48 protein-coding genes (1 of these 48 running past the window's edge) are annotated in these 57,671 nt (G+C 42.9%); 28 read left to right on the top strand and 20 right to left on the bottom strand.

From position 1 onward, the window contains the following. From pfaC to L884_RS0113750, 4 genes are all read left to right on the top strand, one after another. On the top strand, positions 1–1,973 hold the end of the coding sequence (pfaC, locus tag L884_RS0113770) for an eicosapentaenoate synthase subunit PfaC (RefSeq protein ID WP_028768041.1). 3,886 nt of this gene lie to the left of the window's left edge; only the last 1,973 of its 5,859 coding nucleotides appear in the window; the start codon falls outside the window, past its left edge; the stop codon is at positions 1,971–1,973. A gap of 244 nt (positions 1,974–2,217) precedes the next feature. Next, positions 2,218–3,846, top strand: a complete 1,629-nt coding sequence (gene pfaD / locus L884_RS0113765) for an eicosapentaenoate synthase subunit PfaD (RefSeq protein WP_028768040.1) — start codon at positions 2,218–2,220, stop codon at positions 3,844–3,846. 624 nt (positions 3,847–4,470) lie between these two features. Further along, positions 4,471–6,078 carry a sensor domain-containing diguanylate cyclase gene (locus L884_RS0113755; protein WP_028768039.1) on the top strand — a complete coding sequence of 536 codons (1,608 nt, stop codon included), beginning with the start codon at positions 4,471–4,473 and terminating at the stop codon, positions 6,076–6,078. Positions 6,079–6,372: 294 nt separating this feature from the next. Then, positions 6,373–6,927 carry a prepilin-type N-terminal cleavage/methylation domain-containing protein gene (locus tag L884_RS0113750; RefSeq protein WP_028768038.1) on the top strand — a complete coding sequence of 185 codons (555 nt, stop codon included), beginning with the start codon at positions 6,373–6,375 and terminating at the stop codon, positions 6,925–6,927. Positions 6,928–6,993: 66 nt separating this feature from the next. Here L884_RS0113750 and L884_RS0113745 read toward each other — a convergent pair whose 3' ends face one another. Both L884_RS0113745 and L884_RS0113740 read right to left on the bottom strand, forming a co-directional pair. Continuing rightward, positions 6,994–7,941, bottom strand: coding sequence for an ornithine cyclodeaminase family protein (locus L884_RS0113745; protein ID WP_245603129.1), 948 nt, complete (start codon positions 7,939–7,941; stop codon positions 6,994–6,996). After that, positions 7,910–9,076, bottom strand: a complete 1,167-nt coding sequence (locus L884_RS0113740; RefSeq protein WP_028768036.1) for a DSD1 family PLP-dependent enzyme — start codon at positions 9,074–9,076, stop codon at positions 7,910–7,912. The genes L884_RS0113745 and L884_RS0113740 overlap by 32 nt, the downstream gene beginning before the upstream one ends. A 235-nt stretch (positions 9,077–9,311) precedes the next feature. Between L884_RS0113740 and L884_RS0113735 the strand changes: the two genes are divergently transcribed. Further along, entirely contained in the window at positions 9,312–10,232 is a 921-nt protein-coding gene (locus L884_RS0113735) for a LysR substrate-binding domain-containing protein (protein WP_028768035.1), read from the top strand. 45 nt (positions 10,233–10,277) lie between these two features. On the opposite strand, the gene L884_RS0113730 is transcribed toward L884_RS0113735, so the two are convergent. Continuing rightward, positions 10,278–12,590 carry a penicillin acylase family protein gene (locus L884_RS0113730; protein ID WP_028768034.1) on the bottom strand — a complete coding sequence of 771 codons (2,313 nt, stop codon included), beginning with the start codon at positions 12,588–12,590 and terminating at the stop codon, positions 10,278–10,280. 265 nt (positions 12,591–12,855) lie between these two features. Here L884_RS0113730 and L884_RS0113725 point away from each other — a divergent pair, with 265 nt between their 5' ends. From L884_RS0113725 to L884_RS0113705, 5 genes are all read left to right on the top strand, one after another. Further along, positions 12,856–13,107 carry a hypothetical protein gene (locus L884_RS0113725; RefSeq protein ID WP_028768033.1) on the top strand — a complete coding sequence of 84 codons (252 nt, stop codon included), beginning with the start codon at positions 12,856–12,858 and terminating at the stop codon, positions 13,105–13,107. 680 nt (positions 13,108–13,787) lie between these two features. Continuing rightward, positions 13,788–14,051 carry a hypothetical protein gene (locus L884_RS0113720; protein ID WP_028768032.1) on the top strand — a complete coding sequence of 88 codons (264 nt, stop codon included), beginning with the start codon at positions 13,788–13,790 and terminating at the stop codon, positions 14,049–14,051. Between the two features lie 147 nt (positions 14,052–14,198). Continuing rightward, entirely contained in the window at positions 14,199–16,244 is a 2,046-nt protein-coding gene (locus L884_RS0113715; RefSeq protein ID WP_028768031.1) for a pentapeptide repeat-containing protein, read from the top strand. Positions 16,245–16,478: 234 nt separating this feature from the next. Then, positions 16,479–17,867, top strand: coding sequence for a DEAD/DEAH box helicase (locus tag L884_RS0113710; RefSeq protein WP_028768030.1), 1,389 nt, complete (start codon positions 16,479–16,481; stop codon positions 17,865–17,867). Positions 17,868–18,055: 188 nt separating this feature from the next. After that, positions 18,056–19,219: a tetratricopeptide repeat protein gene (locus L884_RS0113705; RefSeq protein WP_028768029.1), complete on the top strand. Its 1,164-nt coding sequence runs from the start codon at positions 18,056–18,058 to the stop codon at positions 19,217–19,219. A 41-nt stretch (positions 19,220–19,260) separates the two neighbouring features. Here the strand turns inward: L884_RS0113705 and L884_RS0113700 are convergent, their stop codons facing one another. Next, entirely contained in the window at positions 19,261–20,583 is a 1,323-nt protein-coding gene (locus L884_RS0113700) for a M20 metallopeptidase family protein (protein ID WP_028768028.1), read from the bottom strand. A gap of 354 nt (positions 20,584–20,937) precedes the next feature. Here L884_RS0113700 and L884_RS0113695 point away from each other — a divergent pair, with 354 nt between their 5' ends. After that, positions 20,938–23,226, top strand: a complete 2,289-nt coding sequence (locus L884_RS0113695; RefSeq protein WP_028768027.1) for a TonB-dependent hemoglobin/transferrin/lactoferrin family receptor — start codon at positions 20,938–20,940, stop codon at positions 23,224–23,226. A 102-nt stretch (positions 23,227–23,328) separates the two neighbouring features. On the opposite strand, the gene L884_RS0113690 is transcribed toward L884_RS0113695, so the two are convergent. The 3 genes from L884_RS0113690 to L884_RS22100 form a co-directional block, all read right to left on the bottom strand. Continuing rightward, complete coding sequence (locus tag L884_RS0113690; RefSeq protein ID WP_028768026.1) at positions 23,329–25,761, bottom strand: TonB-dependent receptor; 2,433 nt, start codon at positions 25,759–25,761, stop codon at positions 23,329–23,331. 213 nt (positions 25,762–25,974) lie between these two features. Further along, the gene (locus L884_RS0113685; protein WP_028768025.1) at positions 25,975–26,442 is read right to left on the bottom strand and encodes a hypothetical protein; all 468 of its coding nucleotides are present in this window, start codon (positions 26,440–26,442) and stop codon (positions 25,975–25,977) included. Between the two features lie 51 nt (positions 26,443–26,493). Beyond that, a complete protein-coding gene (locus tag L884_RS22100) occupies positions 26,494–27,294 on the bottom strand; it encodes a choice-of-anchor H family protein (RefSeq protein ID WP_425423494.1) in 801 nt (266 codons plus the stop codon). Positions 27,295–27,738: 444 nt separating this feature from the next. Here L884_RS22100 and L884_RS0113675 point away from each other — a divergent pair, with 444 nt between their 5' ends. From L884_RS0113675 to L884_RS0113655, 5 genes are all read left to right on the top strand, one after another. Next, on the top strand, positions 27,739–28,131 hold the full coding sequence (locus L884_RS0113675) for a VOC family protein (RefSeq protein ID WP_028768024.1): 393 nt from the start codon (positions 27,739–27,741) through the stop codon (positions 28,129–28,131). Between the two features lie 297 nt (positions 28,132–28,428). Next, a complete protein-coding gene (locus tag L884_RS0113670; protein ID WP_028768023.1) occupies positions 28,429–28,746 on the top strand; it encodes a PepSY domain-containing protein in 318 nt (105 codons plus the stop codon). A 57-nt stretch (positions 28,747–28,803) separates the two neighbouring features. Continuing rightward, on the top strand, positions 28,804–29,490 hold the full coding sequence (locus tag L884_RS0113665; protein ID WP_028768022.1) for a response regulator transcription factor: 687 nt from the start codon (positions 28,804–28,806) through the stop codon (positions 29,488–29,490). A 3-nt stretch (positions 29,491–29,493) separates the two neighbouring features. Further along, positions 29,494–31,038: an ATP-binding protein gene (locus L884_RS0113660; RefSeq protein ID WP_028768021.1), complete on the top strand. Its 1,545-nt coding sequence runs from the start codon at positions 29,494–29,496 to the stop codon at positions 31,036–31,038. A gap of 150 nt (positions 31,039–31,188) precedes the next feature. Continuing rightward, positions 31,189–32,400, top strand: a complete 1,212-nt coding sequence (locus L884_RS0113655; RefSeq protein WP_028768020.1) for a DUF3300 domain-containing protein — start codon at positions 31,189–31,191, stop codon at positions 32,398–32,400. A 68-nt stretch (positions 32,401–32,468) separates the two neighbouring features. Here L884_RS0113655 and L884_RS0113650 read toward each other — a convergent pair whose 3' ends face one another. Beyond that, complete coding sequence (locus L884_RS0113650; RefSeq protein WP_028768019.1) at positions 32,469–33,860, bottom strand: leucine-rich repeat-containing protein kinase family protein; 1,392 nt, start codon at positions 33,858–33,860, stop codon at positions 32,469–32,471. A 225-nt stretch (positions 33,861–34,085) separates the two neighbouring features. On the opposite strand from L884_RS0113650, the gene L884_RS22095 reads away from it, so the two are divergent. After that, on the top strand, positions 34,086–35,438 hold the full coding sequence (locus L884_RS22095) for an ABC1 kinase family protein (RefSeq protein ID WP_051435633.1): 1,353 nt from the start codon (positions 34,086–34,088) through the stop codon (positions 35,436–35,438). Positions 35,439–35,475: 37 nt separating this feature from the next. On the opposite strand, the gene L884_RS0113640 is transcribed toward L884_RS22095, so the two are convergent. Further along, a complete protein-coding gene (locus L884_RS0113640) occupies positions 35,476–36,207 on the bottom strand; it encodes a DUF599 domain-containing protein (RefSeq protein WP_028768018.1) in 732 nt (243 codons plus the stop codon). Positions 36,208–36,310: 103 nt separating this feature from the next. Next, entirely contained in the window at positions 36,311–36,475 is a 165-nt protein-coding gene (gene rsmS, locus L884_RS22090; protein WP_037410964.1) for a pleiotropic regulatory protein RsmS, read from the bottom strand. A 234-nt stretch (positions 36,476–36,709) separates the two neighbouring features. Here rsmS and L884_RS0113630 point away from each other — a divergent pair, with 234 nt between their 5' ends. After that, positions 36,710–36,937, top strand: coding sequence for a hypothetical protein (locus tag L884_RS0113630; RefSeq protein WP_028768017.1), 228 nt, complete (start codon positions 36,710–36,712; stop codon positions 36,935–36,937). Between the two features lie 80 nt (positions 36,938–37,017). Here the strand turns inward: L884_RS0113630 and L884_RS0113625 are convergent, their stop codons facing one another. Further along, the gene (locus L884_RS0113625) at positions 37,018–37,794 is read right to left on the bottom strand and encodes an ABC transporter permease (RefSeq protein ID WP_028768016.1); all 777 of its coding nucleotides are present in this window, start codon (positions 37,792–37,794) and stop codon (positions 37,018–37,020) included. A gap of 202 nt (positions 37,795–37,996) precedes the next feature. Between L884_RS0113625 and pepT the strand changes: the two genes are divergently transcribed. The 4 genes from pepT to L884_RS0113605 all read left to right on the top strand — a co-directional run bounded on the left by pepT (position 37,997) and on the right by L884_RS0113605 (position 41,440). Beyond that, positions 37,997–39,220: a peptidase T gene (pepT, locus tag L884_RS0113620; RefSeq protein ID WP_028768015.1), complete on the top strand. Its 1,224-nt coding sequence runs from the start codon at positions 37,997–37,999 to the stop codon at positions 39,218–39,220. Positions 39,221–39,371: 151 nt separating this feature from the next. Continuing rightward, positions 39,372–40,064 (top strand): Rossmann-fold NAD(P)-binding domain-containing protein, encoded by a 693-nt coding sequence (locus L884_RS0113615; RefSeq protein ID WP_028768014.1) that lies wholly within the window; start codon positions 39,372–39,374, stop codon positions 40,062–40,064. Between the two features lie 88 nt (positions 40,065–40,152). After that, positions 40,153–40,866 (top strand): tRNA (adenine(22)-N(1))-methyltransferase, encoded by a 714-nt coding sequence (locus L884_RS0113610; RefSeq protein WP_028768013.1) that lies wholly within the window; start codon positions 40,153–40,155, stop codon positions 40,864–40,866. Positions 40,867–40,909: 43 nt separating this feature from the next. Beyond that, entirely contained in the window at positions 40,910–41,440 is a 531-nt protein-coding gene (locus tag L884_RS0113605) for an NUDIX hydrolase (RefSeq protein ID WP_028768012.1), read from the top strand. Between the two features lie 230 nt (positions 41,441–41,670). Here the strand turns inward: L884_RS0113605 and L884_RS0113600 are convergent, their stop codons facing one another. Together L884_RS0113600 and gltS are read right to left on the bottom strand one after the other, a co-directional pair. Beyond that, a complete protein-coding gene (locus tag L884_RS0113600) occupies positions 41,671–42,234 on the bottom strand; it encodes a hypothetical protein (RefSeq protein WP_156925690.1) in 564 nt (187 codons plus the stop codon). A 293-nt stretch (positions 42,235–42,527) separates the two neighbouring features. Further along, positions 42,528–43,757 (bottom strand): sodium/glutamate symporter, encoded by a 1,230-nt coding sequence (gene gltS, locus L884_RS0113595; protein WP_028768010.1) that lies wholly within the window; start codon positions 43,755–43,757, stop codon positions 42,528–42,530. Between the two features lie 574 nt (positions 43,758–44,331). On the opposite strand from gltS, the gene L884_RS0113590 reads away from it, so the two are divergent. After that, positions 44,332–46,026: a beta strand repeat-containing protein gene (locus L884_RS0113590; RefSeq protein ID WP_028768009.1), complete on the top strand. Its 1,695-nt coding sequence runs from the start codon at positions 44,332–44,334 to the stop codon at positions 46,024–46,026. A 71-nt stretch (positions 46,027–46,097) separates the two neighbouring features. Here the strand turns inward: L884_RS0113590 and L884_RS0113585 are convergent, their stop codons facing one another. Both L884_RS0113585 and L884_RS0113580 read right to left on the bottom strand, forming a co-directional pair. Then, positions 46,098–47,012 (bottom strand): pseudouridine-5'-phosphate glycosidase, encoded by a 915-nt coding sequence (locus tag L884_RS0113585; protein ID WP_028768008.1) that lies wholly within the window; start codon positions 47,010–47,012, stop codon positions 46,098–46,100. Continuing rightward, positions 47,006–48,097, bottom strand: a complete 1,092-nt coding sequence (locus L884_RS0113580; RefSeq protein WP_028768007.1) for a PfkB family carbohydrate kinase — start codon at positions 48,095–48,097, stop codon at positions 47,006–47,008. The genes L884_RS0113585 and L884_RS0113580 overlap by 7 nt, the downstream gene beginning before the upstream one ends. Before the next feature lie 432 nt (positions 48,098–48,529). Here L884_RS0113580 and L884_RS0113575 point away from each other — a divergent pair, with 432 nt between their 5' ends. Beyond that, positions 48,530–48,820 carry a putative quinol monooxygenase gene (locus tag L884_RS0113575; RefSeq protein WP_028768006.1) on the top strand — a complete coding sequence of 97 codons (291 nt, stop codon included), beginning with the start codon at positions 48,530–48,532 and terminating at the stop codon, positions 48,818–48,820. A 56-nt stretch (positions 48,821–48,876) separates the two neighbouring features. On the opposite strand, the gene L884_RS0113570 is transcribed toward L884_RS0113575, so the two are convergent. From L884_RS0113570 to L884_RS0113560, 3 genes are all read right to left on the bottom strand, one after another. Next, complete coding sequence (locus tag L884_RS0113570) at positions 48,877–49,083, bottom strand: AbrB/MazE/SpoVT family DNA-binding domain-containing protein (protein WP_028768005.1); 207 nt, start codon at positions 49,081–49,083, stop codon at positions 48,877–48,879. A gap of 74 nt (positions 49,084–49,157) precedes the next feature. Further along, a complete protein-coding gene (locus tag L884_RS0113565) occupies positions 49,158–50,009 on the bottom strand; it encodes an AbaSI family restriction endonuclease (RefSeq protein WP_037410961.1) in 852 nt (283 codons plus the stop codon). A gap of 222 nt (positions 50,010–50,231) precedes the next feature. Then, positions 50,232–50,684, bottom strand: a complete 453-nt coding sequence (locus L884_RS0113560) for a YaiI/YqxD family protein (RefSeq protein WP_028768003.1) — start codon at positions 50,682–50,684, stop codon at positions 50,232–50,234. Between the two features lie 198 nt (positions 50,685–50,882). On the opposite strand from L884_RS0113560, the gene L884_RS0113555 reads away from it, so the two are divergent. The 3 genes from L884_RS0113555 (at position 50,883) to L884_RS23070 (ending at position 53,426) form a co-directional block, all read left to right on the top strand. Beyond that, positions 50,883–51,560: a DUF2461 domain-containing protein gene (locus L884_RS0113555; protein ID WP_051435632.1), complete on the top strand. Its 678-nt coding sequence runs from the start codon at positions 50,883–50,885 to the stop codon at positions 51,558–51,560. A 129-nt stretch (positions 51,561–51,689) separates the two neighbouring features. Continuing rightward, the gene (locus tag L884_RS0113550) at positions 51,690–53,036 is read left to right on the top strand and encodes an RsmB/NOP family class I SAM-dependent RNA methyltransferase (RefSeq protein ID WP_028768001.1); all 1,347 of its coding nucleotides are present in this window, start codon (positions 51,690–51,692) and stop codon (positions 53,034–53,036) included. A gap of 213 nt (positions 53,037–53,249) precedes the next feature. Further along, the gene (locus L884_RS23070; protein ID WP_156925689.1) at positions 53,250–53,426 is read left to right on the top strand and encodes a hypothetical protein; all 177 of its coding nucleotides are present in this window, start codon (positions 53,250–53,252) and stop codon (positions 53,424–53,426) included. A 64-nt stretch (positions 53,427–53,490) separates the two neighbouring features. On the opposite strand, the gene L884_RS0113540 is transcribed toward L884_RS23070, so the two are convergent. Next, positions 53,491–55,179 carry a sensor domain-containing diguanylate cyclase gene (locus tag L884_RS0113540; protein ID WP_028768000.1) on the bottom strand — a complete coding sequence of 563 codons (1,689 nt, stop codon included), beginning with the start codon at positions 55,177–55,179 and terminating at the stop codon, positions 53,491–53,493. A gap of 311 nt (positions 55,180–55,490) precedes the next feature. After that, the gene (locus L884_RS0113535) at positions 55,491–56,030 is read right to left on the bottom strand and encodes a YfaZ family outer membrane protein (protein ID WP_037410959.1); all 540 of its coding nucleotides are present in this window, start codon (positions 56,028–56,030) and stop codon (positions 55,491–55,493) included. 361 nt (positions 56,031–56,391) lie between these two features. Between L884_RS0113535 and L884_RS0113530 the strand changes: the two genes are divergently transcribed. Beyond that, a complete protein-coding gene (locus tag L884_RS0113530) occupies positions 56,392–56,874 on the top strand; it encodes a glutathione peroxidase (RefSeq protein ID WP_028767998.1) in 483 nt (160 codons plus the stop codon). Positions 56,875–57,671 lie beyond the last annotated feature (797 nt).

Genomic DNA, 57,671 nt, shown 5'->3' with positions numbered 1-57,671 from the left:
ACGGTAAAGGCGTAATTCGTACCGAAGAAGAGATTAAAGCCCGCAGCCTAGTGCAAAAGCAGCGCTTTAACCCGCTACTTGATTGCCCAAAAACTCAGTTTAACTATGGCGATATTCATAAGCTATTAACTGCTGATATTGAAGGCTGTTTTGGTGCTAGCCATGCAGGAGCCCACCAGCCGTCACTTTGTTTTGCATCTGAAAAGTTCTTGATGATTGAACAGGTCAGCAAAGTTGATCGCACGGGAGGTACTTGGGGACTTGGCTTAGTAGAAGGTCACAAACAACTTGAAGCAGATCACTGGTACTTCCCTTGTCACTTTAAGGGCGACCAAGTGATGGCAGGCTCATTAATGGCCGAGGGCTGTGGTCAGCTATTGCAGTTCTATATGCTGCACCTTGGTATGCATACCCAAACTAACAACGGTCGTTTCCAACCACTTGAAAACGCCTCACAGCAAGTACGCTGTCGCGGTCAAGTTGTACCGCAATCAGGCGTGTTAACTTACCGTATGGAAGTCACTGAAATTGGTTTCAGCCCACGCCCATATGCTAAAGCTAACATAGATATCTTGCTTAACGGCAAAGCGGTGGTGGATTTCCAAAACCTAGGGGTGATGATTAAAGAGGAAGATGAGTGTACTCGTTATCCGCTTTTGACTGAATCAACACAAGCGCCTGCGGCTTCTGGCAAAAAAGAGTACCAGCCAGCATCTGTCAATGCGCCATTGATGGCACAAATCCCTGATCTGACGAAACAGCCAAACAAGGGGGTTATTCCAATTTCCCATGTTGAAGCACCAATAACGCCAGACTACCCTAACCGAGTGCCGGATACCGTCCCCTTTACCCCGTATCACATGTTTGAGTTTGCTACCGGTGATATCGAAAAATGTTTCGGCCCTGAGTTCGCTATCTATCGCGGCATGATCCCACCGCGTACACCATGTGGTGACTTACAAGTGACCACGCGTGTGATTGAAGTTAACGGTAAGCGTGGCGACTTTAAGAATCCGTCATCATGTATTGCAGAATATGAGGTACCTGCAGATGCGTGGTATTTCGATAAAAACAGCCATGGCGCTGTGATGCCGTACTCGATTTTAATGGAGATCTCACTGCAGCCTAACGGCTTTATCTCAGGTTACATGGGTACCACCTTAGGCTTCCCGGGGCTTGAGCTATTCTTCCGTAACTTAGACGGTAGTGGAGAACTACTACGTGAAGTTGACCTACGTGGTAAAACCATACGTAACGACTCTCGCTTATTATCAACCGTGATGGCTGGCACTAACATCATTCAAAGCTTTAGCTTCGAACTGAGCACTGACGGTGAACCTTTCTATCGCGGCACAGCCGTTTTTGGTTACTTCAAAGGCGAAGCGCTTAAAGATCAGTTAGGTCTAGACAACGGCAAAGTCACGCAGCCTTGGCATGTGGCTAACGGTGTCCCTGCAAACACTAAAGTGAACCTACTAGATAACAACTGCCGCCACTTTAATGCCCCAGCAGGCAAGCCACATTACCGCCTAGCAGGTGGACAGCTTAACTTTATTGACAGTGTTGAAATTGTTGATAATGGCGGCACAGAAGGTCTAGGTTACTTGTACGCTGAGCGCACTATTGACCCGAGTGATTGGTTCTTCCAGTTCCACTTCCACCAAGATCCGGTTATGCCAGGTTCACTTGGTGTTGAAGCGATTATTGAAACCATGCAAGCTTACGCTATTAGTAAAGACTTGGGCGCGGGTTTCAAAAATCCTAAGTTTGGTCAGATTTTATCGAACATCAAGTGGAAGTACCGTGGCCAAATCAATCCGCTGAACAAGCAGATGTCGATGGATGTCAGCATTACTTCTATCAAAGATGAAAATGGTAAGAAAGTCATCACAGGTAATGCCAGCTTGAGTAAAGATGGTCTGCGCATATACGAAGTATTCGATATAGCCATCTGCATCGAAGAATCTCTTTAAACCGAAGCGAGTGACTGGCTATTTTACTCAATTTCTGTGTCAAAAGTGCTCACCTATATTCATAGGCTGCGCGCTTTTTTCTGGAAATTGAGCAAAAGTATCTGCGTCCTAACTCGATTTATAAAATGATTTAATAACAACTAGCTGCGTTCTAAACCATTAAAACGCGAATGAATTAGATCAAGAATACAGTTAAAAGAATAGATAAGAGCTGATAGCTCAATAATTAAGGGTCTTACAAATAATGAATCCTACTGCAACTAACGAAATGCTTTCTCCGTGGCCATGGGCTGTGTCAGAGTCAAACATCAGCTTTGATGTGCAAGTAATGGAGCAGCAACTCAAAGATTTTAGCCGAGCATGCTACGTGGTAAACCACGCTGAGCACGGTTTTGGTATTGCACAAACCGCAAATATCGTCACCGAGCAAGCGGCTAACAGCACTGATTTACCTGTCAGTGCTTTTACTCCTGCATTAGGTACAGAAAGCCTAGGCGACAGTAACTTCCGCCGTGTTCATGGCGTTAAATATGCCTACTACGCAGGGGCGATGGCGAATGGTATTTCATCTGAAGAGCTTGTCATTGCTTTAGGTAAAGCCGGCATTTTGTGTTCATTTGGTGCAGCCGGTCTTATCCCAAGCCGCGTTGAAGCCGCGATTAACCGCATTCAGGCAGCACTGCCAAATGGTCCGTACATGTTCAACCTTATCCATAGCCCAAGCGAGCCAGCGCTAGAGCGTGGTAGCGTTGAGTTATTTCTAAAACACAAAGTACGCACCGTTGAAGCCTCAGCTTTCTTAGGCCTAACGCCACAAATCGTCTATTACCGCGCTGCCGGTTTAAGCCGCGATGCACAAGGTAACATCGTTGTGGCGAACAAAGTTATCGCCAAAGTAAGCCGCACCGAAGTGGCTGAAAAATTCATGATGCCTGCGCCGGCAAAAATGTTGCAAAAGCTAGTCGATGACGGTTCTATCACGCCAGAGCAGATGGAATTGGCTCAGCTGGTGCCTATGGCTGACGACATCACAGCAGAAGCCGACTCAGGTGGTCACACTGACAACCGACCACTCGTTACACTACTGCCTACGATTTTAGCGCTTAAAGAAGAGATCCAAGCCAAATACCAGTATGAAACGCCAATCCGTGTCGGTTGTGGCGGTGGTGTTGGTACACCTGATGCAGCGCTGGCAACCTTCAACATGGGTGCAGCCTATATTGTTACCGGTTCAGTAAACCAAGCATGTGTTGAAGCAGGTGCCAGTGAGCACACTCGTAAGTTACTTGCTACAACTGAGATGGCTGATGTGACCATGGCGCCAGCAGCAGATATGTTTGAAATGGGCGTAAAACTGCAAGTGGTTAAACGCGGTACCCTATTCCCTATGCGTGCTAACAAGCTCTACGAGATCTACACCCGCTATGACTCTATTGAAGCGATCCCTGCAGATGAACGTGAAAAACTTGAGAAACAAGTATTCCGCTCAAGCCTAGATGAAATTTGGGCGGGCACAGTGGCACATTTTAACGAGCGCGATCCAAAGCAAATTGAGCGTGCCGAAGGTAACCCTAAGCGTAAAATGGCATTAATTTTCCGTTGGTACTTAGGCCTTTCAAGCCGCTGGTCAAACTCTGGCGAAGTAGGTCGTGAAATGGATTATCAAATTTGGGCAGGCCCAGCACTTGGTGCCTTTAATCAGTGGGCTAAAGGCAGTTATCTAGATGATCACCAACAACGCAATGCCGTCGACGTTGCTAAACACCTAATGTATGGCGCCGCTTACCTGAGCCGCATTAACTCACTGACAGCCCAAGGCGTAAAAGTGCCCGCACAGTTACTGCGCTGGAAACCGACACAAAGAATGGCTTAAGAACAGCCTTGAGAGAATAAAAGTCAGCCTTGAGCGGCTCATAGAATAGTATCTTGAGCAGCTCGTAGAATAATATCTTGAGCGGCTTTTATAAAAAACAGTCTAACTAAAAGCCACTAATTTGCATTAGTGGCTTTTTATTTTGCCTATCGAGTAAAAATGACCGCTGTTCAGTAAAAATTGGCTAGGAGACTATAATACCAATCAGTATAAACATTTAGTCACTCAGCGAGAGTTTAGCGGTTTTGAGGCAAGGTCATTAAGTGCTCCTGCTTTAATGACATTCGCTGCATCCATGCAGCTCGCAACGAGTGAAGAGCATAGTTGTTCTACGTTCGAGCTCGTTAACACGGCATCAGAATCGCTAAAACTCGCCATTCTGGAGCGTTTTTGGCTGCCTATTTCTGCGTTGATTAGCTTTATAAGGGAATAACCATTATTGCAGCTATTCGCCTTGAATTAGTTTGCCAAAAACCGCTCTGAGTTGATCAAATTATTGTACTGATTGGTATTATTAAGCTTTAATTAACTAATAGTCTGTTTTACAAGGTTTCTACTATTATCAAACTTAAATCCCAAACCTTTAATCAGCTCCAATTACGGGTATCGGCAGCGATTTTCATTTTGTTTGCCAGTGCAGTGTTTGCGTTTAGGATTTGGGTACAACTTCCCATCATTGAAAAATCCCTTGTAAAAGTATCAGCACAAGAACTCACCGCTCTCAACTTTGCTTTTAAGCAGATGAGTAAGCCACTGCATACAATCAATTACGACTATGCGGTATGGGACAGAACCTACAGCTACATGAAAAGCTCAAATATGAGTGCTAAACGGTTTTACGAGCAACACGAATACCCTGATGACACTTTTAAAAGCTTGAAAGTTGACGGCGTATTCGTTTTTAACAATGAAAATAAGCTGGTATTTAGCAAAGGCTTTAACCACGATAACGACCAACGCTTAATATTCACGTTCACCGACTTTAAACAATATCCGCAAAATAAAGCGCTCTCGCCCCAAAAGAAGGTGGCATTACCTCCCATAGAGCCACAGATAGAGTCACCATCGGATGTGCCGTCTAAAACAGGAGTTATTGCCACTCAGTACGGGCCCGCCCTATTTAGTTCAACCACTATTTTGCAGTCCAATCGCACAGGCCCCATTATGGGTTACCTTGTATTTATCCGATTAATTGACAAAAACTTTATCGACGAGTTATCACAGTACACCGTTGCAGGCGTTACCATGAGTCCCCTAACTCAAGATGAGCAGAATGGCAATGGCATCAATTTGGACTCTAATGTTGCACCGACAAAACTAACAGCGAGTTCAACGAGAATCGTACATAATATTGATGGTAAACCGCTATTTAAGTTGGTTTTAAATCACACTAACACTAGCCTTCCGCCACTCATTGATTCAAGCGTGATCATATTACTCGCTGAACTGTCTACCTTACTATTACTGGGATACTTACTATATTCTTATTTCTTGGTTAACCCCGTTAGGAAGTTAGCCGTTGATATTGAAGAGATGGATAAAAGTCGAGAAATAAAAAAACTGCAATACAGCTATCGGATCAGCGAACTCGTCAAAGTTGCCACCCATTTCAATGCGCTTATGGGTACTATCCAAGAACAAACTAAACAACTAAACGAGCAAGCCTATATTGATAAGCTGACCAATATTCCAAATCGCCGCAGCTTTGAGCAACGCTTAGAAACTTATTGCCAGTTACTGGCTAGGCAGCAAATTGGCTTTACTTTGATTATTGCCGATGTTGATCATTTCAAAGAGTATAACGATAACTTGGGCCACCTTGCTGGTGATGAAGCGCTGATGAAAGTCGCGCAAGTGTTAACTCAACAATTCTATCGCGCAGAAGACATTTGTGCTCGCTTTGGTGGTGAAGAGTTCATCATGCTTTTCAGAGATATACCTGAGCAACCACTGTGTCATAAGTTAGAGGCTATGAGAAACGGCTTTAAAGAGCTGAACTTGCCTCACCCCACATCAAAGACAGCTAAATATGTGACCGTCAGTTTTGGGGTATGTACGATTACCGCTAATGACTATGCATTTAAAAGCGAATCTAGTGTTATTGCTCGTCAAGCGATTTTGGCGGCTGATAAAGCGCTGTATCATGCAAAAGCAAGTGGTCGAAACCGTTTTTCAAAAACCATAATGACTTTAGAACAAATCGAGCAAAATAATACAGACCCAATCACATAGCTTATCCCTAAAAACCACTGAATGCCGTTGTTAAGTCTCTTGTCACGGCAACAGCAACTAGTCCAATTAGCAATAGAAAAACTTATCCGAACACAGCTAAATTAAATAAAATAATAAACAAATTTATTCTTACCTTTTAAATCAATCGAAAGTGTAAAGAGAATTCGATAAAGTGTTACATTCGCATTAATAAAAATAAGCCTTTTTTATCGACGAGATCAATTTACGTAAGAGGTATAAAATGTACAATAGCTGACCTGTTAAATGCGGTACATTTTGAAGTAGAGAGCGGTGATGAAACAAAATACGAAAGGCTTTACATTAATAGAATTAGTCATCGTGATTATAATTTTGGGCGTGCTCGCCGTCGTTGCACTGCCAAAGTTTATCAATGTACAAGATGATGCCCGTAGATCCGCAATGAGTGGGCAATTTGCCGCCTTTGAAAGTGCCGTAAAACTTTACCACAGTGGTTGGTTAGCAAAAGGCTATAACAGCGCGGTTGAGCAACTTCCGGGGTTTGGTGAAGGCAATGTCGCATCAAGCCCTGAGGGTTTTCCATACTCAACATCAGGAACTGCCTCTAACACAGATGCATTTAAAGCATGCGGTGAACTCTGGCATGGGATCACAACAACAGACTTTACGATTGGATATGTAGAAGATGAAGACTTAATGACTGCTAATGTAGACATCGCTTACACTTACCGTACAGATCAGTGCATTTATCGCGACTTATATTTTATTCAGCGCGGCGAATCGACTCAAGTAATGAACTATTACTTTAATACAGGCAAAATCGAAATTATTGATGCCCACTATAATTCTGATGGTACATTGTTACCATAAAATGCTATTTGAAATAAAGGGCTGTTATTACAGCCCTTTTATCACTTCATATTGCCCTGTCTCCCCTTAGCTTTGGCTCAAGGCTAAAATATGCGATGCAACAAATAAGTCTTGAATTGCAATACCAGAGCTATCAAAAATGGTAATTTCATCATCGCTTTGCCGCCCTAAAACAGACTCATCTATCACTCGGCCGATCTCTGTTATCGCAATATTCCTACTGTGCTGAAACTCCCCAATCACAATGGACTGAGCGGCAAAATCGCAAAACAAACGCGCGTGCTGATACAGTGCAACTGGCAGTTCTTGTTTACCCACCTTATCTGCACCCATTGCTGAAATATGACAGCCCGGTTTTACCCATTCAGCTTCAAATAAAGCTGCTTGAGCTGTTGTTGCCGTCACTATGATATCAGCTTGTTCACAGGCTGATTTTGCATCACACACTTGTGCATTAATGCCTTTTTCAACAAGGCGCTTAGCCATATTCTCAGCTTTACAAATGCTACGGCCAACCACATAGACTTTAGTGATTGTGCGCACTTGGCATACTGCTAACACCTCATATTCAGCCTGATGCCCTGTGCCAAATACCGTCAACACCGCAGCATCAAGTCTAGCCAAATAATTAACAGCTACCGCATCAGCTGCAGCTGTTCGGTATGCATTTACCGTTGTAGCAGCAATGACTGCTTGCAACATGCCCGTTAACGGGTCGAGTAAAAACACATTAGTGCCGTGGCACGGCAAACCATGTTTGTGGTTATCTGGCCAATAGCTTCCTGTTTTCCAGCCTACTAGCTCCGGCGTTGCCGCAGACTTTAAAGAGAACATCTCATCAGGGTTAGCACCTTGGGCATTCACCACTGGAAACAAAGACGCTTTGTCAGCAATCGCTGCAACAAAGGCTTGTTTAACTGCGTCATAAGCCAGCTGATGCGAAATCAGCTTAGATGTTTGTGCTTCAGATAAGTAGATCATGTTACCAACCTTGTACTCGATTCCAGATCTCATAATCATCATTGCCAGTATCAAAAACATGGTACTGAGCATGCATAGAGGCGGTGGCACAAGCGTGGTTAGGCAGAATGTGTAAACGGCTCCCCACAGGAAACTCTTCAAGACAGATAGGACTACCATCAACTGCTTGGATAATGCCGTGCTCTTGGTTTACCGTTATAACCTGTAAGCCAGACAAAACTCGGCCATTTTCATCACACACCAAGCCATATCCACAATCTTTAGGTTGATCTGCTGTGCCTCTATCACCTGATAGCGCCATCCAACCAGCATCAACAAAAATCCAGTTTTTGTCTGCGTTATGCCCAATCACACTGGTTACGACACTCGCTGCAATATCACTTAACTGACATACATTAAGCCCTGCCATCACTAGATCAAAAAACGTATATACGCCAGCACGAACCTCAGTGATCCCCTCAAGGTTTTGATAACTTTGTGCCGTTGGCGTTGAACCAATGCTCACTATGTCACACACCATGTTCGCTGCACGAATACGCTCGGCTGCTTTTACAGCGGCAGCTACTTCATTTTGAGCCGCATCAATTAATTGTTGCTTTTCAAAACACTGGTAGGACTCACCCGCATGGGTCAGTACTCCGTTAAAACTTGCTGCACCGTCAGTTAGCAGCTGGGCAATTTCAAGTAATTTATCATCTTCTGGTGCAATGCCACCACGGTGACCATCGCAATCAAGCTCGATAAGCGCCGAAATACTGCAACCATGGGTTTCACAGAAATGGTTTAATTGATGTGCCTGTTCAATACTGTCGAGCAATACTCTGACATTAATCCCCTGTGTAAGCATACTGGCAATACGAGGTAACTTGGTATCGGCAATACCCACAGCGTAAACAATGTCCTTGTACCCCGCAGAAGCAAGCGCTTCAGCTTCTTTTACTGTCGATACCGTCACAGGCGAGTCTTTACTCGGCAATAGCAGCTCGGCAGCTTCAAGTGATCTTAGGGTTTTAAAATGCGGTCTGAGATTTGCCCCTAAACCTTCAATCTTATTTCTTAGCTGATTAAGGTTATTGATAAATACTGGCTTGTTTACATATAAAAAAGGCGTATCAATTGCCTGATATTGCTCTTGCTGAGTGCTGGAATGTACTTGAGTCGATGACATGGTTAGATCCTAGTTTACCAATCAATCCGGTAAGTTTGATTTATTGCAAAAGCACTTAAATTTAGACGCTTACATAAGGGGCTCTGATGCCTGAATAATGGCTCAAACGCACATGTAAGCATAAAAAGTTCAAAGCTTTGAAACACATCAAACTTGTTGGTCAATAGCTAGTATCCATCAACCAGTATTTATTTTATATTAACTATTATCAACATATAGATTAGGTTGAAACCTAATGATTATTACTGAGGATCTACGCTTTATCAGCGTTATTGCTAGTCATCGCACCTTAGCCGATGCCGCTAGAACACTCAATATCACACCGCCGTCAGTGACTTTACGCCTGCAGCATATTGAAAAAAAACTCTCCATGAGCCTGATCCAGCGGCCTTCCCGCGTGGTTAGCCTGACCGAAGAGGGACAGCTTTTACTCAATAAAGGCCTGAGTATTTTACAAAGCTTAGATGAACTGCAAGAGCTAATCGATCAACGAAAGTCAGTGGTCTCTGGCAAATTAAAAGTATTAGCACCACTTGGATTTGGTAACGATTACATTGCGCCATTACTCGGCCAATACAAGCTCACTCATCCACAGCTTGATATTGAGCTCGAGCTATCAGACAACCCCAATTGGTCGAATCATCATAAATGGGACATCATCATTTATATTGGTGCGCTCAATGACTCATCCCTAAAAATGATCACCTTAGCTAGCAACCAACGTTTTATTTGCGCCTCACCTAGTTATCTTGAACGTATGGGCCACCCGCAAACACCACAGCAGTTAACTCAGCACCAGTGCATTGCCCTTAGAGAAAACAACGAAGATGTGACCCTATGGCAATTTAGCCACAGTGACACTAACTCACATCACGAGATCAGGATAGATCCCAGCCTTGCCAGTAACGAAGGCCGAGTTATTAAAGATTGGGCACTCGCAGGCCTTGGCATAATTATGCGCTCAGAATGGGACGTTCAGCCACAAATAGACAGTGGTGAACTAGTACGCTTGCTACCTGAGTACACGCTGCCTAACGCCAACATTGTAGCCCTGCTAAGTAGCCCAACCAAAGCGCGCTCAGCTCGTATTTCAGGTTTTATCGACTTACTAAAACAGCGACTCGGCAAAACACCGTGGCTTAAACAGCACAACTAAAGTATTAGCTAGGAAACCTATTCCTAGCTAACAGCTTAATCATGACTATTCTGCCGAGGAGTTAACGCTCGGCAATATTTGTAATTGATAAATAACCTCACCCGGCAGTAAGGGGGTTGATTGCTGAGTTGCGTACTCATCAAACCCTGCACGATAAAACTCAGATAATGGATGACCAGACTGGCCACCCGGAACCGTCATAATCGCATTTTGTTCATCACCGGCTTGCACAATAAAGCGCTGCGATGCGCCAAATGAGCGACCCTGCACTGCTGGCATATAGCTATCACCAAAACCCGTTACAGTCGGCATGTCTAATAAGCCACTTAACATAGGAATTTGCTTTGAAAATGGATGCTGAATGCTAAGCTGATTAACCTTGCCCCATGTCAAATCTGTTAACTCGCCTCGCTCACTGTAGTTAGCCAATAACTTATCACGGCTTTCACGATAACTGGTTAGCATAAAATCTGCCCATGTGTTGTGGGTACTTGCTAGCCAAGAGGCAGGTTGTTGCTCTATCAATTGCCACATAGCAGGTTCAAGACTGCGTTTTATTGGCCCTAAACTGATTGCGGTTTTACTCAGCTCAGTTTCAAGCGGCGCAAACGTGTTATCAATTAGCTGGCTGCGAAAGTGACGAACTAAGGTGTAACCAACTGAGTCCGCACAAGCGCAAGCTTGCCAGTTTTTGATCAACTCAATATCCTTAGCATACAACAGCGGTTGTCGCTCAAGTTGGCTTAATAATAAAGTTTGCCAAGCTTGCAAGAAGCGCGCTTGGTTATCTAACTGCAACTGATAGAAATCATCTACCGCAAAGCTTTCAGCCTCGAATAACCTATCTCTAATTTGCACACTTCTTGCCCCAAGCGCATAGCCACCATCACCTAACCGTTGATGATCTTTCGTCGATACAACACGAGAATTACCAGACCATAACCGCCCTTGCTCAGGGTTGACCACAGAGGGCAGTTGCTGATTAGCTTGCAGCCAATTTACAGGCTGAAAATCAATCGGTGCAAGTGCGACATCGCTTGGGTTAGTGCGTGACGGAAATGCTCCCGCAGGTTTCCAAGCTGCATTACCGGAATCATCCACCAGCAGCATATTCTGCACAGGGATCCCCATGGTCGATGCAAGTTCAATCCCTTCCTCAACGGTGCTGATAGCATCTAGTTCCAGCAAACTCATATCAACGGCGTAAGGCTGATGTGCTACCCAAGCAAGCGCATATTTTTGTTCACCAAGCTGCTTGACCGGCCCATAAGGTGAGATTTCAATTTCATAGTTAACCTCAGAATCAGCTAACGCTATGGTTTCATTTTCAATATAAATTGGCGTTTGTGCATCGATTGCTATCCAGTCAGCAGTGTCGATGTACGCATTAGTAAAGCCCCAAGCAACCCGGCCATTGCTACCAACAACAATTGCCGGCGCTCCCGGAAGCGACACTCCTGTTAATTGCACAGACTGTTGTTGCTGTTGGTAATTCAACTGAGCGCGATACCAAATTATCGGTACGGCAAAGGAAAGATGCATATCATCAGACAACATAGCCTTACCGTTAGTCGTTAATGCCGGTGTTACAGCCCAATTATTGCTGCCAACCTCTACCGGCTCAGTAATATCCCTAGCAACTGCTCGGCTTAGTAATATTGGGTCGAGCGCAGGAATATCAGCGTCACTCAATGGGATTAAACTGGAATCTAGCGCAGCTTGATAATGGCTTGCTTGGGTAAGGAATTGACGCATATCCGCACCGAACAAGTTTTCAACTTGGGTTAAGGCTAAATCGCGCTTGATGGTATTGCCTTGTAAATCTAGATACATGCTAAAAATAACCAGCAAACTGTCTGCTACAACCCAAGGCTTTGGCGTCGCACCTGTTACAAGATATTCAAACGAAGCCACCTTTTGCGCGGCAACAGCATCGTTTACGCCTTGAGCATAACTATTGAGCAGCGCTAAATGCTGTGGTGGCAGCGTTGCAGCAATGGTGTTGGCACGCTTACGCAATTGATGAAAGCGCCGACGTTTATCGAGTTCAAGGGCTTTATCACCAAAAATTTCCGCCAATTCGCCAGCGGCATTACGCCTAAGGAGATCCATTTGAAAAAAACGATCTTGTCCATGGGCATAACCTAGGCCATAAGCTGCATCTTGACGATTATCAGCACTGATAATAGCAGTACCTAAACGGTCTCGTTCGAGGGTAACTTTAGCGCTAACTTGAGGGCTACTCACGCTATCACTCAGTTTTGGTAAGCTGGATGAAAATGCCCAATAGGTGCCGATTGCAGCAAACGCAGCCAAAGAGCTTGTCGCTAAAAGTGCTATTTTTATTTTTCTATGCATGACTTAATAGGCCCTAGCAATTAACAACCCATTTAAGGATCTGTTTAACAATCAATGACAACCATCATAAACCGGGTTACACAAATGTTAAACAGTCATTTGAATTTTATCGACCAGCAAGATTATCACTAACTCGGTAATAGGTTCGCTTCTGCGCGAATAACCGCTACTGAACTTGAATATATGCCAGTTTATTCACTTCAATAGCCTGTGTTTTATGGCACAATGACCCAATTGATAACAGTCAGAGATATCACCACTGCCGATGGCAAAACCCAATAAAAAAGGCCCTACACAAACCGTTGAGATCTATTGCGCTAAATGCAAAACCCAGCTGTTTAAATATCGTAAAGGCGGCAAAGGCGCATTGGTAAAGTGCTTTAAAGAACGCATTGTTGATGACTACACAACAACCCCATGTCAATGCCCGAGCTGTGAGCAGATCTTTGCTCGCGACACGCTTATTCGCGGCGCTCCGGCATTTAAAATGGTTGGTGGTAAGGTCACAATGAAGTAGTCGCCTTAGCATGAAGGTGATTACATTTATTTTGGGATTGGTGTTATCAAGTAGAGTGTCTGAACTTGTAGCTTGGTAGTTATCAATCGCCTGCCGCGGGTGCTGGACAGGATGTCCGAATGTCGTGATAACATGGTCAATGATGTTCCCTACATCATAATGACATTCCCCATATTCTTATGGGTCAGATATGAAGGAACGACCTTATGTTCAGATACTGGCGTGACACGCTACACTTTTTATAGTGGAAAGTATCCTTTTAAGCTCGGCCATGACAAGTAGCACCCTGTAAACAAGCCAACTTGCCCCAGCCTATCACAATAAACGACAACACAGTTGTCTCTTATCATTCCACGTTTGCTGCGACTAACTCTGTAGTTGATGCTCGCGAAACTTTTGCAACTAATAACTCGTAAATAAAGTAACCAAGGTAAGCCGTTGTGCACTCGATAAGGCGGCAACATTTTGATAACATGCTAACTTTATAATACTCGAAAAGATTTGTAGCAAGTTTCCATCAAAGCACCTGGCTTTACGGGATAAGCATAAAAGAAACAAATAATAGCTTACATGCTATATCAAGCGGGTAAATGTTATGGGTAGCTTAGTCATTAGCTGAATTTTAACTGGACGATTTTGGCACTGCTTTGTAATAAGCCGTTACTACACAGGGATATGTAATGAAATACAGCCTTACCGCTATTCTCGCGCTTTCTATAATAGCTGCCCTTAGTGGCTGTTCTTCAACTTCAACTTCAACTTCAACTTCAACTTCAAAGTTTGCAGAAGTAGAAAGTGAAACATCAAATTTTTGTTCGAAATTCAATGGCATCAACAAGATGGGGAAAGAAATCAAGGTAACGAAATATACCATAAAAGTAGAAGAAACCGATGAGTATGGTAATAAGTCGGAAGCGAATAAAACTGTAATTTGCGCCGCATAGTACCGCTAACAACATAGACAAAAACAAAATAATCGTTGTTTTGGTCCTTAATTCGGCTCTAGCAATACAGAAAGGATAGATAGCTAATAGTTACAATAACTTAAAACCTCCATTTCAAGAAATCTGTTCAATAATAAGGAAGATAACGTGCAGACTATTAACGGTTACCACAAAAAATTTAACGGATTGTTAGCGTTAACTTTTTCTCTTACCTTCGTCACCGCTTGTGATAGCGACGATAATCATACTCAAATACAATCACGGCTTTTAACTGAAAAGGATTTTGCCAATAACACCCGCTTACGTGCTAATCCAGAGCAAGGCACTGTTGCTTTGTTTCTTGAGCCACCTTCTGCCACTTTAACAGCAGACTCTAACGGCGAGGCTGGCACCGACTTTATCCCTTATCAATATTCACGCTCCCTTAAACATACGTTTTGCTATGAAGATACTAATAGTAATTCAACTCATACAATGGTGCTTAACAATAGTCGTGGTGAAAAAATGCTGGGCATGACTGCTAATGATGAGTGCGTGTCTGTCATCATCCCAGCTGGAGAGTATCAACTCGTATTGACCCACGGTCAGCATGTCGATAGCACAGATACGACTTTCTTAGTCACAACTCCAGATAATGGCTCGCAGTCAGACGGCAATAGCGTCAACTATTCCATGGTTTCCAAGCTACTGTCGACCATTGGCAATGCACTCATTAGCCCAGCTTATGCGGAGAACACTGATGATAATGTGACTACGCTGATTTCCACTAATTCATGTCAAAATTGTGATTTATCAGGCGCTGACTTAAATAATGCCACACTCACATTTGCAGATCTGTCGGGCGCTGATTTAAGTGATGCCATATTAACCAATGTCGATCTTTTCGAATCAACACTCACCGGAACCAACTTTAGTGGTGCCGATATGAGCAATGGTGATTTTCGTGGCTCAGAAATGACCTATGCCGATCTTAGCAATGCCAATTTAACTGGCGCTTATTTTTCAAGTGCGCAACTATCCCCTGCCGATCTTGACAACGCGACTGTCACTGATACTGATTTTGATAATGCTAATCTTGTTGGTGCGACATGGATAGATGGCGGCATTTGCGATATCACCTCTGTAGGCTTTTGTAATTCAACAGCAGTTGCAGAGACAGATCCGTGCGACTCAGTTAAACAGGACGTTACCGATGATGGTAATACTGTCTATAAATGTTTATTGCCCGCTATAGACAAGGAAGTGTGTACCACAGAATACGGTGGTGTTGATGGCGCTACACCAATAGAAAGCTGCGAAGCAAAAGATACTTCAGAGCTCATTACTTCTGTAAATCTTGTCGATATTTTCAGTCAAGTTAGTTCATCGTTTGATACCAGCTTAGACAACGACACTCCTCTGGCTATTTTGGCTTGGGGTGGAGAAGGGGGGATTGGCTCAAATGGTGGACTTTGGACCTCTGGTGGTGACGGCGGTAAAAGCGGTTTTGCTTCAACGGTCACAACCCTTTCTCATTTCCTCGATGACTATGGACAAACATCATTTAACTTTTTCCTTGGTGAAAATGGCACATTGAGTAATATCGATGGTGACGGCGGCTCATCGACATTAGTGATGATCGCAGAAAGCAGCCCGAGTTCACTAGAAGACGATGTCATATTGATCGCCGGCGGTGGTGGCGGTGGCGAATCATCAGGCTGGCTTAACGATGGTACAGATGGCGGTGCCGGTGGTGTTGCAGCCTCATCAATCATGGGTCAAGGAACGATTGGCATAGGCCAAGCCATTATTGATGTTGCCGACGGTGGCAGCACGGATGAGTGGGGTAATGGTGGCAATGGCGCAGATGATGGTAAAGACGGTATTGGTGGCCAAGGCGGACAAGGATATTTAGGCCGCAATAGTGCATGGGTCAATGGTGATCCTGGGGTCGGTTCCGATGGTAGAGGTGGCAATGCTGATGATAGCTTTACCGCTTCTGGCGGCGGTGGCGGCGGTGGTGGTTATGGCGGCGGTGGTGCTGGCGACGATGGAGCCGGAGCCGGTGGCGGAAGCTGGTCAGTGATCCCAGCCACTACCTGTAACAGCGCGCCGACTCAAGACACAGCACCTTCAACTGCAGGTTCATCAGGTGATGACTTTGGCAGTAAGAATGGCGCTGTCGAAGTTTGGATATTTCCAAAAGGCTGTTAGCCACAGATATAACAAGCAAAGAGCTGGCTCCTTGTCAGCTCTTTGTTAACTAGCTTGGGCAAAATCATCGTTTAAGAGTACGTACAGAACTTGGCAATACAACATCACTAAAGCGCGATTGGCAACATGCTGTTATAATGGCAAACAGCAACACAGTTATCAGCGTTTATCTGCCTCAACCCGCGCAAAACCGATAACTGCAATAGATAATTCTGATACCTAATCGAGACTCGCATGCCGTTTTCTAAGCTTGGATTAAGCACTCCAATTGTTAAAGCCGTAACAGAGCAAGGCTACACTAGCCCAACACCTATTCAGGCAAAAACAATCCCTGTTATTTTAAGTCAACGTAACCTGATTGCTGCCGCGCAAACCGGTACAGGTAAGACTGCAAGCTTTGTACTGCCAATCCTAGAGATGCTCAGTAACAGCGAGACTCAACGCAAAAAGCGCATTCGTGCACTGATTTTAACGCCGACTCGTGAACTTGCGGTGCAAGTTGAAGATAACATTAGCCAATATGGTAAGTATCTTAACCTGACTTCAATGGCCATGTATGGTGGTGTGGATTCAAAGCCACAGCGTGAGCGTTTAATTGAAGGTGTTGATATTCTCGTTGCCACGCCAGGTCGTTTGCTGGATATGTATACCCAGCGCGCAATTCATTTCGATGAACTAGAAATTTTAGTACTTGATGAAGCAGACAGAATGCTAGACATGGGCTTTATTGAAGACATCAATAAGATCATCGATAAGCTACCTGTTGATAGACAAAGTTTACTGTTTTCAGCCACCCTTTCACGCCAAGTTAAAGAGTTAGCGCGAGCAACTATCACTCGCCCAATTGAAATTTCAGTGACCCATAACACTGACAATAAACCTAAAATTGAGCAGTGGTTAGTGACCGTTGATAAAGATAAAAAATCAGCACTACTTAGTCATTTGATCCAAGAAAATAATTGGCAACAGGCGCTTATTTTTATTGAGACTAAACAAGGCGCCGCCAAACTGGTTAGCCAGCTTGAAAAACGCGGTATTACGGCTGAATGTATTCACGGCGGCCGTAGCCAAGAAGTACGTGAGCAAATTCTTGCCAACTTTAAGTCAGGCAAAATAGGCCTGCTTATCGCCACAGGTATTGCCGCGCGCGGCTTAGATATTGATGAATTACCGTTAGTGATTAACTACGACTTGCCATACCCTGCCGATGAATATATTCATCGCATTGGTCGAACAGGTCGTGCGGGCGCTAACGGTGAAGCGGTTACCCTGTTATCAAAAGATGACTTTAAAAACCTATGTATGATTGAAAGCCGCTTAGGTCATTTAATTGAGCGTCGCGAAGTTGAAGGCTTTGCGCCACGTAAAGCTGTGCCAATTTCAATCTTAAACTATAAGCCTAAAAACAAACCGGCTGCGAGCAGTGATAAAAAGCCTAGTCCTGAACGAGCAAAACCGGCACGCGATAATAAACCTAAGCAGCGCAGTAACGAGGGGCGAGATGACCGCCGAAATGCCAAAGGCACTAGCTCAGACAATCAGTCAGCACCTAGAGCTAAAACCCCAAATAAACCATTACCGCAAGATCCATGGGCTTTTTCAAAGTCTAAGCTAAACAAGTAAGTTAACTCTGTCACTTGTCTATTCGTTCTGGCATTACATGCCAGAACGAAAACCACTTGCTCGCAATCTTTTACTCCTCTAACTAATTCCCTAAGCTAACTCTCTCACCTAGCCCCCTAAGCTTCCAATTAAGCACTACCTTATTTATTTGAGTTGTTTATACTTAACTCAAACAAAAAAGGAACTTTATGTTTATATCTATCAAAAACTTAATAAATAAATCGCCAAAAACCTTTCTGCTGGCATTAGTGGCAAGCCTATTACTTATCACTGTTGTTATAGCAGTTTCATTTTATAAAAAACCAACGCTTGCTGACGGCAGCATCATTATCTTGCCGGTTGTGCAAACCAAGCCAAGCAATGAATTAGATTGGCAGTCTTATACACGCATGGAGCAAGTGATCAATCAGCTAGGGACATCTGCAAACTCACCTGTGCTACTTGCAGAAGATGTCATCGCTTTACTGGCTCAAACGTCCAACTTTATTGGTGATCAACAACCGCTAAATCTAACTCGCTTATTTGCTGTTTCCAACGCGGCCTTAATAGTTGAGACTTCCCTTACAACGGTGCCCAACTTACATCTCAATTATCGCCTTATCAGTCAAAACCAAATTGACCTAGGAGTGTTGCAAGCTGATTCGATTGAGCAGCTCCAAGCCAAGCTAATTACACTAATAAAGCAATCAACCAGTAACCAATTTAACCAAACTACCGACCGAAACTGGTTTACAAAAGCTCTGGTTCAATCACTGAAAGCGATCCAATATAATCACACTGATGTTGCTGAAACAAAGTTAAAAACGCTATTAAACACAGCTCCCAATAACATTGTCGCCAGCCGGTTATTGGCACAAATAGAGCTGAAGGATCAGCGGCTAGAGCAAGCATCAAAGCGCCTGGAGCAAGCAGCTGAGCAAGCAGAACCAAATCATCTTCGTCAGCTTGCGAGAGTTAAGTTTATTGAGGCGCAAGTTAAACTCGAAGACAACCAGTTAGAGCTCGCGTTAAGTTTGTTGTCTCAAGCAAGGAGCTTTGCAGCCAAAAGTCAGGACTGGTTATATTTGGGCTATATCGCAAATTGGTCAGGACATATTAACCAGCGTTTAAATCGATATGCTCAAGCGCGAACTCAATATCAATTTGCGATAGATTATTTAAAAAAGTCAGGCTCAGCTGCGGATCAAGTTAGCGCATTAAACAAGCTTGCAGAGCTTGAATTTATTGATCATAACTACCGACAAGCCTACGCAGCAGTAAGCCAGTCAGTTGTTATTGTTAACCAAAAAAAGCTCACTCACCTTGATCAACAGACCTTTGCGTTATTATCTAAAATTGAAAACAAACGCTAATGGCTCAACAACCGCAAATGCCATCGCGCTTGAGTAAGTTCCTATTGGTTAAACAAGTCTATAGCCGATCGACTCATGGCTCTGACACCTGTTTGAATTGTAGCGGGGTAATCTGGCGCAAATTGGCTGGAGTGTAGCGACGGTAATGACGCTCCGGTTTCAATGCTATGTTGGTACTCGCTCGGTGGCACAGCGCCTAACCAAAACAGACTGATGGGCCGTTTTTCAGCAGTCAAACCATATAGACCAAAGTCTTCTCCAGCCATAACCGCATCAGCTTGCACTACATTGTCAGTGCCTATCTCTGCGCGGATACTTGCTTGCACTTTGTTAGTTAATTCTGGGTCGTTATAGGTTGACGGGATACGTTCATCTTCATGTACATACACTTCAGGATAACGCGCTTCATCCAGCCCAGCGCTAATGGCTATGCCCTTGGTTAAACGTTTGATGGCGGCAATTTGGGCAAGACGCACATCAGGGTTGTAGGAACGTAACGTTAGCTGTAATTTCACCTCGTTAGAAATAATATTATGCTTTGAACCACCATGGATCGAACCAACAGTAATCACACTTGGCTCTAACGGTGATAATTCGCGGCTAGTAATTGTTTGCAGCGCTAACACTATACGCGACGCCAACACGATCGGATCTTTAGTTAAATGTGGGTAAGCACCGTGGCCGCCCTCACCTTTTACAGTAATATCAACCGAATCCACATTAGCTAACGCATAACCCGGCGTTATTCCAACTTTTCCTGCAGGGATTGAAGCACTGACATGTAGGCCAAGCACATAATCTGGTGTGGCAAAGTCAGAAAACAATCCCTGTTTTAACATGGCTTTCGCGCCGCCGCCCACTTCTTCAGCAGGTTGCGCCACCATCATTAATGTACCTTGCCAGTTATCTTTTTGTGCCACGAGTTGCTGCGCCGTACCAATCAGACTCGTCATATGGATGTCGTGACCACAACCATGCATTACGCCCACCTCTTGGTTATTAGCATTTAACACTTTAACCTTTGAGGCATAAGGTTTACCTGTTTGCTCTGTAATTGGTAGTGCATCCATATCTGCGCGGATCATCACTACTGGGCCAGCGCCATTTTTAAGTAGCCCTACCACGCCATAACCACCGACTTTTTCTGTCACATCAAAACCTAACTTGCTGAGCTCTTTAGCCATACGTGCACTGGTTGCTTGCTCTTGATAAGACAGTTCTGGGTGCTGATGTAAATGGGTATATAGGGCTTCAAGTTGTGGCATGTTTTCGGCTGTCGACTCAGCTAAATCTGTCGCAAAACATGACACGCTTAACGAGCAGCTAATTAACAATGCCAGGGAGGTGATTATCGGTGTTTTCATCTTAAATGCCTCTAAAAATCTATAGCGAACAGTATTTTGCTATCTAAGCTAACACAGCACATCGCGTTGTAAATGACTTGTTGTTTTTTAAGGGAGCGAAATTCTCTACCGCTATTAGCCATAAGATACATCTGGATACATAAGTGGGATATTTGTGTATTTGTGAGCAAATAAAATTCGTTCGTAGCCGACGCTAAATACAGAAGTGTGATCTGCTTTCAAAATTTGTTTTTTAGTCTGCCAAACCCTAAAAATAGCCGCGTTCAAGGCGAGATCCTACCTCAATAAGGGTATAAGATAGCGCGCGTTTAAAAAGAGAATAATTCTCATTTGGTTAATAAGTTAAGGTGCTTAATGAACAAGCTCAAAGTTAGTGTACTGGCGATTGCCGTAAGTACAGCGCTCAATGCTCAGGCTCAAGAGGCCAAGGTAGATGCTCAATCAAACCAGCAAGCCGATGCCAAAGTGCAGGAGGTGATTGTTATTTCAGGTTCGCGTATGGAACAAGAAATTGAACAAGTTGCTGGCTCAATCATGGTGATTGATGAAGACGCCATTGAAAAAAGCATGAGTAATGACTTTGGTAGCTTATTCAGAAATGAATCTGCAGTTGCCGTAAAAGGCGGTGCAGGTAAACCGACTTCTGTGACCATTCGCGGGATTGGCGGCAACCGAGTCATGATGGTTAAAGACGGCGTGCGCGTTAACAACCAATACGCTTCACCACTTGGCCCAGGTGCTGAAGGTACCGGCCGTGGTTTAACTGAAGTACAAAGCTTAAAGCAAGTTGAAGTAGTAAAAGCAGCGGCTTCAACTATGTACGGTTCAGATGCATTAGGTGGCGTAGTAGTAATGCGCACTAAAGATGCCAGCGACTACCTAATGGGCGATGACTATTACGTATCACTAAACGCGGGTTATAGCGGGATCAACAACGAATACAGCGCAGGCTTTACCAGCGCGGCAGCCTATAATGGTTTTGAAAACCTATTAACCTACCAACATCGCACAGGTGAAGAACTACCTAACTACTACGACACTCAGCCTGACAGTGATCTAGTACAAGACAGTGTGTTATTTAAAAGTAAATATCACTTCAATGACTACACCTCAGTGCAGCTAACATTGGATTACCTAGAGCAAACGCTTAAGCGCTGGGAATACGAGTTTGATGATAAGACTGGTGCACTAGATGAAAACATCGATACCGATCGTGACACCCAAGTTATCAATGGTGCATTACAACTGGTTTCAAGCAAGCCGACGCAAATGCATGACTCACTCACAGTGACCGCTTACTTTGGTAAAACTGAGCAATTAGAGCACAGAGATTACTTTGGCACCATTAAAGCTAAGCCAGAAGATCTGTATGGTCTAAATGAAATTCGCGACTATAGCTTCGAAGATGAGCGCATTGGTATCAACAGTACCTTCAGTAAATATATTGGTGGTGACAGCTATGGTCATCAGATCACCTATGGTTTGGACTATGAGTTTTCAACCATGTCTCGCCACCGTGAAGTGAATGACCCAATTACAGGTGAAACCACCACACCATTTACCTTTGCGAGCACAGACAGTCAGCGTCTAGGTATTTTTGTGCAAGACGATGTGACCCTGCTTGATGGTGATTTAAACTTGATCGCCGGTCTACGTTATGACTATTTCGATAACACGCCAGATCAGCAGCAAGCGATTGATGCAGGCAAAGATCCAGCAGATTTCCAATCTATGAGTGACAGTTTCTGGTCACCAAAATTGGGCTTAGTCTACCAATTATCTGATTCAGTGAGTGTGTATGGTCAATACGCCTACGGCTACAAGATGCCAACTCCTGACCAAAAGTGGGGTGAGCTAGAAGTTGACGCAGGCTCAATGACCGATGTACTAATCCAAGCTAACTACGATTTAGAATCGGAACAATCGCATACTTGGGAAATTGGCGTTCGCGGTAACCACAGCGACACCAACTACGAGCTAACTGCTTTCTATACTCAAGCTAAAGACTATATTGACTGGCAGTACGTGAGCTTTAAGCCACCAAGCATCTCTCCAGGCTGGCCTCCAGTAATGGTGCCAATGGAGTTCAAGTATCAGTACTACAACCGCGATGAAGTAATTTTATACGGTGCTGAAGCGCAAATTAACCATTGGCTAACTGATAGCATTGAGCTTTGGGGTAATATCTCTTACACCTATGGTGAAGATGAAAACGGCGATTACCTCAACAGTGTGAGCCCATTAAAAGGTAACGCTGGTGCTAATTGGTATACCGATATTGCCGATATGGAAGCTGACTTTGGCGCTGTTGTGCGCTGGGCCGACCATATGAGCCGCACTAACGATATTGAACTTGCTCAAGAAGATATCTGTGCCATGGGCATTTGTATTCCAAAAGAACAGTTCAACGAAGTATACGGCACCAGCGGTTATGCGGTAGTGGACTTAACCTTTGGCCTGCGCATTGACGATAACTGGAAGCTAAGAGCGGGTGTTTATAACCTGTTCGATAAAGAGTATATCGACTATGCCGACGTTGCAGGTCAGTCTGTGTTCTTACTTGGTGCAAGTATGAACCTAGACAAAGAAGACTTCACTCAACCGGGTCGCTACTTCAATGTAAGCGTGAACTACCAGTTCTAAGCTTATTGAATCGCAGTTAAAACATAAAAAATGCAGCCAAATGGCTGCATTTTTTATTCAGTTATATTGCTGTCAGCATCCTTGCTAACAGTCAACAACCATCTATAAACGATAAGTTAAGGTCAGTTTCGCATTACGCTCTTCACCCGGCATACCACCTAAGAACATAGCTTTGCTGTAATATTCTTCGTTAAATAAGTTATTAACGTTTAACTGTAGTTTCCAATCATCAACATCATAGCTAATAGCCGTATCTAACACTGTGTAGCTTGGTACATAACCATCTGGAATACCAAATGAGGTTGAGTTAGTACTGCGCTCATCAACATAATTGGCACCAAGACTGATATTAATTGGGCTTGCAAGCGAGAACCAATCTGCACCATAAGTCACCCATGCACTTGCTGTTACATAAGGCACACCTTTTTGGCGTGTATCGTAACTTGAGCGAGTCGGATCTTTCTTATCACGAGCATCTTGGTAAACGGCATTAACATTAACCATCCACTGATCACTCAGGTGCGCGTTCATATCGAACTCAACACCCGTAGTTTCTTCACTACCGTTGTAGTAGTACTTAGGCACACTAGGTCCAGAAACACCTTCATCATAATCTGGATTGTTATATTGCAAGTTAGTGCGCGAACTCTTAAAGAACACTAATGATGCCAACATTTGGTCATCGAAAGCTTTAAAGCGCATACCTAAGTCATCGCTAACTGATTCACTGTCATCTCTATCGGTATCGTTACCTGCAATACTGCCTAAAATGCTATAAGCCGTACGACCTTTAGAGTGGTTAACAAAGAACGATAGATTGTCAGTTGGCATGTAAGTCAAACCTAAGTTGTAGGTAATGCCATCATCTGTGGTATCCGCCTCAGGTGTAGGGGTTGCACGACTTGAGCTATAACGCGGATCAACACCTAAATGCTCGTAAGTCTGTTTGATTTGGTTAAACGCCACGCCAATGCGCGAGGTAAACCCGTAACCCAAATAACCCACGTGCTGCACACCAACGCCCCATGCACTAACGGTTTTATCATAATTACTGGTCAATAGTGGGTCATAATCCTCGAAGCTGCCCTCCCCCCAGTTTGGATTTCGAATGTCGTAGATATACGGCAAGCTACCTTGGTAAATTGTATTACCAGCTTTGTCTTTAATGACTTTATCTGCGTCATAAATTGAGTATTGTTTAAATGCAATGCTTCTATCTTCATAGTTGGCATTAACCAATAATTCGTTGTCGATATCACCGATTTGGAAGTCATAGCGAAGATCGGCAAAGTACTGCCAAGATGACTCATCAGCGTCTACTTTTCGATACTCTTGACGACGTGCCGCAAACGGGTAAAGCACACCATCCTCAACCAGTGGTGCACGCGGATCTGCATTAATGGCGCCACGACGATCCCAATATACATAGTTATATGCACCGGTTTGGCGAGCAAAACCAGAGGTGTAATCACGATATTGCAGTTGCTGATTCAAAAATAGATTATCGCTGAAATAGATATTATGGGTTAGCTTAAAGCGGAGTTCTTCACCTTCGTTATCTTTAGCCATTGGCGAGATAATCCCCGCATGACCAAATGCATAAGGGGTTAAACCATCGCTTGATGCCAACGAGTCTGCAAGCTGTTTGCGCTGAGCTTCTGTTAGCTGAATACCCTTGTTATTCGGATCATTAATTAAATCTTCCCACGTCACTTCACCTGCTGTTTTACCACCAACAGATTCAGCATTGAAAATACGGATAGGATGCCCAATTGAGTCTACAGCGATGGCATCTTTAATATAGGTAGCTGCAAAAGTCAGATCTTGGCTATCGTTGACCACATATTTAAGTGAGGTATAAATTTCATCTCGGTCAGTACCAATATCACGGTAACCATCGCTACGCGCCGATTTAGCCACAACACGATAAGCCAGATCATCGGTAATGGCCGCAGTGCTATCAACTTCAAGTGAGTAAGTATCCCACTGGCCGACTTCAGCAGTAAAACTGTGGTTAGACTCAAACTGTGGCTTCTTTTCAATTAAGTTAATCACACCACCAGCGCTGCCCATACCATAAAGCCCTGTCGCCGGGCCTTTAAGTACTTCAACCGACTCAACGTTGGTTAATGAGCGAGTTGGATTGAACGTATTGCCTAAGCCCGCACCACCATACATACCATCGTAAGTGTAGTTAGCGCCTAAACCACGGATCACTAAGTTATCACCAATACCATAGTTGTTACCTGCTTGAGTTACACCACTGATATTGCGCACAAGATCTTGCAGGTTAGTCACCGCCTGCGCTTGAATAAGCTCTTGATCAACCACCACAACTGCTGCTGGCGTCTCCATTAGCGACATATCTGATTTAGTCGCCAAACCTGAGTTCATCACCACCTGATTCTGGCGACCATAAACCGTAATACGCTCGACATTATCAAGTGCCTGCTCTGCTTCTTCGGCGTAAGCCATCGCTGGTAAAAATGTCGATGCGCATGCAATTGCTAACATTGAATAGCGAAAATGTTTCATCAATTAACCCCACTTTAGTATTATGCGGCAGGATGATAACGATTCTCATTAACAAAGCAACATCTGTTTCAACACTGATACATTTGCTTTTTGCTTGTAGTTGTTTTTATTTAATTTTATTTAAAATGTTTACAATGTAAATTCACAACTAGTTGTTACAAACCAACAAGATACGTGACTTAGATCACATTCAATAATAACAAGCACTCATACTTAAGACTTCACATTCAAGTAAGGAATAATTTGCGGATAAGCGCGGCAGTAATCGACTAAATGCCCCGCTAAGCGATCATAAAGATCATCTTTGATGTAGGGTTGTTCTTCACTAAAAATACGGCTATCTAACTCTGTTGGCAGTACAAAATTAGCTAAGCGATTGATGTCAGCCTCTATAGAAAGTCTGGTTTCAATACTAAAGTGTTGTGCTAACGGAAACTCAGCAGAGAGAAACGCTTTTCTTAAGAAGATCAGCATTTCATCAAAACTGTCATCCCAGTTTAAATTACTATTAGCTTGGGCCTCCCAAGCTAATAACTCTAACACTCTAATAATCTCGCCTTGTAAGCTAGTTGGAGCTGCAGAAAAAGGCACTAAATGCTCCCACATCCACAAGACCGTATCGGCATTTGTTGGCTTAATTGTAACCTGAGTGATTGGCGATATAGGGTTAGCTAATTCCATGTGTGCTACCTTGGTTATGCTCAAATCAGATGCATAATTTTTGCCCGTCACTCAAATAAGGTCAACGGCTATTTTTCTAGTGCGCCTCAACTTTAACCCGAGCAACAGCAATAACATTGTCATCAAAGGGAGCGACAAGCTGCCAGCGTGGTAGTCTTCATCAATATAGATATCATCTCTGTCACTGCTTTCTAACGGCAAAGCGTACAGACTATCGAAATCATTTGAGCTTACCGTCGCCACTATGTCGCCATAACCCACTTCATATAAATCAATCAAGACATCATAATGATCTGTGCGGTAACCCAAATCTAAGGTAGTTAATACCTCAAAGTCGTCATCGGTTGCATTGCCAAAAATAGTGAACACATCGGTAGTGTAATAATGCTCCCAAGGGCCGCCATTACGGCTCAAGTAAAGCTCCGCAAATACCTTTGCTCGCTCATTAGCGTAGTAACCTTCAACATCGGCATCAAAAGTCACACTAAAGGTTTGATAAAAGCCGTCGTAATCGTTATCGACAAATAAACGGCTATAAGCATCGTAAATATAAAAATCTCGGTAGACGCCATTAGCAAACTGCAGATTGGCATTATTTTTCTCAGCAAGCTGTTGAGTCTTTAACGCCTTATCAATATGGATTTGAATGATCTGCTCACGAGTGAGTTTTGCAGGCAGCGCCTCGTTGCCGTCAAGCTCTTTAGCTTGCAGAAGCCTTTGCTGATCAAGCTTACTGATTTGTTGCTCAGATAAAGCATTGCCATATTGAGCCGTTTGAGCACTTTGCTCACCGCTGGTAACCGTTTGCGCAACTGAGATGCTTTGCGGTTGCGAAAGCAGACTTATATCCAAATTAGCACTCGCTGGCAGAATAGTCACCATTGATAATGTTAATAAGCCAACATTCAGCGCTCGTATTAACCTGCTCTTTTGAGTACCCCTGTGGGAATTATGATTTTGTTTTGTGTTCATCTTCACCTCGAAAAACGTGCTTAATGAGGCCATTAGAGTCCACTGAGTGTGAACACAAGCTGAACGTTAAAATTGACAATCTATGAGTCAAAAATTGGAGTGAACTGGTTATATTGCTGGTACTGGTCAATAAATAAACATAAAGTATGGGAGTGAGCCATAACAAGCTTACAAACAAGGACAGAAAACTGTAGACCGTTTTCGCTCATCATATATGCAGGCAACGAGATTTAGCCTTAATGACAGCGTTAATCCTGTGTCTATAGCGTTTTCATAAAATCTCACTAAGTTAATGATTATTGACTTATTAATAAGGATATCGAGATGTTTAGCCATATAATGATTGGAACCAATGACATTGAAAGTTCAGAACGTTTTTATAACTCTGTATTAGCTGTTCTGGGTATCAACAAACCTGTACATAATATAAATGACACTGGCCATAAACGACTGTTCTATCTTCATGATGGATCGGTGTTTTGTATTACTCAACCGATAAATGATGAGCCGGCACATGCTGCTAATGGTTCAACGATAGGCTTTGCTTGTCACTCACCTGAGCAAGTCAAAGAGTTTCATACTGTTGCCGTAGCAAACGGAGCAACGAGCATTGAAACACCTCCCGGCTTACGCAACACTTCCACCGGTAACATGCATTTGTGCTATTTCTTGGATCTAGATGGCCATAAAATTTGTGGCATGTGCCGCAGCGAATAATGTGAATTTGTTTATAAGGTGTCAGCGTTGCTGTCACCTTAATTTGCGCTCTCCTTCCGACAGAAAACTAGCAAGAACCACGAGCAGATTAACGCCCTAAGATAAATAGGTTTGCTTTACGGCAGCAAACCTGACTCTTTAAGTAGACAGTCCACATTCAGCCAGCGTTCATCTAACTATGTATAAAGTCGATGATTCCTAAAGCATAGGAACGCCACCTAACTAGGCTTTGGCAGATAATGACTAATTGCATAGGATCTTTTAAACTGGCTGTATCTCAAGCCTTTGGTACCTTTAATGAAAACTGCTTTATCTATCATATTGCTCTCGCTTTCACTATTGACTGTGCAGACTGCTACAGCCAGTACAGTGCATGCTGTCACATCTATGATGGCGGCCTCAATGAAAGCGAATAGTCAGCAGCAGAAACTTAAGGTTCATAGCAAAGAGCAAGCACTGCAGCTGGCCAAGCGCCAATATCGCGGCAAAGTACTCAAGGTGCAATCTAGCCGGGTTAATGGCAACCCTGGTTATAGCGTAAAACTCCTATCCAATGACGGAGTGGTGTTTTATGTCAAAGTCGATGCCAAAACAGGTCGTGTTTCTCGCAACTAACTAAAGGTTATTGCTAACAAAGCCTTATTATCGCGCCGCACAACAAGGAGCCAGAGCATGAGATTGTTATTAGTTGAAGATGATTTAGAGCTGCAATCAAATTTAAAGCAGCACCTTATTGATGCCAATTACACAGTCGATACTGCCGATGACGGAGAAATTGGTCTGTTTCAAGGCCGCGAATATAACTACGATGCTGCGATTATAGATGTCGGTTTACCTAAGCTTGATGGTATTGCCGTTATCACGCAGTTAAGAGCACTTGAGATTGACTTTCCTATTCTTATTTTAACCGCCCGTGATAGCTGGCAAGATAAAGTTGCAGGCTTAGATGCGGGTGCTGACGACTACCTCACCAAGCCATTTCACCCACAAGAATTAGTTGCACGCTTAAAAGCTCTTATTCGCCGCTCTGCGGGCAAAGCCAGTCCAATTATTACCAATGGCCCATTTAGCCTAAACACCAGCAGCCTTGAGCTAACTAAGTCTGGACAAGCCATTAATTTAAGTGGCTCTGAATACAAGCTGTTTGAATACTTGATGCTGCATATCGGTGAAGTGAAATCAAAAACCGTACTAACAGAGCATATTTACGATCAAGATTTTGATTTAGATTCAAACGTGATAGAGGTATTTATTCGGCGTTTGCGCAAAAAACTCGACCCAGACAATCAGCTCGGCCTGATTGAAACTCTTCGTGGTCAAGGCTATCGCCTTGTCTCTCTAAGCAATCATAGCAGTTAACCAATGCATCGGATTAAGCGTTTGCCTCAACTTATGCATTCATTAAAGGCGCGCCTTATAATCAGTGCGATGCTGCTGGTATTAGTGTTATTACCCATTGTTGGAGTCACCCTAAATGATGCGTTTAAACTGCAAGTCAAAAGCGCCTCAGTCAAAGAACTCAAAGCCTATGTTTATTCGATTTTAGCGGTGACCGAAGTCGATAACCAACAGCTATTAATGCCTGAAGTACTGTTAGAAAATCAGTTCAATGTGATTCAATCCGGTTTATATGCGCTAATCACGGTTCCTGTAAAACCAAGCGCGCCTCTGGCTACTGATACAACGGATAACTTTGCGGCCAAACTTGTCGAAAATAACGCTATCGAAAGCAAGGCTGTCGAGAATCAGCCTACAACACTCGTACAGCAAACCAATCCGACAAACAACAGTGCCCGCAAAGTTGCATGGCGCTCAAACTCTCTACTTGGTATCGATTTGTCAGCTGCGATTACGACTGCGGTTCATACCGCAGCGATGTTTCCACAACCAGAAAAAGGCCAAGGCCAGTTTAGTGAGATTATGCTTAACGGTGAACCGCACTTGGTTTACGGCTTTAGTGCCAGCTTTGAAACGGAGCGGCTCAACAAACTTGGGGAGCCGCAGCTCACACGCTTTCCCTTTACCGTTTATATCATCAAAGACCAAAGCGATTATCAGCTGCAGGTAGAGGCATTTAATCAGCAGCTTTGGCGCTGGTTACTGATTTTAATGGCCGCATTACTCTCGATTCAATTATTGTGGCTATGGTGGACGTTAAAACCATTGACTCGGTTGCAACATGAATTAGCCGCTATTGAAAACGGCCAAGCTAAGCAGTTAGACGAGCACTACCCGTCCGAACTTAACGCTGTAGCAAAGCAACTGAATACCTTGCTCAATACAGAGCAAAATCAGCGTAAACGTTATCGAAATGCCTTAGCCGATCTCGCCCACAGTTTAAAAACACCTTTAGCGGTTATTCAAAGTCAAAAGGACTTAAGCCCACAGTCGTTTGAACAAGTTAACCAAATCAACCGCATTATCGGCCACCAGCTTAAACGCGCTCAGTCCGCTGCAGGTTCAGCGTGGCACTTGGGCGTTGCTGTGGTTGATGTGTCAGACAAGCTGGTTCGTAACCTGCCAAAAATATACTGCCAGCCAAGGATAACCATCACTGAGGATGTTGATAGAAATGCGGTTTTCAAAGGTGATGCGAGCGACTTAACCGAGATCCTTGGCAACCTGTTAGATAACGCCTGTAAAGCGGCAAACGCCCAAGTGTTGCTTCAGGTAAAAACACAGCAGGCTCAGCTTATTATTACCATTGAAGATGACGGCATGGGAATAGACGAAGCACTGCATACACAAATATTTGAACGTGGCACTCGTGCCGACACTTATCAGCAAGGTCACGGCATAGGTCTGGCGATTGTGCGCGACTTAGTTGATAGCTATCAAGGCCAACTAACTGTTAGCCGCTCAACAGCGCTCGGCGGTGCTAAGTTTCAGCTTATCTTTACGGTTTAATACTGGTAGCCATTGGTATAAGAGTAGCTCTACTCAGAACATTTTTGGCAAACTCATTGGTATCACTTTCGTGTCACTTTAGGCTTTCAGCTTCTGTTCATATTGGCCTTTTTATACTGCTGCTAACGTATAAAAAGGTCGGGAGTTCACATGAACACACTCAAAAAATGGTGTTACCTGTCACTTGTTATCGCTATGCCTTTGATAATGCCAGTGACTACCGTCAACGCCGAGCAAAACCAGCTTGAGCAAACTCAATATAGTGAGGGACAACTTGCACAGATGCTGGCACCGATCGCCCTTTATCCCGATAGTTTACTCACTCATATTTTGATTGCCTCAACCTACCCACTTGAAGTGGTTCAAGCACATCGTTGGCAACAATCGAAGCAACACTTATCGACTCAAAAACAAATCGATAAAGCGCAGAATAAAGATTGGGACCCAAGTGTAGTGGCGCTAATTGCGTTTCCAAATGTATTGCAAAAGCTCAGTGAAGATCTTGATTGGACCCAATCATTGGGTGACGCTTTTTTACAAGATGAAGCTCAGGTGCTAGCCAGTATTCAAATGCTGAGACAAGAGGCTGACAATGCTAATAGCCTTGAGCAGATGGAAAATATGCAAGTCACGCGCGTGAGTAATCAGATCATTATTGAGCCAGTGAAAAAAGAGATAGTTTACGTGCCCTACTATGATCCGAGAACCGTTTACGGCTATTGGCGTTGGTACCGATACCCACCGATATATTGGGCGGTTTACCCTGGATATGTCAGACCTAGTTATGGCCATTTTTATTGGCGTGCAGGTGTGCACATTAGCTTCAACTATTACTTTAGTGCGTTCCATTGGCATAAGCGTCATGTGGTTGTAGTGCATCACCATAACTCACATAAATACCGTCACCGCGGCCGTATTGTCACTAGTCACGGCGCAAAGCGCTGGGCACATAAACCACAGCATAGACGCGGCGTAGCGTACAGCAGTGGTGCTTTAAGACATAAATACAAAAGCCATCATCCTATCCGCGTATCAAACAAGGCTATCAGTCCCATTACGCGAGATAAAGTGCAGCATAAACGTGAGCAGCAGTTACGTAGCAAGCTGCATGCAAATACTAGGCTAAAGCAAAAGTCATATAAGCAATCACACAACACACAATTTAACCAGCACAACAAGATGTCGCGAGTAAATAAAACACATAAGGTTCAGCAGCATAAAACACCTTATAAAGCAGCTAAAACACATAGGCAGGAGCATAGAGCGACACATACACAAAAACATAAAAGCACTCATAAACAGACTCACAGGCCAAGACCGGTTCCCCGCAGCCACAACCAAGCCAAAATGAGCAAAGATTGATATGTTTCATCCATAAAAAAATGCCGCTAATTGTCGTTAGCGGCATTTTTTATCAAGCTAAATAGCACTTAAATAGCGAGTGCTGCTTCAGAGGTTAACTGACAAATATATTGCTTTATTAACAGTTCGATTTCTGCAAAGCGCGGGCGCAACGCCACATTAGCTTGTACACAATCGGCAGCTAATGCATTCAATTTTGCGAGTATTGCTGTTTGCTCAGCTGGCAAGTCCAGCACTTTTTCACTGGTTACTAAGCAGTTTTGAATGAGATCTTCGATAAAACAACCTAACGCGCTAACCTCTATACTTTCCATCGCCTCTCTTTGTAATTGCGGCAACAAACTCAAATTAGTCGCAGCACCAAAATCACCAAATAACAGATCGGCTTCAGCGTTATACATAGTGTTATGGGCATAGATATCACCATGGCTGACTTGGTTCTGATGTAAATGTTTCAGGCCTGATGCCATCTGCGCAGCCATATTTAAAATTGTTAGCAGCTCAAGCTGAGTTTCAGGTAAAAAAGTATCTCTGGTACAAGTTTGTAATGATGGCGGTAAGCCTAAATTTTGATATTGATGAGGAATAAGCTCCATCACTAACGCTGCTTTATCGGCTTCATTAATTTGGGCAATAACTTTAATTAGGTTTGGATGTTGCCCAGCCTGTAAACAGTTAATGAGTTCGTTTTCAGGGAAACCATCACTGGTAACCTCACCTTTAAACACTTTAACGGCAATGTCATGGCTAGAACCGGCTAACTCAGCGGGTTGATGCAACCATTTAGCTCGATAAATCACCCCAGAAGCACCTTGACCTATTACCTGCTGTAGTTCAATGGCTTCAAAACTCACAGTTGGCACCCTTGTATGAGTGTCAATCGTTGCCGCCTCTTTAGCTGCTGCAATTGGGTTACCGTCAATCGCCAACCAGCTAAGCTTAGGCAATTGAAATAGCCAATCAGGCAAGGCTGTCATCGCGTTCGCTGACAAGCGAGCTAAACCTAACTGCTTACAATTTGCCATGCTATCCGGTAACGATGTTAGCTTATTACCTGCAAGCGCAAGCTTTTGTAATCGATACAGGCGTCCCATGTCTTCGGGTAATGACTCAATTTGATTATCTGTCAAAATAAGCCAACGGGTTTGCTCTGGTAATGACTGCTCCGGCACTGATGTTAGCTTATTAGATTTAAAGCTAATCATTTCAAGCTTAGGGCAGCGAGCCAGTACCGACGGCACTGAATCAAAGTTATTATTAGTTAAAAACAGTATTTTTAACTGTGTTAATTGGTCTAAGTTATCAGGCAGTTCACTTAGGTTATTGTCAGATAAGTCGAGAACTTCAAGGCTATCAGCCAAGTTAAAAATGGCTTGAGGAAACTCGGTTAAACCTGCTGCAATTTGTAGGCGCTTACAGCCTTGTAATTGTCCCGACATTAACTGCTCAATAGTGTGCAAAACTCAAACCTTATCCGTATCTAAAAATAGCCGGCAATACTATAGGATAAACAGCACCACACCAAGAACCAATTAATCTATAACCCAAAACAAATCTTATTTAATACCGATTTTGCTAAGTGCTCTTATGCCTACTTTGCTTGATCTTTATTAATTTTGTCGCGTATTGATAACTGTCATTAAATAAAACATAGTCAGTAACTTGGTTTCATATGAGGTTATAAAATGAAAAGCTCCCAAACAGCAAAAGTACCAGCTAGCCGCCTGTCGCGATTATCTTCTTTGGGCGGTTTGGCCTCTCGCGTTGCCGGAAATGTACTGTTTGAAGGCGCTAAGAAGCTTAGCCAAGGCCAGTCGCCAAAGTTACAAGAGCTGGTGCTAACGCCGAAGAATATCACCCAGGTTGCTGAGAAACTGTCGCAAATGCGTGGCGCTGCCATGAAGGTTGGCCAAATGTTGTCGATGGACTCTGGTGAACTAATGCCAAAAGAGTTGAGTGAGCTTTTATCTAAGCTGCGCTCAGAAGCTAAAGTGATGCCACACAAGCAGCTTATTGAAATTTTGCAGCGAAATTGGGGAGCAGATTGGTTAACGCCTTTTGCCCACTTTGAACTGCGCCCTTTTGCAGCCGCTTCCATTGGTCAGGTACATCAGGCGACCTTAGCGGATGGCAAAAAGTTAGCGGTAAAAATCCAATACCCAGGGATCCGTGACAGCATAGATAGTGATATTGATAATGTCGCCTCTCTGCTCCGCTTGTCGGGCTTAGTTCCGCAAAACGTGCAATTTGATAACCTGTTAAATGAAGCTAAAAAACAGCTTCACAGTGAAGCCGACTATCAAATCGAGCTAGCGATGCTAAACCGCTATCGTGCATTGCTTAACGATGACACCGATTTTACTATCCCGGCCCCCATCGCAAACTTATGTACCAGCGACATCCTAGTGATGGACTACATTGATGGTGCCAGTATCGAATCGGTCGCCAATGAGCAACAAACGATCCGCGATAGTGTTGCCAGTCAATTACTCAGGCTATTTTTCAGGGAGTTATTTGAATTTGGATTAATGCAAACTGACCCTAATTTTGCCAACTTTCAATATCAATCAGATAAACAGAAAATTGTATTATTAGATTTTGGTGCCACACGGAAGATCCCAACCCATTTATCTAAGCAGTACTTATTACTGATGTGTGCAGCCAAAGATAATGACCGTGCAGCGATGGCCAGTGCCGCAGAGAAAATAGGCTTTTTTAGAGCGGCTATTGATGAGCAACAAAAATCGCTGATCTTAGATATTTTCTATCAGGCTTGTGAGCCATTGCGCGCAGAGCAAGCCTATGACTTTGGTGCTAGCGACTTAGCTCAACGCATTAAAGCTGCAGGTATGGCAATTAGCTCAAACGCTGACAAGTGGCATACACCACCAGCTGATGCCATTTTCATTCACCGTAAACTCGCAGGCATGTATCTATTGGCATCAAGACTTGATGCCAAAATTGATGTTAATGCCATCTTTAACGTTATGCGCAATAAAGCTTGCCCTGCAGAAACAGCCACAGAGCAAGCGTTATAAAACAGGAGTTTCTTAGCCACGCTAGGCAAAGAAAGAGTTAACTGTATTTGTCAGCCCTTTCTTGCTTAAGTAGCTCTTGGCCTTTGGTGATCGCAATCACGGCTTTAGACTTAAACTCTCGTCGATATAGCGTGATCACCACGAAAATACTCGCAGCAATAAAAGCGATAGGATGAAAGAACCAACATAAAGCCGCCATTGAGAAGTAGTAAGAGCGCAAACCGTAGTTATAAGAGTGAGTCGCTTGATCTTGCACCGTTGCCATCTGTTTAGCATAGCGACGTAAATTTTCGTTTTTGCCATCTTTATCAACTGGTGCCGCGCCAACCATAACATTTAAAAAACCGTACTGGCGCATCGACCAAGTAAACTGAAAAAACGCCATAATAAAAATAAACGTCAGCATGCCCAGCTTGACCTGTACTAATGCATGATTAGGTTCAGCAGCAAATGGAATACTGGCAATAACCGCCTCTAAGCGTTCAACTTGAGCAAATAGCGTTAACACACCGGCTAATACAAGTAGTGTTGTGGATGCAAAAAAAGCAATATTACGTTCAAGGTTAGCCAGTAATGCAGCCTCCCCCACTCTAACCTCTCGACCAATAAGTTCATGCATCCAGTGAATACGGTGCTGATGCAAGCAGCGCGCGATGCAATTGGTCGTTTTAGCCTTATGCTTGGCAAAATAGGTATAACCCACCCAACTGACAATAAAACAAAAAGGTGCAACAAGATCGAGTAACGAAATAGTCGTCGAAGATTCCATTATAAAAAACCGTATTAAATAGCGCTATAATGCTGACAAACTGTAGCTGTAATGACTTAAATCATAAATTGCAGCTGTCAATTAATTGAAGTGATAGTAAATATTATGATCCGCACTTAGCTTGTAAGTCCTGCTTAACAATTTCTAACGCCGCTAACGCAACTTCGGGATCGATATTATTGCTCTCTAAAAGAAAGATCAGATCAACAGCCAACTGCACCTCTTTAGTCGCGTTAGCTAATCCACTAACAGGTAACTCTTCACTCATTTATGTACTCTCTTGCCCGTGACAAACCAACCCAAAATAACAATGCGCTAGTATACTCAGTCCGTTTATACGCCTCAAATAACAAACACCATATCCGACCTTTGTTTTTGTTTAATCAAAATATGCCGATTTAGCACTGACTAAAGCTTTATTACAGTGAAAAGCCTAGATATACTCAGCCTATTAGCGCACAAATATCCTTGTGCATAGCAAACACAAAGGCACAAAAAATCTATGGCAAAAATGGATTTCTCGGTGATCAATGACACCACAGCAAAATCTTTTATCGAACAAAAAAACCTTATCAAAAGAGTCTTTAAAGGTAATACCGTTCTCTGCCCTGTGTGCAACCAAGCACTATCTATGAAGCTACCTGTAAAAGGCCAAGAAGACAGCGTTGCGGGTATTTGCTGTAAAAAAGGCTGTACCGATATCGAACTTGATATGGAGTTAGTGCTGTAACTTGCACTGAGGTTTGATCATCTAGTAGTGTAAAAAGCTCAAACATCAAAGGCTGCAGCCATTAAAGCTTGCAGCCTTTCTTATTTACTCATGAAGACGTTAACTCGCCCTGTACTGGCAATGACTCGGCGAACGCATAAAAGCAAAGTGGCAGCAACAGAGACTGACAAGGTGACAAAAATCGCCACAGAGATCACTATCTGATATTTGATGGCAATTAACGGATCAATACCACCAAGTATTTGGCCTGTCATCATCCCCGGTAACGTTACTAAGCCCATTGTTGCCATTGAAGCCATAATGGGGGCAAACGCTTGTTGCATCGCGGTTTGCACAAAGGGCAAACAGGCTTGTGAAGGAGAAGCGCCCAGCGCCAATGCACCTTGATACTCAGCCTTTCTATCACTAAATGCGCCAAATAACCTCTGTAGCGCAACAATATTGCCGCTTAAACAATTGCCTAGCAGCATCCCCGCTGTGGGGATTAAATATTGCGCGGTATATAACGGCTCTGGTGACAGTAAAAAAACAATCATCAACCACAACACTGGAAACAAGCCTAATACTAAGCCAAAAAATACTGGCATATATAAGAGTCGCTTAGGTAGTTTAGCTTTGCTAATTATCGAACTGCTACCAACAAGTAACATGACCAACAGCCAAGCAGAGTTGACCCAAACACTATCAAGTTCAAATAGATATTGCAGATAAAGACCGACTAACACCAATTGCAGCGTCATGCGTATTACCGCTGATAACATATCTAGGCTCAACGCTAATTGGAAATATCGGCTTATTGCGAGTGGGACCAATAACACCAACATAAACAGGCCTAACTGCAGCCATGCTATATCCATTGTAAATGCTCTCTTTAAGGCAAAACTGCACCTAATATAACCAAACCACAATGAAGTTAGTAGCGCTCAACTGTGACTGAGCAGACAGAAAACGACATAACAAAATAAGCAGTGATTAAGTAAAATTTGATCAACATCTAATGAATTCACTCAATGGCTTGTTAGACTCCAAGCACTTTTTGCTATTTTAGACATTACGATTATGAAGCAACAGCTACTTGAACGGTTCTTACGCTACGTCAGTTTTAACACTCAATCTGATGGCAGTAGCCAAAGTGTCCCGAGTACAGATAACCAGTTTGTATTTGCTCAGCATCTGCGCCAAGAACTTATCAGCCTTGGTTTCGAAGAGGTTAAATTATCAGATAAAGGCTATTTAACCGCGACTGTGCCGGGCAATGTCGCTGATGCTCCATGTATTGGTTTTATTGCTCACCTAGATACCGCACCAGACTTTAGTGGGGCTAACGTTAACCCACAAATTATTGAAAATTATAACGGCAAAGATATTCAGTTAGGTCTTGAAGAAGTACTTTCGCCAAGCCAGTTTACTAGCCTTAATCAATATCAAGGACAAACCTTGATCACTACAGACGGCGCAAGCTTGCTAGGTGGTGATGATAAAGCTGGCATTGCCGAAATTATTTGCGCACTACACCACCTGCTAACTCATCCTGAAATCCCTCACGGTAAAATTCGCTTATGCTTTACACCCGATGAAGAAATTGGTCGCGGCGCCGACCATTTCGATGTTGAAAGCTTTGGTGCACAGTGGGCGTACACAGTTGATGGCGGCCAACTTGGTGAGCTTGAATATGAGAACTTTAATGCCGCAACCGCAGTGATAACTGCAACCGGCAATAACTGTCACCCGGGAACAGCCTACGGTGTGATGGTTAACGCGCAAACTATTGCGGCTCGATTCCACGCCAAAATGCCATTAAAAGATACACCGGAATGCAGTAAAGACTACGACGGCTTCTTCCACTTAATGAGCATGGAAGGCGTAACCGAAAAAGCCACACTAACTTATATCATTCGCGATTTTGACCTCGATCTATTCGAGCAACGAAAACGCTGGTTAGCGGACCTTGTGAGCAAATATAACGCTGAGCTCAGTATTGGTCAGCTCACAATTGATATTCAAGACTCTTATTTGAATATGAAACAGCAAGTATTGCCGCACCCGCATATTATCGACATTGCCAAACAAGCAATGCAAAACCTAAACATAGAACCAATTGTTAAGCCTATCCGTGGCGGTACCGACGGTTCGCGCCTGTCATACATGGGTTTACCTTGCCCTAATATCTTTACTGGCGGTCATAATTTCCATGGCAAGCATGAATACGTCTGTCTTGAATCTATGGAGCAAGCCTGCCAAACCATCATTGAAATAGCTAAACTGACTGCAAAACATAAATAGGTATGCCAATTTAGTTAGTCCAAAGGCCGGTGCTGCCGGCCTTGTAACAATCAACAGGGTCAAGACTCTTGGCTCAAAAGCATAAAGTATTTGCTTCCCTCTTCTAGCTCTCTACACTTACGCTATCAACACTTTTACTTAGAGCAAGCATATGAACGCGGCACTGATCGGCGCTACCGGACTTATTGGGCAGTTACTGCTGCAAAAGTTAATTGATTCTGACTGTTATGAAAACATTGTCCTTATTGGCAGAAGCGCCCCGCAATACCAAGCCAACGGCAAAACCCAAGTCACATTCATAGCTTGCCAGTTAAGCGAAATTGCAACACTCACGCTCCCCGTTGCAATTGACCACGCATTTTGCTGTTTAGGTACCACGATTAAGCAGGCTGGCAGCCAACAAGCCTTTATCGCGGTTGATAAAACAGCTTGCCTTGATTTCATCAGTAAATGCCAAGCAAGTGCTAACTTTGTCGTTACCGCGTTAGGCGCAAATAGCCAAGCCAAAAGCTTTTATAACCGGGTGAAAGGTCAAACCCAAGAGGCACTAAGCCAGTTATTAGCTGAAACGCAACAAGCGGCATCACCTAAACGCCTTTGGTTATTTCAACCTAGTTTATTACTCGGTAAACGCAGCGAAAGCCGATTACTCGAAGATGCCGCTAAAAATGCATTTCGCTTTGTTTCTGCTGTTTTTGTCGGTCCATTACATCAATATCGTCCAATTGCAGCAGAACAAGTTGCCGCAGCGATGCTGTCATGTGCGATTGCCGCACAAGATCCCGAGAGTGAATCGATTCAACGAGTGATGATTGTCTCGAATAAGGAGATGCTAGCTTCTTAAGCTGCAACTAATCAAAGGCCGACTATTGACGACATCCCTATAGCATCATTTAAAATGGCCGGCCATTTTATTCCGAGTGAATCAGTCTTTGAAAATTAGCCAACGCCTACAGCAAATCAACCAGATGATCGTCAATGATTATCAACATATTTGGGATTGCTGCTGTGATCATGGCCTGCTTGGTGCGGCGCTACTGGAGCGCAAGGCGGCACAGCAGATCCATTTTGTCGATGTCGTGCCTAATTTAATGCAACAGCTTGAGCATAAGTTACAGCGTTTTTACCCGCAAACGGCTAAGCAGCACAATCAACACGACTGGCAAGTACACTGCACTGATGTTGGACAACTCGATTTAGCAGACAAACACGCGCGACAATTAGTGATTATTGCGGGTGTAGGCGGTGATTTAACCATAGCTTTGATGCAGCAAATTATCGCCCGTCATCCACAGCATCAGCTGGAGTTTATTCTATGTCCGGTACATCATATTTATAAAGTGCGCATGGCAATGAAACAATTGGGCCTAGGTTTAATTTCTGAACAGCTAGTACAAGAAAACCGTCGCTTTTATGAAATACTGCACTTATCAACCATGAGTGAACAACCGATAAGCGCGGTTGGTTCTGTCATGTGGGGAACCAACCCAGAGCTTGAGGCTAACTACCTTGCAAGCATCTTAAAGCACTATCAACGTATTGCTGATGGGCTGAACAACGCGTCATCATCAGCCACAGAAAAAGCCTTTATCAAACGTGTTATTGCGGATTATCAAAGCTTGATACCATATTGTAAAACCGCATAGCGGTTTGTTGGCGGCTATCTTCTCACTTCATTACGAGTTTCTCATGCGTCTATTAAAATCAACTGTTCATGCCGATCTTGCTCAGCTAACTGCCAATGAGCTAGCGACTAAAAGTTTTCATCGCCAAGCTGCACGCGGCATTATTTTAAAGGGTGAAGAGATCTTAATGCTCTACACAGAGCGCTACCATGATTACAGCATTCCCGGTGGTGGAGTCGACGAAGGTGAAGATATTCAAACCGGACTCATGCGTGAGTTAGAAGAGGAAACCGGTGCGCAGCATATCGAGATCATCAGTGAATTTGGCCGCTATGAAGAGTTTCGACCTTGGAATAGAAATGGTTTTGAGGTGGTGCACATGGACTCTTTCTGCTTTGTTTGTGATATTGATGCAGCGCTTGGCGAAACTAAGCTAGAAGCCCACGAGATCCAAAACGGTATGCGCCCTGTTTGGATCAACATCCATCAAGCGATAAGCCACAATGAGCACACTATCGCTAATAGCCCGAAGAAAGGTATGTCAATTGAACGAGAAACCTTTTTGTTAAAGCAAATCGTTGCAGAGCTTTTGTAGTCGCTTAACACAATAGTTGCAACACCCTGCATGCACGTTAACTGAAATACTCAAGCTAACGTGCCATTGCGGTTCATCTCGTTATAGAGCCAAACTTTTATGGCAATTTGTATCATACTGACTAGCAGCAGTGTTACGCCTTTGCCCCTTAAAAATTTGCCCCATAAAAAAGGGCGCTGTTAACGCCCGATGATTCCGCTTCAATATTGAGTAATTCAGCTATTGATCCGCTAGTACTCTACAGGAATGGAAGAGGACCGTGTCTCATCTTTGTTAGGAACATACCTAATCGGGTCGTCTGTCGTCATTGCTACAGTTAAAAGAAAAGTGCCATTACTAGAAAGTTCATATCCAAAAATTATCTCTCTATCTTGTGTTGTTGATACCTCTGAACTAAAAATCGGATACAAGATTTGATCTTGCCTTACTGCATTAAATGAACGAGATAAGTTAAATACTTCACGACTTGCTTCCTGCATGGCCAACGACGGCTCCCCTTTATAAGGTCCCTCTTCGATGGTTATTTTATCATTATCAGTTACCGAGGTACGGACAACCAGCAAGCCTACTTCATCTGAATGACCGACTAATTTAAAACACTTTCTAAACCTCTCGCCTTTCGGTATTTGATACCGCTTAAATTTAGGTATATCAAATTCTGCTTCAAGCTCAACCACTTGCTCTAAAGAACATGCTAAATATGGTTCCGGAGGTGGTACCACGACTGGCGGCTGTGTGGCACTGACACCAAAAACAATCAATGAAAGCATCGTTCCAATAATTATATTGCGCATAACAAACTCCATTTATTATTCACGATAAGTTGGTTATATCCCTCCAGCGCTTCCATCAATAACACACGCCTATAAACAAAAATACGATGCTCTAGCAATTTAATTTTTTTAATATTCTTACTATTTTTAATATTTTTGAAGTTATAAGCTTTCCCGTGTTCGGTTAAATTTATTTAGCTAATATTGCAAACAACATCGATCATCATTTTGCGCAAACGGATACCCTTGGTATCAACTCGCGCAAATATTGTCGATAAGCCGTAATCTTCTGCACAATACGCAATGAAACGAAATTAAAAATAGACAAATAAGTTGATGATCATTGCATTGATAATATCGATAAAGAAACCACAGACTAGCGGCACGATGATAAAGGCTCTATGGGCTGCACCGTACTGTTGAGTCACCGCCGTCATATTCACAATGGCGGTTGCGGTAGAGCCTAAGGTTACACCACCAAAGCCTGAGCAGATCACAGCAGCCTCATAATCTTTGCCCATCATTCTAAACACCACAAAGATGGTAAACACCACAGATAAAAATACTTGCACTGCCATTACCACCGAAATGTAAAGCAGACTGCCTTCAAGCTCCCACACTTTAAGGCTCATTAATGCCATCGTCAGGAACATGCCCAAACAGATATCTTGGATAAGCGACAAGCCCTGAGAAGCATCATCTAAGTAAGCACGATCTTTAATATCTCGACGATTTAAGATGGCTCTACCTGCATTACCTATAATGATACCGGCCAGTAAACAAGCAACAAAAAGCGGCAGTTTCAGCCCTGCACCTTGCAGTGCGATATCAATAAAGTAGCCGACGATTAACGTCACGTTTAGCCATAACCAAGCTCGCAGCACACCAAAATAATCAACTTTAATATGTGATGATCCCGCCTGATGACTAGTACCAATATCAAGATCTGCATCGTGATTAGCTTGTACTTGATGACGTTTCATTAAATAGGCCGCAATTGGGCCGCCAATAACACAAGCTGAAATCAAACCTAACGTATTTGACGCTATACCTAATTCACTGGCGTTGCTGATCCCTAGCTCTTCGACAAAGGTTGGCGTCCAAGCCATAGCGGTACCCACGCCACCGATCAATGAAATTGAGCCCGACATTAAGCCCGCTTTCGGATCTAAGCCAAACAGCGAAGCAATTGTTACCCCAGTAAAGTTTTGTAGAAAAATAAATGCACTTGCCAGTGCAATCAAAATCAGTAAAGGCTTACCGCCTTTGAGCAAAGTCGCAAAGTCTGCTTTTAAGCCAATACCAGCAAAGAAATAGAGTAGCAGAATGTCACGGACTTCAAGGTTAAATTCAATTTGAATATCAAAGGCATAATAAAGGATACCGACGATTGCTGCGCAAGCGAAACCACCAACAACGGGCTCAGGAATACTGTATTTTCTTAATAGCTCATAGCGAGCAATAATGTTCTTACCAATAAACAGCGCAATAATCGCTAGGGTAAAAGAAACAAAATCCTTAATCTCTATTAATTGCGGCTCCATACTTTACTCTCTCCCGATAGCATCGCCTATAAACTCTTAAGCAGAGCTTGGCTGTAAAACTCTAATTAACTGCCATAGTATCCTATTGAAAAGTTTAACCCACCCTTTTTATTTACAAATAATTAACTTTTGTTTTCTTACGCCAACCACCTCATTGCGAGGTTAATTAATATCCTTTGCTATTGGCCTAAGTAAATCTTGAGGTCAATCTAACGCATGACACAAAGCAAGCGCGCCCAAATTTAATAAGCTGAGCAACATCCATAGTAACCCACTACAAATAAACAAGTATTAACCCAAACAACAAAACCTCATCCTAACCATTACTACTACAACTAAAACCGCAGCTAGTAACTAAGAGCCAAGGGTTTAATACCATTGCTGGACGCACATAAAAATTGCAAACGGCATACTTTTTCGCATCCAAAAGGCGCACCAAGATTTCAATATCAGGTTTGCTATGTCCGAATTTTGGATGATGGTTCGGATTTGAAAAGTGTAAAAAAGCTCATGTGAGCTGAATGATGTTTGACATAACGTTTAATTATTTTTTAACGGATTAAGGATTTTACCCATGATCAAGTTACTTCCTATCGCAGCTGCAGTTGCACTGGCTTTAAACTCTGGTGCGGCGCTGGCAAATGACGCTTCAATCTCTCAAGCTGGTGACTCGAATACTGCGATGACCACCCAATCAGGCAGCGGTCAGACAGCAAATACTTCGCAAGTTGGTACAAACCAAACTGCCACTACGACTCAAACGGACTCGAACCAAACTTCAACAATTAACCAAGTGGGTGACGGTGCGGACTCAACTGTCACTGTTACACAGTCAGGTCTTGGCCCTAATTCAGCAACGGTAACACAGGACCATACATACAATACCGAAGCGACACTGACTCAAGCTGGCTTAAATAATGGAGCCGTTGTTAATCAGCTACACGTTAACGACAGTATCGCAACAGTGACTCAAACGGGTAATGGTAACAGCGCTGATGTTCGCCAACATGGATTTGGCATCCACAATCCTGCAGGTGCTACTGTTACTCAGTCTGGTAATGCAAACATAGCCAACACAAACCAAGACACTTCAACAGATGCAATACTAACGGTCGCGCAAACAGGTAATGGCAACACTGCAAACATTGATCAGTTAAACGGTTCTTTCAACTCTGGTGTAAATGTTACTCAAACAACCAATAACGCTTCGGCAACTGCAACTCAAGATGGTGCTGATAACTCATTAATCACGACCCTTCAAAATGATGGTACAGATGGCACAATTACGGCCAGCCAAGCAAACGGCACCAACAACACTATTTCGGCGACTCAAACAGATGGTACATCTGGCACATCTATCACAGTGAGCCAAGACGGTAACAACAATGGTATTACTGTTTACCAAGAGCATGTATTTAGCTCTACAGTAAATGTCACTCAAGTGGGTGGTGGCAACACAGGGTCAGTAAACCAAGAGCATGTAAACGATAGCACTGCAAGCGTTACTGCTACAGGTAACACCAACTCTACAATTATCCGTCAATTCGGATTTGGAGCACATGAGCCTGCAGAAGCAACAATTACCACAACTGGTGATCTGAACACGGTTAATATTAACCAAGATACTTCTTTCCGAGCTATCGCAACAGTTGAGCAAGATGGCAACAATAATGTAGTTGATATTGATCAGGTCAACGAATCAGACAACTCTATTGTTACGGTTAAGCAGCTCGCAGCAAACGAAGCTGGCAATGTGACAGCACTTCAAGATGCCGCAGCTGATTCAAGCATTACTGTTCAACAATCTGGTGTTAATGGTTCTTTGGTTGTGGTTAATCAAACCAGTGGTTCAGAGCTAACAGCATTAGTAGACCAAACAGGTACTCTTGGTGGCTCAGCTACAGTTAATCAATCAGGCGTAGATCAAGACGTAGTTGTTTACCAAACAGGTGAAGCAAACACTGCTGATGTTTTACAAAGCAACACATTAAACACGGCAAACGTACAACAGTATGGTGAATTTGGTTCTGCAGATATTGACCAAACAGGTGCAGATAACGACGCGTTTGTTAATCAGCTAGCTGGTGAGTTTAATAATGCAATCATCGACCAGCAAGGTGATGGCAACACAGCAACGATTAACCAAGATGGCTTTGGTACATTAGCTGCCGTTAACTCAGCTACCATTACTCAGTTTGGTACTAACGATACAGCAACTATCACTCAAACTGGTGGTTTCGGTAACACGGCGACAATCATCCAAAACTAATACCAATTTAGTTTAAATCAAATAAAAAGGGGAGCTATTAAGCTCCCCTTTTCAACTATTAATCCAATTGCTTACTTTGCGTATTCAACTGCAATGTCAGCAGCAAGCTTAGCGTTATTGAACACAAGTTCAATGTTTGCCGTTAAGCTAACGCCTTTAGTGGTTTCAGCAACTTTTGCCAACAGGAATGGCGTAGAAGCTTTACCAAAAATACCCTTGCTATCCATTTCGGCAACTGCGTCAGCAATCACTTTATCGATCATGGCACGATCTAACTGGTGTGCTTCAGGAATTGGGTTAGCAACCACGATGCCGCCTTTCAGATCCATATCCCACTTCGCTTTCATTGCTGCTGCAATTTGCGCTGGCGTATCAAGTTGATAGTCAACACCAAACTCGCTTTCACGAGTGTAGAATGCAGGTAGAGTGCTAGTTTGGTAACCGATAACAGGTACACCTTGAGTTTCAAGGTATTCTAAGGTTAAACCGATATCTAGAATTGACTTAGCACCCGCACAAACAACTGTTACATCCGTATTTGCTAGCTCTTGCAAGTCAGCTGAAATATCAAAAGTTTGTTGAGCACCACGGTGAACGCCACCAATACCGCCTGTAGCAAACACTTTAATACCAGCCATTTGCGCTAGGATCATCGTTGAAGCCACTGTGGTAGCACCATCAACGCCTTTAGCAACAATGAATGGAATATCACGGCGGCTTGTTTTAATAACATCAAGACCGGCTTTACCCAAGTATTCAATCTCTTCGTGAGTCATACCCACTTTTAAACGGCCTTTTAAAATAGCAATCGTTGCTGGTACTGCGCCGTTATCACGAATGATTTGCTCAACTTTAAGTGCGGTTTCAACGTTTTGCGGATAAGGCATACCGTGAGAAATAATGGTCGACTCCAGTGCAACTACAGGCTTTCCTGCTGCTAATGCTGCTGCAACTTCTGGATTAATATCTAGGTACTGCTCTAACATAACGACTCCTTGATAACGCGCTTAACGGTAATTTCAGACATATTTGGATTGATTGTAGCTATGTGAGACAAGGCAACGACTGCCGCTCCCATAGCAAATTTATTTGATTCTTCTGTGCTCCACTGCTGGATAAAGCCATGGGCTAAACCTGCTAGATAAGCATCACCAGCTCCATTGGCATTCACCATAGAGACCGGCATTGTAGGTACTAAAGCTTGCACACCTTCATCGCTGTAAAACACACCATCGCTGCCTAAGCTTAAGAAAATGCGTTTAACACCTTGTTGATGGAACCAATTAGCTAACTCTGGCAGTTCATCGTGATGACTGATACTGATCCCAGATAATTGCTCAGCTTCTTTAAGGTTTGGCTTTAAGGTGTGGATTGAACTTAAGAATGGCGCCACTTTCTTGGCTTTTGCACAAGAGACTGTATCAACAAAAATTGGACGGTCAGAAAAGTTACTTAGAATGTATTCCAGTGACTCTGCCGACAGGTTTGCATCGACAACAATAAGATCTGCGCGGCGCAATACTTCTTCATGGCTTTGCAGCACAGCGACGCTGAGCTTTTCAAGAATCGCCATATCATTAATAGCAACATGCATATCGCTATCACCATCAAGCACTGATAAATAGGTTGATGTGGCAAACTCATCGAGATGAATACATGCTTTCATATCAATACCAGCTTGCTGACACTGATTGATGATCATCTGTCCATAGGTATCTTTACCCAAGGCACTGATAAGATGAGTATTTGACCCTAAGCGAGCTAAGTTTTCAGCGATATTACGCCCTACTCCGCCAGGTGAGCAACTTACGCTGCCAGGGTTTGAGTCACCAACTTGTAGGGAGTGTTGAGGTCTACCTAAAATGTCCATATTCGCGCCACCAATTACGATAGCGTAGCGTGATTCAGCAAGAATGTAGCCCTTACCTTTAATCACGCCTTTATGGGTCAAATTCATAATGTGGCCGGCAACAGCTGAGCGGCTAATCCCTAATTGATCAGCAATGCTTTGCTGTTGGATCAAAGGGTCCTGCTTGAGTAGCGCTAAAATCTCGATTTCGCGTTCTGTCATTCTTATTATCCAATCGACACCGACAAGCAAACATATGTTTGCACGCCAAACTTAAGTTTGATTTGTGACTAGGGTAAGCTTAAAGATGAAAACAATCAAGTGAATAAATGGCTGACAAAATTAAATATGTGATCTCACTTTGCCAAAAAGATAATGATTTGAACTCAATCACGGCGACATTTCGCCAGCTCTTTTTTACTGCAAACCATTGTCGCGCTAGGCTTAGACTGATTTAAAGCAACAAAAAACGACCTGCCACCGCTTGAGTGAGTTGAAGTTAAATTAACTGAACTAAACACGCTGACTTATTAACGCTATTAACTAAAATTTATTGATAATAAATCAACTGGACCCAGCTTTATCCTGAGCAATGGTTAACCTAGCATAAGATCTATCGAAACAAATACAAACAAGATTTAGAGGTAAATACAGATGAGCAAACTTACGATTATCGCCAATATCATGGCTAATGAAGGTAGTGTTGAAAAAGTTAAATCCGAACTTATCAAGTTGATTGATATCACTCGTAAAGAAGCGGGCTGTTTACAATACGATTTGCACCAAGACAATGATAACCCTGCTCATTTTGTCTTCTTTGAGAATTGGTCTTCGAGAGAACTATGGCAACAACATATGGGCGCGCAACATTTAGCAGACTACCTTGCTGCAACCAAGGGCGCTGTTGCTAGTTTTACCGTGAACGAAATGACTCATATAGGTTAACGCAATAAAGTGAGAGTAATGCGTAACCTATAACAGGCTGCAAAACCTAACTTATTTTACGCATCCTCTTCATGCATATAGTCTTCTATCAAAGTGATCTGTTCAGCGAGTTTATCTTCAGAGGTTACGAGTCGATAACTCCCTTGAGGCGTTTTCTCGAGGCTAATACGATCGCCAGCTTGCACATGCAACTGTTCAACAATTTCTCTTGGCAACCTGACGCCCAAACCTTCACCAATCGCTTCTACTTTTAGCTCAGCCATAAATAGCACCTACTCAGCCTTAAATATCATCCTATCAGTATAGTGTAGTCTTGATACCTCAGCGTTGGCGCTAATCACTTAATTGCTAAAACATACTCTGTTGAGATCCGCTTCCAAAAAACACCCGCTTCATAGCTGGTTTTATCTCTATCTAATTCAAATATGCCTTTAAAGCGATACATAGTTTGCCCCAGCTCATCCTTAACTCGCGCAAATACAACATATTTAAAAGACTCCGCAAGGTTTCTGTCAATTACGCTGCGCTTTTTGGTTTCAGACTCAAGGCAGTACTCGTGGATTTCTGTACCATCATGGCTTATCTCATTAAACCATTGCTCATTTGGATAAAGCTTAGGAAACCATAACTTTATGTTAGGCTGCTCGGGAATACTAGCTGATGAACGCTGCCAGCCCCGATATTGGTGACCAAATAGATTACATACTTCCGCCGATGTTCTCAGAGCTACATGGTCATTAACACTGAATTGGCCACGGCAACGCCAAAAATCAACGCTATGTTCTAGCTCAGGCTCCCATCGCTGAAAGCTGCCAGATTGCTTCTGAAGCTTAATCATCTGTTGAATATCAGCAACTATGTCGTCTACTTGAGCATTAATCTGCTCAATAGACACCGCCGCGTCAATGCGTTTAATAATATGGTCTGTTGCGGTAATAATATCCAGCTCACGAATTTTATCGGCATCAATTTGATGTTGATGAAAACCTTCATCAATTTCGATATGTAGCTTGAACTGCGGCAAATACAAATCAGTCAATGCAAAACCGCTCGGCCTAGCAACATATTGCTGAGTAATAAATTTTACATCTAAATCATCAACCTTATGGATAATTCGAGTAATTGCGTACAGCTCAAAGCGCTTATTTTTGCAGCGCTGAAGCTGCCTTGTCATATGCAGAGTTTTCATTGAGATTCGCTAGCGAAAAAGAAATGGAATTGTATATGCTTGATTCTTCAAAAGCAGCATCTTAGTTAACTTTAGACACCAACAAAATGCATGTAAGACCGACTTATTGATGAATGCTTCAATGTGAGTTAACAGCTATAACTTAGCTAATATCCTATTAACGCAAAACAGCAACATGCGCATAGCGTTATAGCCCTATGCGCATTTAGGCTCGTTAACCACTTAAGGCTTATGATGCTTAGTAATATATCTATCAAGTTGATTAGCAAAAGCTTGCTTCTCGCTCGCACCAATAGCTGCTGGCCCACCGATTTGTACACCGCTTGCGCGCATGGTATCCATAAAGTCGCGCATATTCAGAATCGATTTGATATTTTGTTCAGTGTATAACTCGCCACGTGGGTTTAATGCTACACCACCTTTATCAATCACCTCTGAGGCTAGCGGAATATCGGCAGTGATCACTAGGTCACCAGCGGTTAATAGCTTAACAATCTCATCATCGGCAACATCAAAGCCAGAGGACACCGTTTTTAAATTAATAAAAGGTGATGGTGGAATACGCATAAAATGGTTAGCCACCAGTGTTACTTCGATCTTAGCTCTATCCGCAACTCGAAATAAGATCTCTTTAATCACATTCGGACATGCATCTGCGTCAACCCAAACTTTCATTACCACTCCAACTATGACAACTGCGTACTTGCTCCCAATCAGTATAATGATTAGATGACGCAATCAAATCTCAAAACATGACCATACTTTAACAGTTTTCCCACCCCAATGAGTAGCGAGACATCCACTGATTAATAAGGTATAAGATAAAATTTAGTCACATTGATCATTGCTCCACCAATTTAGGTCGTTATCTCTATGAGCCCATTTACTCGCCAAAGTTTTAATTTTTTAAATGAGTTATCAGTCAATAACGAGCGAGAGTGGTTTAAATCCAATCAAGCTCGCTATGAAGACAGTGTGCGCACACCCGCACTGAAATTTATCGAAGCGATGCAACCACACATTTTAGCCCTATCACCTCGGTTAACTGCTGTACCTAAAAAAGTCGGTGGCAGCATGATGCGCCCACAACGGGATAGCCGTTTTAGTAAAGATAAAACCCCTTATAAAACCAATGTCGGTATCCAATTTCGACATTTTCAAGGTAAGGATGTTCACGCTCCGGGGCTCTACCTGCATATCGCTAACGATAGTTGCTTTCTCGGAGCAGGAATTTGGCATCCTGAATCCAAAGCGTTAAATGCTATCCGAAGTTGTATTGATGAGAACCCCAATAGCTACAAAAAGGCACTGCGCGAATTAACTGCCCAAGGGTTTGAGATGCAAGGTAGTCAACTTATTCGCCCACCAAAAGGCTATGATAAAGCCCACCCAATGCTCGAGGAGTTAAAACGAAAGGACTTTATCGCCATAAAACCATTAACGATTGAGCAAGTCTGTAGCGCTAACTTTGTCGAGCTATGTGCACAAGAGTTTGCAGCTTGTCAGCAATTAATGCGCTATTTATGTTTCGCGTTAGATTTAGACTACTAATGAGCTTATTTAAGCGCTATTCATCACTAATAGCGCTTTATCACCTCCAGCGCTCCCCTCTTAACAAATCTCTGTTACAATTGCGCCAGTTTTTATTTTTGGCCTCTGGGCTGCTTCAGGCAATTAGTAATGGTAGAACCTTCATCATCTCAACAAGCTTTTCAAGCTGAAACTCCTGCACAAAAGCGCGCATTAAGCTATAGCAATACAATACATCAGCTGTTTACGAGCGTGATGCAACAAAAACTACCTGCAGATCGTATCATCGGTGAGTATTTTAGGCTCCATAAGAAACATGGCTCTAAAGACCGCCGGGTGATCCGTGAAAGCCTATTTGCACTTTTTCGCTGGTGGGGCTGGATAAAGCAAGTTCACACAAGTGGACAACAAGACTCAAGCTGGTTTGCCTCTTTAGCAATAGTGGCTGAATTAGAAGGCCATAAATGGAGTCAGTTTAGTGAAGCATGGCGCGAGTTTGCCAATCAATCGGAGCAATTTAACTTAAGTGCGGCGGCGCAAACGTTAGCAACTGTGACAGACAAGTGCCAATACCTGCAACAACAGCTTAAGCAAGCCAGTTTAACTGAAACTCAACTGTTGCCTGATTGGTTTTGGCAAGTTACCAACGTCGAGCAATCACAGCAACTCGCTATTGTTGAAGCCATGTGCTCTCGACCACCAATTTGGGGACGGGCGCAAACCCTTAACCAACAACAGCTGATCAATTCATTGTTAAAAGATGATGTTGAAGCGATTGCTAGCGAGTTTTTTGATGATGCGCTAAGTCTTGGCTTGAAGAGCATTAACTTAAATGCCATTGGCGCATATCAACGAGGTGAACTGGAGATCCAAGATTTGGGCTCTCAGGTGATAGGCCAAATATGCCAGCCACAAGCTGATGAAAATTGGTGGGATACCTGTAGCGGCGCAGGTGGCAAAACCTTACAACTACGCTCACTTATGCTTAAGAAAAACCCAGCTTCAACTGGTAGCATAACCTCATCTGACATTCGTCGTAAGCCGCTTGAGGAACTCATAAAACGCGCTAAACGTGCAGGTTTTAAAGGCATTAGTGTTGCCCCTTGGAAATCGGATGCTTTGCCTGTAAAAGCCGAGAATTTTGATGGTGTGCTAGTTGACGCGCCTTGCAGCTGTACTGGCACTTGGCGCCGTAATCCTGATATGCGCTGGTTAGATGATAAAGATGTTGTACTCGCTAAGCATGAGTTACAACTCGATATCTTAACTCGCAGCGCTAAAGCCGTTAAACCCAAAGGCAAACTGGTTTATGCAACTTGCTCGTTATCTCCTATCGAAAATGAACAAGTGGTTAACGCCTTTTTAGCTGCAAACCCTGAGTTTGAATTGCAAACATTACAGCACCCATTCACACAAGAGGCTGTGACTATGCTAACTGTCTGGCCCCAAGAGGCTAATACCGACGGCATGTTTGTCGCAAAAATGCTTAAACGCTAACACGCTTTTCTGCCACATAGCGCAGACGATCAAACAGATCGTCTGCTTATACCAATTTCCTTCCTACTCCACTAGTCCATTATTGCAAACTCAACAATTTCTGTTTTGATCCATCAATAGCTTGTAATTAGGCTGTCATGTTTGCTTCCTACACTGCTACTCGACATCAAGTCACAATATCGCTAACCACTTAGTCAGACTGGAATAAAACCTATGAGAACCAACCACAATTTTGATCAGCAGAGTCAATGGGATGAGGATTTTGGTATCGATTACGAATATGAGCAAAAGCAAGAACGGCAAAAGCAACGCCGACAAAAGCAGCGCCAGCACAGTAAACGCGCCGCAGAAGCCGCATATAACAACTACAACAATGAATATATTAACTGAGCGATAAGCTTAAATTTGCAGTAAATAACTTATCGCAATATCGACCATGCTTGTTTTGGCGGCTTTATATCTCTAAGTCTGATTGCATCTGCAGGCTTTGGCTGTGTAAAGCCCTACGTATTTCACTTTTACGATTATATAAGTCCTGTTCAGCCAAGCGCAGCCACTGCCTAGGATCGCTAATATCTTGATTAGCACTAAAGCCGAGATGAATACTGACTTCGCTGTAGCGCTCAACTAAATAACCTGATTGGATCTCAGCAACTTTTTCTCTTGCGCTATCTAAAGCAGTTGGAGAGCACACGATAACAAAGTTGCCCTCTGCAATCCGGTAAAGCTCTACAACTTTGACCTCAGGTAGCATAGTAACAGTGAGTTGTTTTAGTGCTTCTGACACCCCATAAATCAGCGAGTCGACTTCTCTATGACCTAATCGTTTTGTCAATTGGGCAAGTCCCTCTAAAGTGACAATCACAAGATACTTTGACGACTGAACATTGTCTTTTTGCGGCCGCATCTCATACATAGCTTCATCAAATGCAAACCGATTAGGCAAGCCGGTTAGTTTATCTGTACGCGCATTTTTTCTGGCGACTTCGAGTGTCTCAATGTGCCGCTCTCGCTCTTCAGATAACAGGCGTATTTTGTATGCCAAAGCAAAGGATAATAATAACGCATCAGCAGTACCGCCCATTAGCGTTGCCAGCTCTGCATTATCAAAAAAGTCCGGTGTCAGACCTAAGTTCCCCGGTAAAATAAGCACCGCAGGTAAAAGCAAACAACTAAACCCAAGTAAAAAGTAACGTGCAGGGTAAAAGCCTTTCAGCAAGCAAATATTGCCGCAAACCATCGCCAAAGTGATCCAAAGCATAATGAGAACCGATGCGATAATAGCGGTATGAGATAGCAAAAATACACTGGTTGGCAGAGCTAAAATACATAACCACAGTAATAGCAGACTCAGTCGCCATAATCTTGGCGATGTTTCCGGCAGCTGCAAAAAGTGTTTATAAAATAGAATATTAAAGATTGGTAAGCTGATAAAAAACAGATGGTGTAACTGCAGACCATGAAAATCAAATAGATGTGCAGGTAAATGAAAAGTCAGTGCCCAACCAGCAAGATAGCAAAAAACATAACAGCCGTAATACAAAAATGCCTTATCGCGAATAGAAACGTAAATCAGCCCATTATATAACGCAATAAACAACAGACCGCCTAAACAAGAGATAATCATCAAGGCATAAATATCGGTCTGCCGCTTATGAGTTTCAAAATCTTGGACTGCTAACTTAGGTTGTGAAGAGAAATAACGGCTACTCACCTTAGCCACTAACCAATAATCAACGCCATAACGCATTTCCACACTACGGCCATAATCAAAGAGAAACTCATAGGGGGCGTAATAACCACTATGCAAATATTGGGTAGAGTTATCGTTGCCAATTAACCAGTAATCTACTGACTCAATGATCGAATTACTGACATTGATAACCCAGTGCTGATCAATTGCATTCACTTTCACCGCTGATATCATCCAGTAGTCACCACCAGAAAGTGATACCGAGCCGAGATCCGTTTTAGTCCTACTCCATCGGACGACATCTTCAAACTGTTTAGGAGCCTGCTCAGCAGGATCGGCATTATATATAAATGTATGCTCAGTAATGGCCCGCTTCTCAGCCCTAGCTTCCTCGCAAAACGAGCTCCCCAAGAGCAATAACAGTATTAGCATTATTATTTTTGTTGGCATCTACTGCATAACCTATCTCTACTTTGCGCTGGCAACCAAATATTAACGATAAGCGCAAAATTGTAACATCAATCAATACTAACGGAACATATGTAGTAACGAAATTAATGCTAATAAAAATAAAACTATATTATACAGTATCTTAAATCAGATAAATAACGATAAATAACAACCTATACCAGTCAAATATATCTATCAGAGATACTCATACTGACACGCTAGGTAAATTCAAAATTTAATAGGAGGCGGGAAACAAAAGAGAGGTTGTCCATTTATAAACAACCCCATTACAACACTTAAAGTGATCTCAATTAAAAAGAAGCCTTAGCCCCTAAATAAAAGCCAGAATCTAAAGTAGAGTTAGCGCTGTGATCATACTGCAGTCGAACATTACGATAGCCAACAAATAAGGCTAATGCAGGATTCAAAGCATATTGCACTTTACCATCGAGTTGCCAAGAGCCATCAATGTCGCCAAATGATAATACTGATGGAGAGTAATAACCCTCACCATGTATTGAGATATTTGATCCTAATTGCATGGCATAACGGCCGCCAATTCCAACAAAATTACCATTGGCACTGCGTTTAGCCCATACTTGAGAAAACTTAGCCCCTAGCTCAAAATGATGAATTCCAGCATCATGAGCAATGTGCATTGCACCTGATAACATCTGCCCGCCAGTATCAGCATAAATGTACTCTATAGAGGCGTTAACATCTTTGTTTATGTCAAACTGCAACTCAGTTGACAACATGTCATCATTTAAGCCGAACGTAAAATCAGTCGCTTGTGCATTATATGAAAAACAACCCAGTGCTAGCGCAATAGAAAGGGCTTTAGACTTCATCGTATATCCCAGTAAATAAAAATAATCGCAAGCATACACAAAGCAAACGGAATTTTTTACTTAAACTCACCACAATGTCTAGTTAGCAGCCCAAAGCCAACAAAATCAACACATACACATTACCGCAGCTCAAAAGCAACAGCTATTAGCCAACATCTATTGCGAATTGTATGGTTATCCATTCGTGTGATTATGATACTCATTACATTAACCAGGTTATAGCCAGATGTAAGACTTAAACAGCTGTCTTCAAAAACGAACCTACTATAGAGATACGGTCACTTCTATCGAGAAAACTAAACAGATTGCATCTAACTAAAGAATGCCGATAAAGTAGCTTAACATTATAAAGGAGGAAGCCATGACAGCTTCAATATATGATTTTTCAGTCACCAATATTCAAGGTCAAACTGTTCCACTTGCTGAATATAAAGACCGTGTCGTGTTAATTGTTAATACTGCAAGCAAGTGCGGCTTCACCCCTCAGTACAAAGAGTTAGAACAACTTTATCAAAAATACCAAGCTCAGGGGCTAGTGATTTTGGGGTTCCCGTGCAATCAGTTTGGCGCACAAGAACAGGGAGACAGCGAGACAATTAGTCAATTTTGCGAGTTAAATTTTGGCGTCAGCTTTCCATTATTTGAAAAAGTTGAAGTCAACGGGCCTAACACTTTACCACTTTATCGTTATCTAAAAACATCAGCTAAAGGATTGCTTGGTTCAGAAAAAGTAAAGTGGAACTTTACTAAGTTTCTGGTTAACCGTCAGGGCCAAGCCGTAACAAGATTTGCGCCAACAACTAAACCCATGGCCATAGAAGCTGATATCTTGAAGCTGCTATAACCACTTAAAGTTCAGGCGCTTAAAGCAAGCCCTAATAAAAAGAAAAATATCTCAAACATTTTTTGAACTTTATCGAATTAGCGCTCTCTAAACTTGTGAGCATTGGATATTTTTCATGTTCATCATTCTCCCTGGGACTTCTAGCGCAGTCCCTCTTGATCTCAAGTAGATCAATCCGGCAACTCTTTGAGTTGCCCTTTTTTTGCCTGCATACACCTTATACAAACTAAAAATAGATACCTATCATCTGCTGCACTCATTCCTACAAACCTGTAGAACAATGGAGATTTCAAAAATAATTTAAATCTTTTTGAACTTATCGCAATGCAGGCACTCTGACTATATGAACCGATTAATATCGTTAAGTGGATTAAACCTATGAGGTTAACTAATTGGCTTAATGTTAGTTTCTTTGTTCATCATCATTCTCCTTGGCTATTCCCACTTTGGGTCAGCCGCGGTAGATAACGCTTTAGCTAGCGCATAGAGCATTATCAAAGCCAAATTATCCAAGCAACCTAATTAGGTTGCTTTTTTTTTCGCCAAATCTTAGCTTTTAATCAAAGTAACACCAATGAGTATAAATAGTGGGCTTAAGGATGAAACAAGTTTTATTTTCAAAAACTTAAACAAAAAACCTAGGTATCAATTAACTCGATTTGAAAAATAACGTTAAGCTCAATGGAACTAATCTGCATTTACCGACTCTGATTATATGAACCGATTCTCGTTAAGCAGGCTACAAGGTTTTAAAGCTGAGGTTTCTTGCTTAACACTAAGTTTCATTGTTCATCATC

Origin of the sequence: Shewanella fidelis ATCC BAA-318, from assembly GCF_000518605.1 — a bacterium.
GTDB classification, from domain to species: domain Bacteria; phylum Pseudomonadota; class Gammaproteobacteria; order Enterobacterales; family Shewanellaceae; genus Shewanella; species Shewanella fidelis.
The sequence above is the reverse complement of the archived record's forward strand: the minus strand, read 5'-3'. Positions and strand labels throughout refer to the sequence as shown.

Excerpts from the sequence above, each read along its gene's own strand:
- L884_RS0113720 (WP_028768032.1), top strand. The coding sequence starts at position 13,788 with ATGAAATACAGCCTTACCGCTATTCTCGCGCTTTCTATAATAGCTGCC.
- L884_RS0113735 (WP_028768035.1), top strand. The coding sequence starts at position 9,312 with ATGATTATTACTGAGGATCTACGCTTTATCAGCGTTATTGCTAGTCAT.
- L884_RS0113705 (WP_028768029.1), top strand. The coding sequence starts at position 18,056 with ATGTTTATATCTATCAAAAACTTAATAAATAAATCGCCAAAAACCTTT.
- L884_RS0113625 (WP_028768016.1), bottom strand. The coding sequence starts at position 37,794 with ATGGATATAGCATGGCTGCAGTTAGGCCTGTTTATGTTGGTGTTATTG.
- L884_RS0113570 (WP_028768005.1), bottom strand. The coding sequence starts at position 49,083 with ATGGCTGAGCTAAAAGTAGAAGCGATTGGTGAAGGTTTGGGCGTCAGG.
- L884_RS0113745 (WP_245603129.1), bottom strand. The coding sequence starts at position 7,941 with ATGAGATCTGGAATCGAGTACAAGGTTGGTAACATGATCTACTTATCT.
- L884_RS0113605 (WP_028768012.1), top strand. The coding sequence starts at position 40,910 with ATGCGTCTATTAAAATCAACTGTTCATGCCGATCTTGCTCAGCTAACT.
- L884_RS0113730 (WP_028768034.1), bottom strand. The coding sequence starts at position 12,590 with ATGCATAGAAAAATAAAAATAGCACTTTTAGCGACAAGCTCTTTGGCT.
- L884_RS0113740 (WP_028768036.1), bottom strand. The coding sequence starts at position 9,076 with ATGTCATCGACTCAAGTACATTCCAGCACTCAGCAAGAGCAATATCAG.
- L884_RS0113585 (WP_028768008.1), bottom strand. The coding sequence starts at position 47,012 with ATGTTAGAGCAGTACCTAGATATTAATCCAGAAGTTGCAGCAGCATTA.
- L884_RS0113670 (WP_028768023.1), top strand. The coding sequence starts at position 28,429 with ATGAAAACTGCTTTATCTATCATATTGCTCTCGCTTTCACTATTGACT.
- L884_RS0113550 (WP_028768001.1), top strand. The coding sequence starts at position 51,690 with ATGGTAGAACCTTCATCATCTCAACAAGCTTTTCAAGCTGAAACTCCT.
- L884_RS0113700 (WP_028768028.1), bottom strand. The coding sequence starts at position 20,583 with ATGAAAACACCGATAATCACCTCCCTGGCATTGTTAATTAGCTGCTCG.
- L884_RS0113600 (WP_156925690.1), bottom strand. The coding sequence starts at position 42,234 with ATGCGCAATATAATTATTGGAACGATGCTTTCATTGATTGTTTTTGGT.
- L884_RS0113630 (WP_028768017.1), top strand. The coding sequence starts at position 36,710 with ATGGCAAAAATGGATTTCTCGGTGATCAATGACACCACAGCAAAATCT.
- L884_RS0113665 (WP_028768022.1), top strand. The coding sequence starts at position 28,804 with ATGAGATTGTTATTAGTTGAAGATGATTTAGAGCTGCAATCAAATTTA.
- L884_RS0113580 (WP_028768007.1), bottom strand. The coding sequence starts at position 48,097 with ATGACAGAACGCGAAATCGAGATTTTAGCGCTACTCAAGCAGGACCCT.
- L884_RS0113530 (WP_028767998.1), top strand. The coding sequence starts at position 56,392 with ATGACAGCTTCAATATATGATTTTTCAGTCACCAATATTCAAGGTCAA.
- L884_RS0113675 (WP_028768024.1), top strand. The coding sequence starts at position 27,739 with ATGTTTAGCCATATAATGATTGGAACCAATGACATTGAAAGTTCAGAA.
- L884_RS0113685 (WP_028768025.1), bottom strand. The coding sequence starts at position 26,442 with ATGGAATTAGCTAACCCTATATCGCCAATCACTCAGGTTACAATTAAG.
- rsmS (WP_037410964.1), bottom strand. The coding sequence starts at position 36,475 with ATGAGTGAAGAGTTACCTGTTAGTGGATTAGCTAACGCGACTAAAGAG.
- pepT (WP_028768015.1), top strand. The coding sequence starts at position 37,997 with ATGAAGCAACAGCTACTTGAACGGTTCTTACGCTACGTCAGTTTTAAC.
- pfaD (WP_028768040.1), top strand. The coding sequence starts at position 2,218 with ATGAATCCTACTGCAACTAACGAAATGCTTTCTCCGTGGCCATGGGCT.
- L884_RS0113690 (WP_028768026.1), bottom strand. The coding sequence starts at position 25,761 with ATGAAACATTTTCGCTATTCAATGTTAGCAATTGCATGCGCATCGACA.
- gltS (WP_028768010.1), bottom strand. The coding sequence starts at position 43,757 with ATGGAGCCGCAATTAATAGAGATTAAGGATTTTGTTTCTTTTACCCTA.
- L884_RS0113660 (WP_028768021.1), top strand. The coding sequence starts at position 29,494 with ATGCATCGGATTAAGCGTTTGCCTCAACTTATGCATTCATTAAAGGCG.
- L884_RS23070 (WP_156925689.1), top strand. The coding sequence starts at position 53,250 with ATGAGAACCAACCACAATTTTGATCAGCAGAGTCAATGGGATGAGGAT.
- L884_RS0113555 (WP_051435632.1), top strand. The coding sequence starts at position 50,883 with ATGAGCCCATTTACTCGCCAAAGTTTTAATTTTTTAAATGAGTTATCA.
- L884_RS0113590 (WP_028768009.1), top strand. The coding sequence starts at position 44,332 with ATGATCAAGTTACTTCCTATCGCAGCTGCAGTTGCACTGGCTTTAAAC.
- L884_RS0113750 (WP_028768038.1), top strand. The coding sequence starts at position 6,373 with ATGAAACAAAATACGAAAGGCTTTACATTAATAGAATTAGTCATCGTG.
- L884_RS0113710 (WP_028768030.1), top strand. The coding sequence starts at position 16,479 with ATGCCGTTTTCTAAGCTTGGATTAAGCACTCCAATTGTTAAAGCCGTA.
- L884_RS0113695 (WP_028768027.1), top strand. The coding sequence starts at position 20,938 with ATGAACAAGCTCAAAGTTAGTGTACTGGCGATTGCCGTAAGTACAGCG.
- L884_RS0113615 (WP_028768014.1), top strand. The coding sequence starts at position 39,372 with ATGAACGCGGCACTGATCGGCGCTACCGGACTTATTGGGCAGTTACTG.
- L884_RS22095 (WP_051435633.1), top strand. The coding sequence starts at position 34,086 with ATGAAAAGCTCCCAAACAGCAAAAGTACCAGCTAGCCGCCTGTCGCGA.
- L884_RS0113725 (WP_028768033.1), top strand. The coding sequence starts at position 12,856 with ATGGCAAAACCCAATAAAAAAGGCCCTACACAAACCGTTGAGATCTAT.
- L884_RS0113565 (WP_037410961.1), bottom strand. The coding sequence starts at position 50,009 with ATGAAAACTCTGCATATGACAAGGCAGCTTCAGCGCTGCAAAAATAAG.
- L884_RS0113655 (WP_028768020.1), top strand. The coding sequence starts at position 31,189 with ATGAACACACTCAAAAAATGGTGTTACCTGTCACTTGTTATCGCTATG.
- L884_RS0113575 (WP_028768006.1), top strand. The coding sequence starts at position 48,530 with ATGAGCAAACTTACGATTATCGCCAATATCATGGCTAATGAAGGTAGT.
- L884_RS0113560 (WP_028768003.1), bottom strand. The coding sequence starts at position 50,684 with ATGAAAGTTTGGGTTGACGCAGATGCATGTCCGAATGTGATTAAAGAG.
- L884_RS0113540 (WP_028768000.1), bottom strand. The coding sequence starts at position 55,179 with ATGCCAACAAAAATAATAATGCTAATACTGTTATTGCTCTTGGGGAGC.
- L884_RS0113640 (WP_028768018.1), bottom strand. The coding sequence starts at position 36,207 with ATGGAATCTTCGACGACTATTTCGTTACTCGATCTTGTTGCACCTTTT.
- L884_RS0113535 (WP_037410959.1), bottom strand. The coding sequence starts at position 56,030 with ATGAAGTCTAAAGCCCTTTCTATTGCGCTAGCACTGGGTTGTTTTTCA.